Below are 54,269 nucleotides of genomic sequence, written 5' to 3'. Positions count from 1 at the left end.
GCCGCCGGAGACCGAGCGGGATTTGCTTGACAGCGGCCTTTTCCGGATCCTGCAGCCCAAGCGCGTCGGAGGCAGCGAGCTCGACTATGTTGCCCTGGTCGACTGCGCCGATGCGCTCGGGCAGGGAGACGCCTCGGTCTCCTGGAATTTTGCCAACCTTGCAAGTCACCACTGGATGCTGGCTATGTTCGCGCCCGAAGCGCAGAGCGCGGTGTGGGGAGAGGATCCGGATGCGCTGATCGCGTCTTCCTTTGTCTTCCCGGCAGGTCGTGCGAGGAAGGCAAGTGGCGGATATGTTCTGAATGGTCATTGGCCGTTTTCGTCCGGGGTGGAATCCTGCGGATGGAACATGCTCGCGAGCGTGGTCGCCTCGGATGATGAGGCCGACGGTGTCGAGTATCGGCTATTCCTGTTGAACAGGCGGGACTACAGCATCGACGACACCTGGAATGCGGCTGGCTTGCGCGGAACGGGATCGAACGACGTGCGGGTCACCGACGCATTCGTTCCCGAGCATATGACCGTTGCCGTCAGCGATCTTGCGGGAGGTGCGACGCCGGGCAGTATCGTCAATCCGAATGCGCTCTACATGCTTCCAGTCTTTTCGTTGTTTCCCTATGTGTTGTCCGGGGTTGGTTTGGGAAATGCGCAGGCTTGCCTTGATGACTATGTCGAGATCGCGCGACACCGCGCTTCGACATATAACCGGGCCAAGATCGGGGACCTGCAAAGCACACAGATCAAGATCGCCGAGGCGTCGGCGAAGATCGATGCCGCGCGGCTAATCATGCGCACGAACTGCGTTGAGGCACTTGCGCAGGTCCGGCGTGGCGATATCCCGGGCATTGCAGCGAAGACGAAGCTTCGGCGCGACGGTGCGTTCGCGGTCAATTTGTGCACCGAGGCGGTGTCTCTTCTATTTGCGGCGGGCGGCGCACGCAGCCTGTTTACCTCGGGAGCGTTGCAGCGCCAATTCCGCGACGCGCACGCGGTGAATTCGCATCTCGCGTTCAATTTCGACGCGGCGGGCACCAATTACGGGCGGGTGGCTCTGGGGCTGCCGTCTGAAAACCTGACGCTTTGAGGTCAGCCGGATGTCCGACTCGCCCAAACATCCGCTGGATCCCGCCAGTGAGCTCGCAAGCGATAGTTCGGCGATCGATCCCCGTGATTTCCGCAATGCGCTCGGTACGTTCGCAACAGGTGTGACGATAGTCACCGCGATGGCGGCTGAAGGACGGCCCTATGGAATTACTTGTAATTCCTTTGCATCGGTGTCGCTCAATCCGCCACTTGTGTTGTGGAGCCTGGGCATGTTTTCGCAGGGACTGCCGATCTTCCAGAATGCCAGCCATTTTACGGTCAACGTTCTAGACGCGTCGCAACAGGCGCTGGCGGTGCAGTTTGCCAGATCGTCGGGTGACAAGTTCGCGGGTGTGAGCTGGACGCCGGGCCTCGGGAATGCTCCCGTGCTTGCCGATGTGGTCGCGAATTTCCAGTGCCGTGCCGCCAACCGCTACTATGGCGGGGATCACGTCATTTTCCTGGGCGCGGTGGAAGCCTACGCCTATAACCGGAACAATCCGCTGGTGTTCGCGCGCGGAGGTTTTGGCGGGTTTTTGGCTGAGGGTGGTGACAAGACATCATGAATCGAAAGACGCCCGTCAAGCGCGTTCGTGCCAAGCAGAGGCGACTATCAGCCGTCGATCGTCGCAGTGAATTCGTTACCAAGGCAACCGAGCTATTTGCGGAGGAGGGATTTGGCGGCGGCACGCGCGCCCTTGCTCACAAGCTCGGCGTAACGCAGCCGCTGCTTTACCGCTACTTTCCGAGCAAGGACGATCTCATCAAGGAGGTCTACCGCAAGGTATATCTCGAACCGCTTGAAATCGGCTGGGAGAAGGTGCTCTCGGATCGGTCACGTCCGCTCCGCGTGCGGCTTCAGGAATTTTACGAAATCTATACCGACGCGATCTTCAATCGAAGATGGCTCCGGATCTATCTCTACTCCGGCCTGAAGGGCCTCGATATCAATCGCTGGTATGTAGGCATGGTCAAGGACAAGATCCTGACGCGCATTCTCCGGGAATGCCGCCACGACGCCGGCCTCGCGACGCAAGGCAGGCCCAGCGCCGCAGAACTCGAGCTGGCCTGGGTATTTCACGGCGGCATCTTCTATTATGGCGTACGCAAGTACATCTACGAAGCGCCTGTCCTCGAGGACAAGGCGCAGATGATCAGTGATGCGCTGGATATCTTCCTCGCGGGATTTGAGAGGATGGCCGAGAGCGCGACCGATCGTCGACGGGCGCCGGTCAAGGTCGTCGGCTGACCCGCGCTACATTGTCGCCATCTGACCCCGATACCAATCCCCGATCTCGCTTGCCGTCATGAGGGCGACGCCGTCATGGCTGATGACGTAGTCGAGCAGGGCCTCCAGGTACTTGATACGATGCGGCACGCCCGTGATGTAGGGATGCACCGAGATGGCCATGATCCGCGCATTCTCTGCGCCCTCGAGGTACAGCCGATCGAACTGGTCAGTGCAGCGCGTCAGGAACTGTTCCGACGGAAGGTGTTGCAGCGCGTGAATGACAATGTCGTTGGTCTCGACCGAATAGGGAATCGTCGTCACGGTGCCGTGCGGCGTGGCGATGTCCTGGGGGAGATCGTCAATCACCCAATCGGCCACGTATTCGATCCCGTTGAGGCGCAGGAGATCGAGCGTTTCTTCGGTTTCGGTCAGGCCCGGGCTTTCCCATGATCGCGGCGGCTTGCCGGTAAATCCAGCAATCGTGTCGACAGCGCGCTTGATTGCGTCCGCCTGATTTTCGACCTTGTGCATCGGGCCCTGAACAAACCCATGTCCCATGAACTCGAAGCCCGCCTCGCGCGCCGCCGACGCCACACGCGGATAGCTGTTGCAAACATTGGCGTTCGCAGCCAGCGTCACCGGTATCTTTCGATCGGTCAAAGCTTTGAACTGCCGCCAGAAGCCGGCGCGCATGCCGTATTCATGCCACGACCAGTTCGGCACGTCGGGCAGCAGGGGCTGGCCCATCGGGGGGCTCAGCACGGTGCGTGGCATCGCATTGTCGATGCGCCATTCCTCGACATTGAGGATAACCCACACGGCAAGCTTCTTGCCGTCAGGTAATGTCAGTTTCGGTCGGTCGACCTGCGCCTGGTACGGAATGCGATCAGTAAAGGCCATGTCGAACCTCCTTCACGTCGATGATCCGGCAGCGGTGGCATTGATCCGCGGCAGGACCTTCTCGGCCATCAGGATCATCGATTGACGGCCAAGCTCGCGATCTTTCCAGTCCTTGCCGGCGTAAAGCAGGGTTCCGAAGGTGCCAATCTCTTCCTGGAACGCCAGCAACTGGTCAGCCACGCTTTCGGGCGTGCCGTAGATGATCAATTTGTCGCAGATCGATTCCAGTGTGACCTCGGCGTCGGCTTGATCCCGTCGCGTCTTGAACAACTCGAGCCGGCCACTGCGCTTCAGCTTCGTGAACAGCTGGTGATAATAGTACACGTAGGGACTATCGCGCGACGTGGCATAGGCCTTCGCGGTTGCTGCATCCTTTGCCACGAACACGCTCTTGGCGACACGCCAATTGGCAGGCTCGGCTGCCCGGTTCACGCGGTCACAACCCTCGACATATTTCGGCCAGTGGCTCTTCACCCAGTCCGGCATCAGGAAGTTTGCCGAGATCGGATCCCAGCCGCGCGCCGCCGCCTCCGTGACGCCCTTTGAAAATGGCGCAACCGCGGTCACCACGATTGGCGGGTGAGGGGCCTGCAAAGGGCGAGCGACGATTCCCTGGCCGATGTCCTCGATCAGGGTCCGTTTGACCGAGACGTTCCAATATTTGCCCTGCAGATCATAGGGCGGTTTACCAGCCCAGATATCAAGAACCTGGTTGATGGCCTCAAGGAACATGGCATTGCGGTCGGCATCGAGATTGCCGAAAACCTCCGCGTCGGACAGCAATCCACCGGGGCTGATTCCAAGGATGAAACGGCCATCAAGCATGTGATCGAGCATGGCGACGGACGCTGCGACGGCTGCCGGATGCGTGTTTGGCATGTTGATGGTGCCGGTTCCAAGCTTGATCTGCTTGGTTGCGGCTGCGAGCCAGGCAATGAAGGCAATGCTGGAGGTGATGTTCTCGGCCTTGTCGGTGACGTGCTCGCCGACATACGCCTCGGTGAAGCCGAGCTCGTCCGCGAGCAGAAAAGCCTCGCGATCCTCCCGGAGCGATTGCCGCCAATCCTTGTCGAGAGGATGGATCGGCATCGTAAAGAAACCGAGCTTCATGATCCGCCTCCCCGCGATTTGAACTTTAGTTGGCAAGGAACCTGCGGCCTTCCCGAGGCGAAGACAAGCCCTTGCTGCACAAATAATCACTCGATAAACAAGCTTGACCTTTGAAGAGGGCGGCCCTCTAATCGGGCAAACCAAAATTGGGCCCGGGAGGCCACGCCCACATGAAAGCTGCGGCTTTCGCCTACGCCCGCGCGACCAGCGTCGTGAACGCGCTGGAGTTGCTCGCCATGCACGGCGACAAGGCGAAGGTTCTGTCGGGTGGTCAGAGCCTGATGCCGGCGATGAACCTGCGGCTCCTGTCTCCGGACATTCTGGTCGATATCGGCTGCCTCGCCGAGTTGCGCGGCATCACCGTGAGGGGAGACGTGCTGGTCATTGGCGCGCTGACCCGGCACGTCGATCTGCTCAGATCGCCGGAGGTTGCACTGCACGCGCGGCTGTTGCGCGATGCCGTTGCCCACGTTGCCCATCCCGCAATTCGCAATCGCGGAACGATCGGCGGCAGCCTCGCTCACGCCGATCCTGCGTCGGAGCTGCCGGCCTGTGTTGTGGCGCTTGACGCCACGATCGTTGTTCGGGGCTCGGCCGGCGAGCGCCGGATTGCTGCGACGGAGTTTTTCAGGGGAATTTACGAAACGGCACTGTTGCCCGACGAGTTGCTTGTCGCGGTCGAGGTGCCGGTCGCAGGCCAAGGCTCGACATTTTTCTTTCAGGAATATGCCCGGCGGCATGGCGACTACGCTGTCGTTGGTCTCGCCGCCCGTGCCGTAGTTGCGGCCGGCAGGTTCTCAGCTCTTCGCCTCGGCTTCTTTGCTGTTGGCGACCGGCCATTGCTCGCGGCGGCCGCCGGCAAACTGATCGATGCCACGGTAACTCCCGCCTTGCTCGCAGAGGCGACGGCCGCATTGGCCGATGAACTCGATCCACAGGAGGACCAGCAGGCGACCGCGGCCATGCGTCGACACCTCGCGACGGTCTTGCTCCGGCGCTGCGTGGCAGCATTGCTGGCACGGCCAGAACTGGAAACGGGAGTCGGCAAGTGAACGCTCCGGTACCGGTCTCGCTTCTGGTCAATGGCGAACCCATCGACGCCTTCGTCTTGCCGCGGCTCAATCTTGCTGATTTCCTCCGCGAGAATCTCAAGCTTACCGGAACTCACGTTGGGTGCGAGCACGGCGTTTGCGGTGCCTGCACGGTCCGACTCGATGGCGAGATCGTTCGCTCCTGTCTGATGCTGACGGTCCAGGCGCAGGGCGCGTCAGTTGAGACAATCGAGGGGCTGTCTGACAGCGGTGAAATAGCCGATCTTCAGGCGGCATTTCGCGAACGCAATGCATTGCAGTGTGGCTATTGCACGCCTGGGATGCTGATCACGGCGCAGGACCTGCTGAAGCACGTGTCCGTACCTGATCGTCGAGCAATCCGCGAGCATCTTTCCGGCAACTATTGCCGCTGCACAGGCTATCAGGCCATCGTGGATGCGGTGGAGGCGACAGCCAAGACGCGCGCGGAGCGGGGCGTATGACGGTGACGCGGGCGCCAGCAGACACGCTTTCGGTGCTTGATCGCCCGAATTCCTACATCGGCAAGACCGTACCGCGGCCGAACCTCGACAGGTTGCTGCAGGGGCGGGGCCAATATGTCAGTGATCTCGAATTGCCGCGGATGGCGCATGTGGTTTTTCTACGGTCGCCACATGCCCACGCCAAAATCGCAGCGATCGACGCCGAGGCGGCAAGGCGCATGCCCGGTGTCGTTTCCATCGTCACGGGTCGTGAACTTGAAGCGGTCATCACGCCGTGGGTCGGGGTGCTCTCGCACCTGAAGGGACTGAAGTCAGCGCCGCAGCACGCGATCGCGGTCGACCGCGTGTGCTGGCAGGGCGAGGCCGTTGCAGCGATTGTGGCGACCAGCCGTGCTGCAGCTGAAGATGCCATGGAGCACATTTCAGTCGACTACGAGGAGCTCGAGGCGGTCACGGACATGCGTGCTGCGCTCGATCCGGCAGCTCCCGTCATTCATGCTGCGCTCGGCGACAATCTTGCCTTTGAGCGGACGCTCGACGCCGGCGACGTCGATCATGCATTGTCGGGGTCCGAACTCGTCGAGGCCGACTTCGTATTCGGGCGCCACACCGGCGTGACACTTGAACCGCGCGCCGTCGTTGCCGATTGGAATGCGGCCGAGGCACGGCTCACGATCTATCAGGGCACGCAAGCGCCCCATATGGTGCAGAACATCGCGGCGCTGCATCTTGGGTTAGGGGAAGCGCAGGTCCGGGTGGTCTGCAAGGATGTCGGCGGCTCGTTCGGCATCAAGGTCCATATCTACGCCGACGAAATGGCGACCTACGCGCTGTCCAAGCTGTTGCGTCGGCCAGTCAAGTTCGTGGCGGACCGCGTCGAGAGTTTCAACACGGACATCCACGCCCGCGATCATCGATGCAGGGGACGGATCGGGGTCAGGCCGGACGGTACGATTACGGCCTTCGAGATCGACGACCTGACGGGGATCGGCCCGTACTCGATGTATCCGCGCACCAGCGCCATCGAGGCCAATCAGGTGGTCAATCTGGTCGGTGGGCCCTACGCCACGGCGAACTATCGGGCGCGGGCGCGCGTCGTTTTCCAGAACAAGAACGTAATGTGCCAGTACCGGGCGGTCGGACACCCGATCGCCTGTTCGGTCACCGAAGGCCTGGTCGATCTGGCGGCCGCGAGGATCGGCATGGACCCCGTCGAAATCCGGCGGCGCAATCTGATCGCCGACGATGCCTATCCGTGTGCATCACCCTCGGGCATGAAGTTCGAGCAACTCTCGCATCACGCCTCGTTGACCAAGCTGCTTCAGATGATGGATTACGACGCGTTGCGCGCTGAGCAAGCGGCCTTGCCGCGCCAGAAACGTCCATCGAGGCATCGGAATCGCGAGCTTCATCGAGGTGACCAATCCCAGCGCTGCCTTTTACGGCGTGGGCGGCGCGAAAATTTCATCGCAGGATGGCGTTGCGGTCCGGCTCGACGCGCAAGGGTCGGTGATCTGCCAGACCAGCATCACCGAACAGGGGCAAGGGTCGGAATCGCTGACGGCCCAGATCGTCGGCAGCGTGCTTGGCGTTTCGATGGAACGCGTTCGCGTCATCCTGGGCGACACCGACCACACGCCCTATGGCGGTGGCACCTGGGCCTCGCGCGGTGCCGGCATCGGCGGCGAAGCTGCATTGCAGGCAGCCAAGGCCTTGCGAGAGAATATCCTGAACGTTGCCGCCGCCATCCTGCAATCGACGCCGGCCGAGCTCGATGTCGTCAACAACACGATCGTCAACGCCGCCGACGGCGCGCCGCGCATCGAACTGCACGAGCTTGCGCGGATCGTCTATTTTCGACCGGACACCCTGCCGCCCGGCATCCAGCCCGAATTGATGGCGACCCGGCATTTCGTTCCGCGCCAATATCCCTTTGCGTTCACCAACGGCGTTCAGGCCTCATGGCTCGAGGTCGATACCGAGAGCGGGTTCGTCAAGCTGCTGAAGCATTGGGTTGTCGAGGACTGCGGCACCATCATCAACCCGCAACTGGTCGACGAGCAGATCCGGGGCGGGGTCGTGCAGGGGCTCGGCGCGGCGCTGTTCGAGAAGTGCATCTACGACGAACGCGGTCAGCTGACCAATGCCAATATGGCGGACTATCTGGTCCCGATGTCCGGCGAGATGCCCGATATCGAGGTCGGCCACGTGGTGTCTCCGACGCAGGAATCGGAACTGGGAGCCAAAGGGGCTGGGGAGGCGGGGACGGCCGGCGCGGCAGCAGCGGTTGCCAACGCGGTCAATGACGCGCTCCGGCCGCTTGGCGCAACAATTACCGAGATTCCGCTCACGCCTCAGGTTATCCTGACCGCCCTGGGACGGATCTGAGTGGAGACGTTCCGGGCAACGATAATACCATAAGCAAAAACGCAGACAGTTCTTGGGGAGGAATAGTCATGACGAAGAAGGTCACCAAAGCTGGATCGATATCACGGCGTCGTCTGCTGACGACGGCAAGCGCCGGCGCCGTTCTCGCCGTCTCGCCTTTTCGCATCAATCTGCTTCAGGCCCAGGAAGCGCCCATCAAGATCGGCTTTCCGGTTCCATTGACCGGTCCATACGGTGCCGAGGCCCAGGACCAGGTGCGGGCGGGTCAGCTTGCTGTCACCCAGTTCAATGATGCCGGCGGTCTCAACGGCCGCAAGGCCGAGCTCGTCGTGCGTGACGACAAGCTGAATCCTGGTGAGGCGGCGACGCGGACCCTGGAATTGGTCGAGAAGGAGAAGGTGAATTTCGTCGTCGGCAGTCTGTCCGCGGCGGTTCAGCTCGCGATCAACAACGTCACCAAGGAACGCGGCGTCATCTTCAATTCGATCAGCCAGTCCGACGCCATCAACGAGGCGGCAGATTTCAGCAAATACACGTTCCACGAAGCGCTGAACCCGCACATGACGTCAGGGGCGGTCGGGCGCTACGCCTTCACCAAATTCGGCAAGAAGGTGGCGTTTCTCACGGCGGACTATGCTTATGGCCACGAGATGGTTCGCGGCTTTCTCGAGGTCGGCAAGCAGTTCAACATCGAGAACCTCGGTGACATCCGTCATCCGCTTGGAACGACGGATTTCTCGACCCTGCTGCCGCGTCTCCAGGCGCTCAAGCCCGATATTCTATGCATCAGCAATTTCGGCCGCGATCAGCAGATCGCGCTGAAGCAGGCGACCGACTTCGGCATCAAGAAATCGATCCAGATCATCGCGCCGCTGCTGTCGCATGCCAGTCGCGTTGCGGCGGGCCCCCAGGCATTCGAAGGCGTCGTCGGGGGCTGCTCGTTCTTCTGGGGCATCGAGGACAAGTTCGCCTCGACCAAGGCGTTCAACGACGCGTTCCGCAAGATGTATGACGGCAAGTTGCCTACCGACTACGGTGCGCTAGGCTATGGCGGTGTTCGGACGGTGCTCGAGGCGGTCAGGGGCGCGGGCAGCGTGGAGACCGACAAGGTCGTCGCGGCACTGGAGGCTCTGAAGTACGACTACTACAAGGGGCCGCAATACTATCGCAAATGCGATCACCAATCGGTGCAATCGGTGCTCGTGATCAAGTCGAAGTCCAAGGACATGAAGAACGAGTCAGATGTGTTCGAGGTTCTATCGACCGAAGAGCCTAACGAGAAGAACCTGCGTACCTGCGACACGCTTGGCCACAAGAGCTGAGCCATGCGCCGGCGCGCACCGCGGAGCGGTGCGCGTGCTGAGGGGGGGACAAATGGCGGGCCTGAGCTTTGATCTGATTGCACTGCAACTATTCGCTGGGCTGGCGCTCGGCGCGATCTACGTGCTGTTTGCGATCGGCCTCTCGCTGATCTTCGGGATGTTGACCGTCGTCAACTTCGCCCATGGCGCGTTCTACATGGTCGGCGCCTATGTCGGGCTGTACCTGATTTCGATCGGCGGCAATTTCTGGCTCTGCTTGCTGGCGGTACCGCTTCTGATCGGGCTGTTCGGCCTTGCCGTCGAGCGCGTGCTGATCCGGCCGCTTTACGGCCGCGGCATCGATTATCCGCTGCTGCTGACCTTCGGGCTGAGCTACGTCATGGTCGAATGCGTGCGCATTGCCTTCGGCAAGACCGGTTATCCCTTCGACACGCCTGAGCTTCTGCAGGGGGCTGTCGACATCGGTGTCGGATATTTTCCACTTTACCGCCTGTTCGTGATCGGCGCGACGGCCGTTGTCTTGTTGGCGCTCTGGCTGTTTCTGGAGAAGACCAGCTTCGGACTCATTATCCGCGCCGGCGCGCGCGATCCGCAAATCGTCCGCGTCCTCGGGGTCGACGTTTCCAGGGTCTGGTTGATCGTGTTCGGGATAGGCACCGCGATTGCGGGCTTTGCCGGGCTGCTGGCTGCCCCGCTTCAAGGCGTCATTCCCGAGATGGGCGGCACGATTCTCGCCGAGGCTTTCGTGGTTACGGTCGTAGGAGGCATGGGTTCGATCGGTGGCGCCGTACTGGCGGGCCTCCTCGTCGGTGTGGTGGTCAGCATGACGTCGCTGTTTGCGCCCGAGATGGCCAAGGTTTCGATCTTCGCCCTGATGGCGATCGTCCTGATCGTCCGTCCTCAAGGCTTCTTCGGCCGCGCCGGATTGATGAGCTGAGAGCCAGGGATGACCGGAGCCACCGAATCCGTCAAACAGTCTCGTGCCACAACGGGCAGTTGGTACGAATTCGCAACGCGGCATCGCGCCAGCATCGTGGCCGCGGTGATCCTGATTTTCCCGTTGTTGATGCCGTTTACGGCTCTCGCGGTGAACATCCTGATCTATGGATTGTACGCCGTCGGCTTCAACCTCGTGTTTGGTTATCTCGGTCTGCTGTCGTTTGGTCATGCCGCGCTGTTCGGGACCGGTGCCTACCTCTGTGGCATCGCCATCGTGCATTTTGGCTGGCCATGGTATGCGGCCATCGCGGCCGGGATCGCCGGCGGCCTGTTGATGGCATCGTTGATTGGCGTGCTCGCGATCAGGACCCGCGGCATCTACTTCGCGATGGTAACGATGGCGCTGTCGCAATGTGTCTACTACCTGTTCTATCAGGCGGTTGACCTGACCGGTGGCGAAAACGGCCTCCGCGGCATCAATGTCCGCACCATCGATCTGTTCGGCTTGCGGCTCGACTTCATCAATCCGATGATCCGTTACTATGTCATCGCGGCTTTTGTGATTGCCGCGTTTTTCGTGATGTCGCGCATTCTCGCCTCGCCATTTGGCGCCGTCATTGAGGCCGTGCGGGAGAATGAGATGCGCGCCCGCGCGTCAGGCTATGACGTCACCAAGACCCGATTGCTGACCTTCGTTTTGTCTGGCGGCTTCTGCGGTCTCGCGGGAGCCTTGCAGGCGCTGCATCTGTCGATCGTTCCGATCGAGATCCTGCACTACGAGACCTCGGGCCTGGTCGTGATGATTGCTCTCCTGGGCGGTATGGGGACATTCTTCGGGCCGATGATCGGTGCCGCCGTCTTCCTGGTCCTGGAGAACGTGGTCTCCGTGTGGACGGTTCATTGGCAACTGATCGTTGGCGCCATCTTCATTGCCTGCGTGTTGTTCTTCCCCGCCGGCATCTGGGGCACACTGATCGCGCGAGGCAGGCGATGAGCGCCGCGGAACGCCAAACCGAGGAAATCATTCTGCGTACCAGGGGCGTCGGCAAGACGTTCGGGAAGTTTGTTGCGCTGAACAATATCTCGGCGGAGTTTTCCAGAGGGGCGATCACCTCCATTATTGGTCCGAACGGGGCCGGTAAGAGCACCTATTTCAATTTGCTGTGCGGCGCGTTTGCGCCCACCAAAGGCAGCGTTGAATTCGAGGGGAAGGATGTCACCGGCCTGCCGCAGCATCGTTTTGCGCATATGGGGATCGCAAAGTCCTTTCAGATCACCAGCGTGTTTCCGCAGCTCACGACGCGTGAAAACATCCGCGTCGGTCTGCAGGCGCTGGTGTCGAGATACGATATCTGGCGTCCCCGCGCACGCCTGACCGAGCTGGTCGAGCGGGCAGACGAGCTGCTTGCCCTGGTCGGATTGTGGGAATCTCGCGAACGTGCCGCCAAGACGCTGGCCCATGGCGAGCAGCGGGCGCTGGAAATCGGCATGGCGCTTGCCAGCCAACCCCGGTTGCTGTTGCTGGACGAGCCGACGGCCGGCATGAGTCCGGAGGAGACCCGGACCATGATGGATCTGATCGTTAAGCTCGCAAAGGAGCGTACGGTCATCCTCGTCGAGCACAAGATGAAGCTTGTGCTCGGGATCAGCGATCGCATCCTCGTGCTGCATCACGGAGAACTTCTCGCCGAAGGAACGCCGCAGGAAGTCCGGCAGAACGAGGCGGTGAAGCGCGTCTATCTCGGCCAGCGGGAGCATTGACGAATGCTGCAGATCAGCAAGCTCAATGCCTGGTACGGCGCAAGTCACGCGCTGCAGGACATCACTCTCGAGGTGACCAAAGGCGAGATCGTCTGCCTTATCGGTCGCAATGGAGCCGGCAAGACGACGACGCTGAAATCGATCATGGGGTTGATGGGACGAGCGCGCGGCTCGGTCACCTTCAAGGGCAAGGAGCTGCTGAGCCGGCCGGCGCATGTGCGCTTCGCGCTGGGACTTGCCTATGTTCCCGAAGAGCGGCGGATTGTGCAGGGATTGTCGGTCCGGGAAAATTTGCGGCTCGGGCTGGTAGCGTCGCCGGCGAAGAAGCGGGAAGCCGAGCTGATCGACGAGATCGCGATGATATTCCCACGGCTGGCCGAGCGCATGGACCAGGAGGCGGTCACGATGTCCGGCGGCGAGCAGCAGATGCTGGCGATCGCGCGGGCGATGATCGCAAAGCCCGACCTGATCATGCTGGATGAGCCTTCGGAGGGCATCATGCCGGTCCTGGTCGACGAGATGTTCGAGCTATTCCGCAACATGAAGGCACAGGGAACGACGGTGCTGCTGGTTGAGCAGAATGTCGAGCTCGCGCTTGGCATCGCCGATCGTGCCTACGTCCTTGATCAGGGGGCAGTGGTGCACCAGGCCTCGGCGCAGGCCCTGCTGGCCGACGACGAGATCAAGGAGCGATATTGTTCGGTGTGAGCGGGCTTTCCGGTCTGCCGCCGGCGCGAACGGACCTTACTCCGCAGCGCGCGCGATCGCGTCGACCTTGCGGGTGGTGACGACGACCTTGATCGCGTCATCCACGCGATCCCGTGCATATCTGAGCGCCGTCGGCAGGTCTTCCAGCGGAAACGTATGCGTGTGGATCCTTGTCGCGTCGAACCGCTTCGCTGCCATCAATTCCATGGCGCGGCGAGTGGCGCTGCGGCCCTCGCCGCGGATCCCGTAAGCGTAGATGTTGTTTCGCACGAGATGCGCGATGTCCAGCGTCGCAGCCTCGTGTGGGAAGGCGGCCAGACAAATCTTGCCGCCACGATTGGTCATGTGAATGGCCTGGTTGAGTGTCGCTTCGGTGCCGGCACATTCGACGACATAGTCCGCGCCGATTCCCCCTGTTAGTTGCTTCACGACCTCAACGGCGTCTTCGTCGTTGATGTTGATGACGCGGTCGGCCCCCAATTCCCCGCCGATCGCCAGCCGCTTGTTGCGCGTGCCGGTCAGAATCACCGGGCTTGCGCCAAGCGCCTTGGCCACGGCAACTGCGAGAAGTCCGATCGGCCCCGGGCCGATCACCACGACGCTCTCGCCGGCCACCAATCCTCCCAATTCCGTCAAGCCGTACATCGACGTGCCTGCGGTCACCACGAGCGTCGCCTCCGCATCGCTCATGCTATCCGGTACGCGCGCCAGCGTATTGATGTGGTTAACTGCGTACTCCGCGAATCCGCCGTCGGTCGTAAAGCCGTTGGCGCGGTGGCCCTTCTCCGGCTTTCCATAGTTGAGACAGGACGTGTACATGCCCTGGCGGCAGCGTTTGCATTGGCCGCAGCCGGCGTGGATTTCGACGCTGACCCGCTCGCCGATCCTGAATTCGTCAACGTCCGGCCCGAGTGCGGCGACCGTGCCCATGTATTCGTGACCCGGCGTGAAGTTCTTGTTGAAGGGCAGGCCGCCCTCAATGCTTGCCGGCGACCCGGCATGGATGATTTCGAGATCGGTGGCGCAGATCGCAACCGCATCGATGCGCACCAGCACCTCGGCACGCGCGGGGACCGGCGTCGGCTTTTCGCAAAGCAGGAGCTGGCCGGGGTCACCAAGGACCCAGGCCTGCATCAGGCCGGGAACGGGCAGATCAGGCGATGTGTTGACGCCGGGCGGCTGGTACATGGGCTTCCTCTTTCGGCCGTCAGCCTAGCGCGAAACCAGTGGCTGCCGCGAGCACCCGATGGTCGGCATCGGAGCCGTTGCATTTGCTGCACGGCAGCAAGCGCGTCGCAAAACATTCATACGCGGCCTATACTTGGTCCTCCGCTTGATGTTGAAATCCTCATTGCATCCTCTCCCAGACCGGAGCCTCCCATGAAGACCGTCCGCCTTGTCCTTGCGTTGCTGGCGCTGTTGCTGATCGCGCCGTGGCAATCCGCCAGGGCGGCCGACGTGATCTGCTACAATTGTCCGCCGGAATGGGCGGATTGGGCCTCGATGCTGAAGGCGATCAAGGCGGATCTCAACTACGATATCCCGCATGACAACAAGAATTCCGGCCAGGCGCTGGCTCAGATCCTGGCCGAGAAGAGCAATCCGGTCGGCGATATCGGCTATTTCGGCGTGACTTTCGGCATGAAGGCCAAGGCGCAGGACGCGCTCGAGCCCTACAAGCCGGCGCATTGGGATCAGGTCCCGGCCGGCCTCAAGGACGCGGATGGCTACTGGACCACGATCCACTCCGGCACGCTCGGCCTGTTCGTGAACAAGGATGCGCTTGGCGGCAAGCCGGTGCCGGCCTGCTGGAAGGATCTCCTGAAGCCCGACTACAAGGGGATGGTCGGCTATCTCGATCCGTCGTCGGCGGCGGTCGGCTATGTCGGCGCGGTCGCCGTCAATCTGGCGCTCGGCGGCTCGCCAGGCAACTTCGATCCGGCGATCAGCTTCTTCAAGGAGCTGCGCAAGAACGATCCGATCGTACCCAAGCAGACGTCGTATGCCCGCGTCGTCTCCGGTGAGATGCCGATCCTGTTCGACTACGACTTCAATGCCTATCGCGCGAAATATTCGGAGAAGGGCAACTTCGAGTTTGTGATTCCCTGCGAGGGATCGGTGGTGTTTCCCTATGTCGTTGGTCTCGTGAAGAACGCGCCCGACAAGGAGAAGGCCAAGAAGGTGATGGACTATCTCTTGTCCGACAAGGGGCAGGCGATCTGGACCAATGCCTATCTGCGTCCGGCCCGCCCGATCGAGCTGCCGGCTTCCGTGAAGGGGAAATTCCTCCCCGACAGCGACTATGCCCGCGCCAAGAGCGTCGACTGGGGCGAGATGGAAAACGTGCAAAAAGCCTTCGTCGACCGCTATCTCGCCGAGGTTCGCTGAGGCAATATGGTGCCCTTCGCCGGGGCACCATTCTTCCGATGTCGCAAAAATCCTTCGTTTGGCTCTGCCTGCTGCCGCTCGCGGTCGTGACCACGGCATTCTTCCTGCTGCCGATGGCACGGCTGGTTGTCGCAGGCGCCGAAGGGCCGCATGGGCTCGCCGGATATCTCGCCATCCTGACCGAATCTCGTTATCGCGCGACGCTGATCAATACCGTGCTCCTGGCGGCGGCAACGACCGTCGTCACGCTGATCGTGGCGACGATAGCCGGAATGTTTCTGCAGCGGCACCGCTTTCCAGGCCGGGCCGTGCTGATCGCGATGCTGACCTTTCCGCTGGCGTTTCCCGGCGTGGTGGTCGGCTTCATGATCATCCTGCTGGCGGGGCGGCAGGGGCTGATCGGCGATCTGTCGAACCGGATCTTCGGCGAGAAGTTCGTCTTCGCCTATTCGATCTACGGGCTGTTCCTCGGCTATCTCTACTTCTCGATCCCGCGCGTGATCCTGACCATCATGGCGGCCGTGCAGAAGCTCGATGTCGGTCTGGAAGAAGCCGCGCGTTCGCTCGGCGCCAGCCCCTGGGCGGTCCAGCGTGACGTCGTGCTGCCGGCGCTGGCGCCGGCCTTCGTTGCGTCCGGCGCGATCGCATTTGCAACCGCGATGGGCGCCTTCGGGACTGCGTTTACGCTGGCGACGAATATCGATGTGCTGCCGATGCTGATCTATACCGAGTTCACGCTGGCCGCCAATTTCGCGACCTCGGCCGCGCTGTCGGTGGGACTTGGCCTGATCACCTGGCTCATCCTCGCGCTCGCCCGCTCGTTCAGCGGCAGCGCGGTCGCGGCGGCCGGGTGAACGCATGCGCGATCGCTTGATCTTCACCGGCCAGTTCATCTTCACGCTGCTCGTGGCGGCATTCCTGGTGGTGCCTGCGGGGCTTTCGATCTCCGCCGGCGTCACCGTGAACTACTTCCGGGGCATCCAGTCCGGCGTGACCCTGCAATGGGTCGCGCAGGTCTGGGAGCTCTATGCCGGCACCATCCTGCTCTCTTTCGTGATCGCATTCGCGACCCTTGCCGTCACACTGCTTGCCGGCGTTCCCGCAGCCTATGCGCTGCATGCGCGGGGAGGCCGGCTTGCGCGCATCGTCGAGGAGATCATCACGTTGCCTTTGGCGATCCCCGGGCTTGCGATAGCGCTCGCACTGCTGCTCGCCTATGGCAGCTTCGGCGACTTTCGCCGTTCCTGGCTATTCATCCTGGTTGGACACGTGATCTTCACCATGCCGTTCATGGTGCGGTCGGTGATGGCGGTGTTCGCGACCGTGGACATCAAGACGCTGGATGAGGGGGCGGCCTCGCTCGGGGCATCGCCATGGCGACGCTTCCGCGACGTCATCGTGCCGAACGCGCTACCCGGAATTCTCGCCGGCGCGCTAATGGTGGTCACGCTGTCGCTCGGCGAATTCAACCTGACCTGGATGCTGCATACGCCGTTGACGAAGACACTGCCGATCGGGCTCGCCGACAGCTACGCCTCGATGCGGCTTGAAGTGGCGTCGGCCTATACGTTGATCTTCTTCGTGATGATCATTCCGCTGCTGGTCGCAATGCAGCTATTGGCCGACAGGGATCACAAGCGATGAGCACGGCCGGGCATGGCGCAGCGGTGCGGATTGAGGCGTGCGGCAAGACCTTTGCCGACGGCACGCGCGCGCTCGATCCCGCGACCCTCGACATTGCGCGTGGCGAGACGCTGGTGCTGCTTGGGCCGTCCGGCTGCGGCAAGACCACGATGCTGCGCATCATCGCTGGCCTCGAGCTGCCAGATGTCGGCGGCAAGGTCCTGTTCGACGGCAAGGACATGACCTCGGTCCCGATCGAGCGGCGCAATGTCGGGATGGTGTTCCAGTCCTACGCCCTGTTCCCCAACATGACGGTGGCGGACAATATCGCCTACGGGCTGAAGATCCGCGGTGTTGCCAGGGGCGAGCGTGCCGCACGCGTCGCCGAGCTGGTTGCTCTGACGAACATCACGGGATTGGAGAATCGCCGCATCGACCAGCTTTCGGGCGGCCAGCGTCAGCGCGTCGCCCTGGCGCGCGCCGTCGCGATCCGGCCCGGCATCTTGCTGCTCGACGAGCCCTTGACCGCGCTCGACGCCGCGTTGCGGGACCGGCTGCGCAGCGAGCTCAACCGGCTGTTGCGAGCGCTTGGGATCACGACGATCTATGTCACCCACGATCAGTCCGAAGCCATGGAATTGGGCGACCGGATTGTCGTGATGCGGAAAGGCGCAATCGCACAGATCGGTACGCCCCGCGAGGTCTACTTCGCGCCGAAGGACCGGTTTGTGGCGGAGTTCATCGGAGCGGCGAACATTGTAGAGGCTCCGGTCGAGAACGGGGCATTGATCCTGCCCGGCGGGCGACTGCCGATCGAGGGTGCAGCGACGAGCGCGAACGCGACCGTCATGATCCGCCCCGAAACCATTCGCGTGACGGAGGCGGGCGCGGGTTTGCTCTCGGGACTCGTCGATTCCGTCAGCTTCATCGGCGACCGGCAGCGGCTCGTCGTGAGTGATGCATCGAGCAAGCCGCTCAATGTCGACGCTCCCAACACGATTCAAGCCAGGATCGGCGATCGTGTCGGGCTTTCGATCGCGCCCGACGCTGTCCGTCTGCTCCCTTCCGAACCACGAGATTGATCGATGCCGTCGAAACCGGTCCTCATCGCCCAGATTTCCGACCTCCACATCAAGCCGCCGGGAGCGTTGGCCTATGGCCGGGTCGATACCGCGAAGGCGCTTGAACGCTGCGTGGTGGCGATCAATGGATTCGAGCCGGCGCCCGATTTCGTCGTCATCTCGGGCGACCTTGTCGATACGCCGTCGGTCGAGGAATACGACCATCTCAAACGACTGCTCGCGCCGTTGCGCGTTCCGTTTACCGGAATTCCCGGCAATCACGATTCGCGTGCGTGGATGCGCGCCGCGTTTCCTGCCGCACCCTATGTTCACGCGACAGGCCCGCTCGACCAGGAGATCGAGGTGAATGGCCTCGATCTGCTGCTGCTTGATTCAAGCGTTGCCGGGAAGCCTCATGGCATGCTCGAGCCGTCGACGCTGCAATGGCTGGACGCGACACTGGCGGCAGCAGACCGGCCCGCGCTGCTTTTCCTGCATCACCCGCCGTTCAAGGGCGGCATCTGGCACATGGACCGCCAGGACCTTTTCAATGCCGCAGAACTGGCAGCAATCGTCAGCCGCCATCCGCGAGTGCGTTTGATCGGCTGCGGGCACGTCCATCGTGCCATGCTGACCTCCTTCGCCGGGATTCCCGCGACATTGTGCCCCGCGCCGAACCATGCGGTTGACCTGGACCTCGGACAGCTCCGCGAACCGTCGTTCAAGGTGGAACCGCCGGCATTTCATTTGCACACGTGGTTTCCCGGTCCGGATTTTGGACAGTTGGTCACGCACCAGGTCCCGATCGGTCAGTTTGACGGGCCGCATCCGTTCTTTGGGCCGGACGGCAAGCTGCTGTGAGCTGGCCGCGTTGACCCCTCGCACCGACGGGATCTTGCCAGGCGAGATTGTCGCGGATCGGTCGGGTATGTCGGATCAAGGGCAGCCCGTCGCCTGCAATTGAGCGTTGCATCGACGCAGATTTATTCCAAATTGTACCTTGGATGCCTCCCAATGCGCCGGCTCGGTCCCTTTGTTGCTGTAGGCCCCCGGGGGGGCTATACTTCTGTCTGCTTTCATTGATCGATGGCTTTGTCGGCGTCCGCTGTGCTGGCGGGCCGATTGAACGCAACACAATCAGTCTGGATCACGATGACCGGAGCGCCGCCCATAGAACGAACTTCCGGCGCGCCGTTGTTTTCGAACAACAAGCTGTCGGTGTTGCGCAAGCATCCCTATTTCGCCGATCTCGAGCCCGAAGCATTCGATCAGCTCTGCCGCTACGCCAAGCACACCACGCTGAAGCGGGGCACGACGATCTTTTCCAAGGGCGATCCGGGCACCAGCCTGATTGCGGTGATCTCGGGCACGGTCAAGATCAGCATCTCGTCGCCGGATGGTCGCAACGCGATTTTGAACCTGATCGAGGCCGGAGAGATCTTCGGCGAGATCGCGCTGCTCGACGGCTTGTCGCGGACGGCCGATGCCACCGCCAACACCAATTGCGAGCTGTTCGTCATTGACCGGCGCGAGTTCATTCCGTTCGTGCGCAGCCAGCCGACGCTTGCGATGAAGTTCATCGAGCTGCTTTGCGAAAGACTGCGCCGGACCAGCGATCAGGTCGAGCAGGTCATCCTGCAGAACCTGCCCGGCCGTCTGGCCAGCGCGCTGCTGCGACTGAGCGACAAGCACAAACCGCAGGGACGCACCATCTCGATCACCCAGCAGGAGATCAGCGAGATGGTCGGGATGACGCGCGAGAGCATCAACAAGCAGCTCCGGGCGTGGGCAATACGCGGTTGGGTCAGGCTCGAGCATGGCGCGATCGTCGTGCTGAAGCGCGAGACCCTCCAGGAGCTGGTCGACGCCGGGGCGAACGACGGCGAGTAGTCGCGCCGGCTGCCCGGTCGGTCGCGCATTTCACGAAACGGTGAGCTGAACAAGGCCTGTGAAGCCATTCACATCGGCCTTGCGCGCGCTGCGGTAAGTGACGTGTCAGGGGAGCACAATATGGAGGAATCCATGCAGAGCTCTTTCGACAAGCGGCGGCAGAACCCACAGCACAATTACCAGAGCTTCAGCATCAAGCTTGTCGCGCTGCCGCTGCTCGTCATCGTTGCGCTGATCGGGATGCTGGTCAGTCACCCGGCTGCGGTCAGATGGATATCGGACGCGGCGCAAGCGGAGTTCGTCGGAACCGACACCGTCTACACTGATCCGATACCCAATATCGCGCAGGTGGCGCCAACGGTGCGGCCGGGCAGCGAGATCCGGACGGTGAAGGCCTACTGATCGTTGATGCCGTCGTCGCGCAAGGCGCGACGACAGGCGCTTGTTCAACAGCAAGCCGTCCTCACGCGGCTACTCCAAGCAGCTTTGCTGCGGTCCGCCCGAGAATATTGGCCTTGTCATCGTGGCTCAGCGACGACGAGGCGAAGATGTGGTCGACCGGCGCCAGTTGCCATGGATAGGGATAGTCGCTTCCCAGCACGATCTGGCCGGCGCCGACCTGGGCGGCGAGGTGCCGGATCGCCTCCGGCGTGAAGATCAGAGAGTCGAAATATATCTGCTTCAGATACTCCGCCGGCGCCTTCTGGAGCTTGATCTCCGGATTGCATCCCTTGGGTCCAACCAGACAGGCATGGTCCGAGCGGTCGGCGTACGAGCCGAGATAACCGCCGCCATGTGCGGCGATGATTTTCAGCCCCGGGAAGCGATCGAGCGTGCCCTCGAAGATCAAATGGGAGAGTGCGATCGTGGTCTCGAGCGGATTGCCGATCGTGTTGCCAAGCCACCCATTGCCGGAGAGCCGCTTGTTGAGCTCGGGCACGCCCTGCGGATGGATGAACAAGGGAACGCCGAGTTCCTCGGCCTTGGCCCATACCGGATGAAACTTCGGATTTGAGAATTCGGCGCCGTCGACGACACCGCCGATCGCAGCGCCCTTCAGCCCCTGCTTTTTCACCGCCGTTTCCAGCTCCTGCACCGCAAGGTCCGGTGCCTGCAGCGTCAGCGAGGCGAACGCCGCGAACCGGTCGGGCTTCGAGGCACAGAGTTCGGCGAGCTTTTCATTCTGGATTTTCACGATCTTTCCGGCCAGATCGCGGTCGCGGTCGTACCAGAACGGATTGATCGAAAGCACCTCCATGTCGATGGCCTGCGCGTCCATTGCAGCCAGTCGCTTGTCGATCTCGATGAAGGCCTCGCTGGCGCCGTTGACCGGCGGCAATTGATATTTTCCGGCGTCCGCGCCGAGCAGCGCGCCCGCCTCGCGGAAATGGCAATGCGCGTGAATGTCGATCGTCTTGACACGTTTGCCGTTGACCGTGACCGGCAACTGCTGGCGCGGTTGCTGCGCATTTGCGTTGTGGACGAGCCCGCAGCCGCAGAACACGATGCCTGCCGCCGCATTTGCTCCCGCTTTCAGGAAATCCCGCCTTGTAGTCATGACGATCGCCTCCCTGGTTGTTATGTTATGGAGGGGGAGCGTAGGGATGCTGGCTAGTGCTCGCAAGATCACACGCTGTGCGTGTCGCGCAATGTTGATCTGCTCAGACCGGCTTGGTCTCCGCCTTTGCGATGATGTCGCGCCATTTCGGCACTTCGTCTGCGATACGCCTGCGCGTGCCATCGCGCTGTTTGCGGCAAGTCGCCGTGTAATGGATAGCATTCAGTCAGATCGGCAATGCGTCACCCTCGATCGACTTTGATCAGGTCGCGAACACGACAAATGCCAATATCACGACCGCACCGCACCGTTCAGCATGCAAGTGACGGCATTGATCACTATCGCCACTTTCGCGAGCGCTTTTCGAGCGGATTGGCGCCGCCAGCAATCTCGCCTTCTGGACCAAAGGCCACTCAGCCCTCTCGCGATTTCGCGATGTGGGACATCAAAGGTTTTCTGGCGCCACCCCCAAAATCGTCTGTTCCCCGTCGGACTGAAACCGCGACAGATCGCCGTCCGTCGCCATCCGCTTGTTCATCATCCACTAACTAACCTTGCGCTTTCACCGCATTTGCTAGCTGCCAACGCTGTGAAAATGCCCGGCCAATCAAGACGAATCTCCTGGTAACGATAGCGGGATTTCCTCAAGAGCCGACGCGATCCAGCGGTGTGCGGCGGAGCCGCGTGCTCCGTTGGCGGAACGGAACGGCGATTTGATGCTAAAATGAAAGAAGCGAGGCCGAAATAGGGTCTGCTTACGCCGAAGCCGACCAGACGCGAGCACTGCCTCGTCTAAGCAACAAGGAAACGTCCTCGTGAGAAGACGGGTTCGATGGGAGGGAAAATGGACCGAAACCTGGTGATCCTGAATGTGACTGGTTCGGAGACGATGTTGCGTTCCGACGGACATGCTGCCATTCGACTGGAGACTAAGGAGATGGGCCCCGTCGCCTTCGAGGTGAGCCTTCAGGCAATTGCCGCACTTCGTCGGCACTTGGCGCGAGCAGAAATGCATATTCTTCAGAGTCAGAATCAGACCAAAAACTGATTATCTTCAGAAGATGTCACTAGACTAAGGTGGCTATCAAATTCCTCCCTGAGGTCCGAGGGCGGGAATCCAATCGGAGGCGCCTGCAAGTCTAATGGTGGTGTTACCGACGCAAATAGACCGGTGCCGTCTTGAAGACGACGGTACGTTCGCCGTGCGACTTCTTATCGTTTGACGAACGGCGCTGACCGCAGCGGATTTTTGATTCCGCCATTCGGAGGTTCGATCCCTCCCGCTATCAGGCAAGTGCCTGAAAATGCATGAGAATAGGCCCAAAATGGCTGACTTCTACGGATCGCGTCGGTCTCCGTCATCTCGGCGTTTACTGCTTCCGAGCCCAGACGGCCGAAAGTCTGCCGCCGTGTCCCCGGAAGTTCCCATTTTGGCGAGCGACCCGGCGGAAACTGATTCGATCAAGACTGCCACCCGACCCCGCAGTTGGCCGATCAGGTTGACCGACAATCTAGGGATATGACTCTCGTCCCTCGCATCGTGGAGGCGGTCAACACGAACTTGCCTAGCTACTATCGGACGCTGCAGAACATTGCGACAAGAAATGGCTTTGCTTACTCTGGCGAGTTGCGACGCGAAAAATACGAAGCGATGTATGCCGTTGCAGAAAAATACGGCAAGCTGAATCGTTGATCCCGAGATATGGTGTGCCGCTCTGGGAGCAGGGAATGACGGCCTACCTTAAGACATCGCCGCCGAACGACCGGCGCATATGCGGCGCCGGCTGCGTCGCATTAAAGAATGGCGCAGAGCGCACTTCTGTCGGTTATTGGACGGGCCAGACCGCGGTACGGCGATCAGTGCGGCGCGGTTCTACCTTGAAGTTGGTGCGCGGCGCATGGCGGTGGAGCGGGGGCTTGTTTAGACGCACATCATCAGAAGTTTGAAAGTGAAATGCAGGCCCGTCTATTGGGTGTGGCAGGCATCATTCGGCGTCATGCCAATGCTGACTGCATCGGTGTACTGAGTGGCCCTCAATACGTGAGGTACGAGGCGCCCTACGGGGCGCTATTCTGTGTGTGCCGAGCATGACCGGCAGCTTGGAGGTGGAAGTCCTCTATCCAGCCTGATGACGGTGAAGGATTAGCGAAGCGCAAGGGCGTCATCGCGAGGTGGGGTCTGAAGGAAGCGTGGAGCAAAGCCGCGGCCCGATGGACAAAAACCGGATAACGAGGCCTACCCGGCCGGACGAGCGAGCACGTGATCGCGAAGTCCACGGTCATCAAGGGCCGGGGTGGTAAATCCGGCGGGCGTGCGGCGAAGGCGGTCGATCTTACCTCGGGAGATCTGCGCTGCGTCTCGGCAACGAGACTGAGGTCGTCGTAAGGCGATCTGACCGCAGTGCAGAAGTCAGCAGAGGGCATAGTAGGCGGAACGAGTTTCGCCGACATGCTCCAGCGGGCTCATGACCTCGCTGATCGTCTTGGTGGCGACGCGGGTATAGAGCGCGGTGGTGTCGAGCTTGGCGTGGCCGAGCAGCACCTGGATGACGCGGACGTCGATGTTCTGCTCAAGCAGGTGGGTGGCGAAGCTGTGCCGCAAGGTGTGCAGCGAGACGCGCTTGTTGATCTCCGCCATCTGGGCGGCGGCGTGGCAGGCACGGTTGAGCTGGCGTGTGGTCATTGGCTGGGCCGGGTCACGGCCAGGGAACAGCCAGCCTTGCGGCCGAGCCATCTTCCACCAGGCCCGTAGCAGCGCGAGCAGGCTGGGCGACAGCATGACATTGCGGTCCTTGCCGCCCTTGCCCTGCTCGACGCGGATGATCATCCGCTTGCTGTCGATATCGGAGACCTTGAGCGAGACGACCTCGTTGGCACGCAGCCCGGCACCGTAGGCCGCGCTCAGCGCCGCCTTGTATTTGAGCCCCGGTGCGGCATCGAGCAGCCGTGCCACTTCCTCCACGCTCAGTACCACCGGCAGCTTGCGCGGCTCGTGAATGACATGGGTATGCTCGACGATCTCGTGGCGCTTGAGTGTGACCCGAAAGAAGAACCGCAGCGTCGAGACGGTCTGGTTGATGGTCGGCGCGCCAACGCCGCTTGCCGTCAGATGTAGCTGATAGCGGCGCACGTCCTCGAAGGTCGCCGTATCCGGTGATCGCCCGAGAAATGCGGCGAAGTTCTTGACCCTTTGCACGAAGTCATGTTGGGTCTTCGGGGCCAACTTGCGGATCGTCATGTCTTCGATCATGCGCCGGCGCAACGGGCTCATTGCCTCGTCGGTCATGGCGATGCTCCTGTCTTGAGTGAGGTTGTCGAACCCCTCGATCTCAAGACAGGACGCCCCGTTGCGCTATCGTCTTGGCCGTGCCGCCAGCCGCGGCGTCCTACCGCGCGAGCGGTTTAGTCCTTTGTGCCTTCGCGACATATTGCGCCGCCACACGACTTCGGTCGCCAACGGGGTATAGCGGAAATCGACAAGCCACCGTCTATTGCAGAGGGCGACGTTCGTGACCCGAAGCCGAAGATCGGCGAACGCAAGGTCGCGCGCTATTTGGTCGGTCCTTCCGGTGGTCAAATTGAGGACACCAGATGGTGGACGTTTGCGTTTTGGCCCATCGAAAAGCTTTCTCCAGAAAGCGCTTGTGAGGGTTCTGGACTCGCGTACGCATCAAGGGGGCGATGACGTCGTGTTCGATTTCTCCATACGGGTACAGCACGCCGCCACGTCGGATGACGTCGAGGGCGCTTCGCGGTGGTGGCCCCGTCCTCTAGAGTGGCTAGTGCGCCTGAGACACCTGCCGCTCCAGGGCAGGGTTTGACGCAGAATGCGCTGTACGGCCGCGGGAACATGGTGTTCAATCCATGGAACTGTTTGCCCGAGCACAGGCCGCTCGGCAGCGTCAACCTGACGCGGCTTGCCGTCGACCTTGCCTCCCGGCACGGCGGAAACTGAACACGGTGGGTCATGAGCAGCCAGCCGAAGCCCGATCGTTCGGGCGGACTTCAGCGGACGCAGGCGCCGCCGAATGTCGAGAATGAAGCTCTGCATGCCGAACGCCGGCAGCTCACCGTGGTATTTATCGACATTGTCGGCTCGACACCCCTGAGCGAGCGGATCGATCCCGAGGAGTTCTTCGCGGTTATCAGAACTTACCGCGATATCTGCGACGAGCAGATTCGCCGCTACGGCGGTCATATCGCCAGAATGATTGGCGACGGATTGCTGGCGTATTTTGGCGTCCCGCAAGCCCACGAAAATGACCCTGAGCGCGCGGTCCGCGCTTCGCTGGCGGTCGCCGCGGCGATCAAGGATCACAACTTTCTGCTGTCGGATGGCAGTTTTGTCCGCCTCGGCGTGCGCGTCGGGGTCAATACCGGGGTCGTCGTCGTCGGCAGCGTGCCCGGCGAGCCGCCCGATCGGCGGGAAGTGTTCGGTAGTTCGGCACATGTCGCTGCCCGTCTGCAGGGGCTCGCCAGCGAGAACGGCGTCGTGGTTGGCTCAAGCACTTACGAGCTGACTCGCGGAACGTTCAGCTACGTGCCGCTTGGCAGACGACCACTCAAGGGCGTCGAGGAGCCTGTCGAAGCCTGGCGCGCAGAGGCGCTTGCGTCCAGCGAGAGCAGGTTCGACCGAGCGCGGAGGTCGCCTCTCGCCCCGATGATAGCCCGAACCGGCGAAAGTACGTTGCTTGCCGAGATGTGGCAGAAGAGCCTCGCCGGCTCGGGACAGGTCGGTGTGATTTCCGGTGAACCCGGCATCGGCAAGTCACGTTTGATCCGCCAGTTTCGCAGTTCCCTTGATGCGTCTCCGCGTGATGTTCTATCGCTGCAATGCTCACCATTCCACGTCAACACACCGCTTGCCCCGGAAATCGAGCGGCTCACACGTGCGACCGGCATCCAGGACACCGACGACGCTCAACTCGCATTGGCAAAATTGCGCTCGCTTTTGGCAAGAGCCGTCACTGATGTCGAGCAGGCGCTTCGTTACTACGGAGCAGTCCTATCAATACCCGCATGCCCGGGATACGAACCCGCGGATCTCGGATCTCCCGCGGAGCGCGAGCGTGCCTTGCAGATGTTCGTCGATGCTCTTCTCGCAGCCTCGCGCAAGCAGCCGATCCTCGGAATCGTCGAGGACGTCCAGTGGATGGACCCAACCACCATCGAACTGCTGGTGCGCGTGATCGCACGCTGTCCCGGCGAGCGGATCATGGTCCTGATCACGCATCGCGATGATTACAGGGCCGACTGGCTGACAGGGCCGGAAATTCGGCGGATTGCTCTGCAAAAGCTGGCAGTGCATGAATGCGAGCAGATGGTCGTGGCCGTGGCGGGCAGCGATCTGGTGCCGCGCAGGATTGCCAGCCAGATCGTGGAAAGAACCGACGGCGTGCCACTCTTTGTCGAGGAGTTCACACGCGCCATCGTCGATGCCGGCGCGATCCCGCGGCCGGCCGAGAGCCCTGCGCCGAGCGGGAAGTTGCCGGAGACCCTGGTGCCGGCAAGCATTCACGATTCACTGATGGAGCGCCTTGATCGTCTCGGTCCTGCCAAGCGCGTCGCCCAGATCGCCTCTGTTTTCGGAAGGCGCTTCAACTATGATGGCATTTTCAGCGTGCTTCCAGGCAAGGGCCAAACGCTGAAACTCGCGTTGCGGGCGCTCGAGACAGCCGGGATTGTGTATCGTAGCGAAGAGTCTCAAGGTAAGGTCTTCACGTTCAAGCACGCGATGATACAGGAAGTCGCCTACTCCTCATTGCTCAAGGAGGAAAGGCGTGAGCTCCATGCGCGCGTCGCATCGTGGCTGCTGCAGGAAGCCGCCATTGGAGAAAGCAGCCAGCCGGCGGTGTTAGGCTATCATTATGCACGCGCAGGCAACATTCCGGAAGCGATCGAGGCCTGGCTTCAGGCGGGCAAATCCGCGCTCCGCAGCTCTGCCACCAAGGAAGCCGTGGCTCATCTTCGCGAAGGTCTCTCGCTGATACCCAAGATGCCGGCGTCACCGCGGCGCTTCGAGGCTGAAATCGCGCTGCAATCCAATTTGGCGATGGCGTACACAGCCAATGCCGGGTGGTCCGATCCCAACGTCTATGGCCCCTACAGTCGTGCACTCAAGCTTTGCGCGAGCCATGGCACCATTCGCGAGAAGGCGACGGTGCTGTGGGGAAGTACCATAGCCAAGCTGGTCAACTGCGAGCTCACCAAAGGCCTCGAAAACGCGCACGATTTCGTCCGGCGGGCAGAAGAGTGGCGCGACGACGAGGCTGCCCTCATGGCCTACACCGCTGCCGTAATCGCCAATTTCTTTCTTGGTCGTTTGGAGCAGGCAAGTGAGCTCGCGGCTCTGGTCAGCGCTCGCTACGATCCGCGTGAGCACGGCAAGCTGGTCCAGATCTATCAGCATGATCCATTGATCGTATCGCTTGTCTATTCCGGACACATCGAATGGTTGTTGGGCCGCCCGGGGCGGGCCAGAGAGTGCTGTGTGACGGCGCGCCAGCTCGCGAACGAGATCGGACATCCGTTCATGCAAGCTTTTGCCTCCATTCTTGGCGTCGCCGACCACTGGTATGAGGGCGATCTCGCGGCCAACCTCGCCAGCGTCAAGCGCGGTCTGAAGGTCGCTGACGAGTACGGCTATCCGATGTACCGGGTCATCGGCCCATTGTGGGCCACCGCTGCGTTGGCGGCACGAGGCCCCGCGCCGGAAGTGCTCGAACAATTGTGCGGCTTGCTCGGCAGACTACCCGCCGAGAACCGGTGCATTCAGATGCCACTCTATCGAATTCTGCTCGCCACAGAATTCGGACGGATCGGGCAGATGGAAAGGGCTCGAAGTTTCGCTGCTTCGGCTGAGTCCCTGATGAAGAAAACCGGCGAGCGCTGGGCGGCTCCCGAGATTTATCGGATTCACGGCTCGCTGCTGTGTCGGGAACCATCGCGAGACGACCGGGCTGCCATGCGCTTGTTCAAACGCTCGCTTGCCTCTGCCAGGAAGCTCGGGGCGGTCGGTTGGGAATTGCGCACGGCGATCAGCATCGCGCGCTTGGTCAGCGCCGGCGAGAGCGCATCCGGACGCGCCGAAGCACGAGACCTGCTGATATCGATCCGGGCGAAATTTGCATCCGCGGAAACGTCCCGCGATCTGCGCGAGGCTGATGACCTGGTGAGAGTGTTGAACTAGTGCCGAATGACCCCCGGCCTGTGGTCGACTCACATCATCTGCGATCCCAAAAAGCGGATCGCCGAGAGGCTCGGCAGGAACGTATAGGCGCCGCCCCGCGCCCAGACAAATTGCGGCAATCCCCGCAACCGGATCGTGCCGCCGGAATGCCGATCGTGTGAACCGGCCTCCCCCCGGGAACTGGCTCCGGCAGATTGTCGATGATGGCCTGGAGGAGCCGCTTTGCTACCGATGCATCGACCAAGTCCTCATCGCGCCGGGTCGGGCGGCAGCGGCGGGCCACGCCTCGGGGTATCGCCGGCCTCGAAGACGCGGCTGGAGCGGCTGGTTCGCTAGGCGCCCGAGGTGGTTGTGAAGGTGTCGGGGCGGACCAAGGATGCCGGACATCTGAGGGCACATTTGGATTACATCACCCGCAATGGCAAGGTGGAGATGCAATCCGATTACGGGCCGATGAAAGGGAAGGAAGCGGTCGGAGAGCTGCACGCGGCCTGGGCCGATAGCGCGGAGGTGACGACGCAGAACAAGAGCCTGCGAAAGGCGCCGATGTCGGTCAACATGGTGCTGTCGCTACCGAAGGGAAGTGACCGGGAAAAGTTCAGGGATGCGGTGACCGATTTTGTCGACAAGGAATTGCGGCCGCGGGTCGATGTCGTGGTGTGCTTCCACGACGACACGGCGCATCCGCATGGCCATGTCACGGTGCGCGGCCGAGACCGGGAAGGGAAGACATTCAACCCGCGAAAGTCACAGCTGCACGAGTACCGGGAGAAGTTTGCGGCATGCCTGCGGCGCCGCGGGATCGATGCCGAGGCCACACCGCGCTACGCGCGCGGGGTCGGGATGCGCGACTATGCGACGGCAATGCCACGCATGGAGCAGCGCGGGGAGGCGCGGGTGCGGCACGACATGATCCGCGAGCTCAGACAGGATTATGACTAACGGAAACAGAATCCAGGGCGGGACGAGCACCCCTGGGAGCAGAAGATGCGCGCGAAGCATCAGGGGGTGCGGACCGCCTATGCGACGGTGGCGCGGGCGCTGGCCAACAGTCCTGATGCGCGCGACCGGGCGCTGTCGGAAAACGTCACGCGGTTTCTTGAGGCGATGCCGAATGACCGGCCGCTGACGTTGCGCGACAGGGTCTATCTCGGCCACGAAAAGCGGCTGGCCAAGGAAAAGGAAACGGAACAGCCCGAGCCGGGCCGGGGCGCGCCGGAGCGTTAGAGCGGTTTCCAGTTGAGGTGAATCGGAACAGTCAAAGGGGATTCCCACGGGCACGCAAATCAGATTCGGTGTTGCCCGCGACAACATGCGGGGCATGCGATGGCGAAGGGATACTCCAAGGACCTCAGGGTGCGTGCGGTTGAGCTTGTTGAGTCCGGCGAAAGCGCACGTGAGGCTGCGCGCATTCTCAATCTCGGCGCTTCGACTACGATCCGATGGATGGATCGTTGGAGGAAGACCGGAAACGTTGAGGCCAAGCCCGGCACCGGGCACAGCCGCTCGCCGTTGGAGCAGCACAAGCAGTGGCTGATCGAGCTGATCGCCGCGGAGCCGGACCTGACGCTCGAGGAGATCCGCGCGCGTCTGCGCTCTCAGAGAAAGCAAAAGGCCGGCATCGGTTCGATCTGGCGTTTCTTCGACCGTCACAGCATCACCTTCAAAAAAAACACTGCACGCCGCCGAGCAGGATCGACCTGACGTCGCTGCCGAGCGTGCCGCGCTGAAAGCCGAGCAGCCCAAGCTGCGTGCACCGCGCCTCATCTTTATCGACGAGACTGCGGTCACGACGAAGATGGTCCGGCACTATGGGCGCTCTCCTCGCGGTGAGCGCCTCGTCTCTGGCGTGCCCCATGGTCACTGGAAGACGCTGACGCTTGTCGCCGCGCTGCGCATCGATGGCCTCACGGCGCCCTATGTCATCGACGGTGCAATGGATGGGCCCTCGTTCCTGGCTTATGTCGAGCAAGTCCTGGCGCCGACCTTGCGCAAGGGCGACATCGTCTTCATGGACAACTTGCGCACTCACAAGATCGCCGGTGTCCGCGAGGCGATCGAGGCTGTCGGCGCCCGCGTGCGTTATCTGCCGGCCTACTCGCCCGACCTCAATCCGATCGAACAGGCCTTCTCCCGGTTGAAAGCTGCGCTGCGCAAAGGCGCCACCCGCACGGTCCAAGCCCTGCTCAAACTCATCGGCAAACTCGTCAAGTCGTTTGCGCCGCAGATGTGTGCCAACTACTTTAGGCATGCTGGATACACCAGATGATCCACATCATGTGGAAAATGCTCTAGCCGCGGCGGCATCGCGCCTCGCTGGATCCGTTTGGACAGTCCAGCAGTAAATGCTGTGTCGTCCCGTGCGACGCGCCAGGCGTGACAATTATCGCCCGGCCGGTCGGGCGCCCCGGTGAGGCATCGGCCAAGTTTTCGGCCAAGTACGGTCAGTCAGTCGGTGTCGTCATTTTCGATGACGTATTCGTCCCGCAGCCAAGGCATTTGACCTCAAGGTAGCGGTAGCCGGCGTTGAGCGCATCACCGAGGGCAGGGGATGGCTGGGCCGGCCCCTGGAAGGCGAGCATGCGGGCATTCCACGCGGCAGGCGACGGTGTCGGCCTCGAGCCGGGCTTCCTTGGCGCGCTCGGCTAGGTGCCTGACCGTTGCTCCGAACATGTACTCTCGAGATTTCGAGCCCATCCTGACTAGAGAGCAGGCCGAGGGTGGCCACGCAAATTATCAATGAGTTGAGGCGCGGAACAGGGCACGGCTATAGCGTGTCGTGGCTGTGGAGAAGTGGACGCGTCATGATGTCGGCAGTGATGCGGCGAGGCTACGGGGTTGCCGTCATTGCCAGAACCAAGTGACTCCGGAACAAACCGGAGATTGGATAGTTCTTCCATCTGTCCAAATCGGGGAACTTCTCATGACCGCCGATTCGTCAACGCCCGGCGATGCACAGGCGCGATCGTCGTTTCCGCTGCTCATAGCTGTTCTCGCCGTTATCGTCGCTTGCGGTGCGCTTTGGATGAGCTACAGCAACGCGACAAAGTTTGCAGCCTCGCAAGAGCGCGCGGCCGTCGCACCTCCACCGGATCCGGCCCTTGCGGAGATGAAGCAGACTTTAGCGTCTCTCCAACAGGCGGTGCAGGGGATTGAAGCCGGCCAAAAAAGGCAGGCTGCTCAGATCGGTGACGCTCAGCAGAAAACTTCCGCTCAGCAGGGCGAGCAGAAGCTAATATCCGACCAGCTCGGTGCGCTAAGCGCGCGAGTTAACTCGCTGGAATCTGCAAGGGCTGAAAGCCCAGCGCAGGCAACCCCAGCGGCTCCTTCTCCGCAAAGACGCACCAAAAGATAGGCGGTTCGGTCAGAGGCACGCGCGGCGCCGATCAGCCTCTGCCAAGTTGTGCTTGTCGCTGGCAATGACGCCCAAGACAACAATTAGGCTTGTGGTCACGCGGCCCGAGCCGCCGCGTGGGAACTGGCGTCAACGATTCCCACGACCGTTGCCGGCATCGCCGCCGTGCTCCGGTACGCGAACGAGATGGAAGATGAGGGCGACGAGTGGCCCGACACCGACACCATTGGCCCGGATGGCTGGCACTACCAACTGAGGCAGACGATCGCCCGTGCGGCAGTCAACTTAGGACCAGTATAAGGGTCCCAGGAAAAGACGCCGCCGGTCTCACGAATACACGCCCGGCGGCGTTTTCTTCCTGAACTGGGACACTGAAATCCCCAGCCTCAAGTGTGCTGCACGACCAATGCCACAGGGGAATGACAGGCTCGACGAAGCCGCCGCCTCAGTAAAGCGCTGCCTCAGGATCAAGTGCGCGTGAAATGTGAGGCCGTTCACACTCGAAAATCGCGAGCTGATCTAACGCAAGCGCCGGGTGGCAGCTCGGTGTCGGAGAATCGTGATGCCGTTTTTCAAAAGCCAAAGCTGGTCGGCAACAGCCGCCGCTTCGGTGGTCAGTATTGTCATCGTGGCGGCGGTTGCTTTTGCGGTCGTTGGTTATGTGGAGTGGTCATCGGACGTTAATTTGACCCACTTCATGGGCGAGACTGCCGCGGATGCCTCAACGCCGAGTCTACCGCCCAAGGGGCGAACAGGTTGCGAGCAGGGCAATAAGCCGCTGCCGACACTTTCCCTACCACTCGAATGAGTGGCCTGCAGCGCCCAACTAATCTCCCGAGAAACTACGCCGCTGGGCTCGAAATGTTTTGTCCCGGCCGCGGAATTTCAGCTGGTCAGCAATGCCAGCAACGGTAACAGCACTCTCGTCACGCCCGCATGACGCAGGTCAATGCTGCGCAGTGGTTGCGCGGTAGGTCGCTCCGAAGCCTAGCGGTCCCAAGAAAATCGAGGAGCTGACAAGCGGGGCGGCGCACCCGCTCCTCCGAAACGTTACCGTACTTATACTGTTGCCAACGGTCCCGCATTGGGCCTTGCGGGATGCCGCGCTGTCGAACTAGGCTGCCGCCATTCCTCAAAGGAGATTTGTCTAGTGGCGATTGGTACTGTGAAGTGGTTCAACCCGACGAAGGGCTACGGTTTCATCCAGCCTGACAACGGTGGCAAGGATGTCTTTGTGCATATTTCGGCCGTTGAGAAAGCGGGACTGAGCAGCCTCAACGAGGGTGCAAAGGTCAGTTACGAAGAGCGGGAAAGCCGCGGCAAGACGTCAGCCGAAAATCTGCGGGTGGGCTGACACCGGGAACAAGTGGCAGCGCCCGGGTTCAATTCAATGCTTCCGTGGTTTCAGTTGCCCAACCCCGACTGCGGGAGATTGAAATGCGGCCCCGACGCGACGGCGTCGGGGCCATTCTCATGTGTGCCGAGTATGAACGACAGCTTGGAGGTGGAAGTCCTCTATGCTCGGCGATGTTTGGCGTTCTATGAGCGAACCCCCAGCCGCCGAGTGCCAAACGATCTGACGATCGTTACAGCATAGACGCGCGAAAGCAGCCCTTTCGAACTTGCCGTTCGGCGGCGTGCGTTCACTGGATTTCGCCTTCAGCCCGATCTCGACCAGCCGGCGATTGGCCTCGGAGCGCCGGGGAGGTCAGCTTGGTTACGGCGTCGTTCGCGAGCCGCCCATCCTCGGGCCCATCCTCGGCGAGACGCCTATCCTCAGGTGGCCCCGATGGCGATTAACGAAAAACCAGCCGCCGTATGTTGAGTCCCACGTCGGAGCAGTTGCATCGTAGGCGAGAGCAGCCTCTTGGTCTGACCGACGCCTGAGTCGCTCGGCCTCGATTTGTTGCCTCTCAATCGCGAGCTGTTTTTCAATCTGAATCTTTTCAGAAGCCCGCTGGTTTCGTGCACGCATCTCGGCATCGTCGAGGACCTCACCACCAGGTCCGTATACATGCTCAAAGTCCCCGGTGATCACCCGCACCTGCTGGGCAACCGATGGCGACGCTGCAACTAGACAAGTCGTAATGAAGATTGCTCTCAGCACGGCAGACCTTCTCTGACTGACGATTAGTTGGTAGCCGAATTCTCTGGAGCCGGTAACGGCGCGGCTATCATCCTTCGATAATGAGGCGACCCAAGAACGCATTGCAGGCCCGCTCGGCTTCAGCGAACGTGCCGAAGGGCGACCCGGACACTTGAGCTGCGGGCATATTCAGAAAGTCGGGGCGATATGACGCAACAAAGCCCGGCTCTCCATGCAACCCGGGTCCACTCCGGCTCTCGTTGCTGATAACGAATGAGTAGTCGTCGCTGCTTGCGATCCACATCTCCAAATCGCCAGTCCAGACCTGGCTGAAGTGCAGGGCCATTTTACCCTCCACATTTGCCGGGCAAAGCACCCGCGGCTCCCCAATCGGCAGGTCGCGATTGTCTCAACATTCAAGCAGGATGAGCCGCTGGCTCGCTATTAATAGCAAGTATACTCCTGCTGGCTGGCTGTTGCGAGGCAATAGCCATAACTGGCGCTGTACGGGTAGCCGTAGCCATACGGATAACCGTAGCCATACCCGTAGTCGTAGCCATACCCATATGGGTAGCCGTATCCGTAGGGGTAACCGTAGGCAGCGTAGGCACCCGCCAAGCCCAGACCTATCCCAAGTCCAACAGCGGCCGCTCCAAACCCGCCTCCGCGCCAACCACCGCCGCGCCAGCCGCCGCCACCAAATCCGCCATGAAAACCACCATGAAAACCGCCGCCGCTGAAGCCTCCACGCGCAGAGGCAGCAGTCGGTGCAAACGCCACGGCGATAACTGCGATCAGTGAGATTAGGATTTTCCTAAACATCGGACTCTCCCAGCTTTTAGAAAGTCGCCCGATTCTAAAACACCTCACGTTCGTTTTGGTTGCTGAACTACCTGGTCCAACCGCCGACGTCGGGAGAGCTCCCTGGCCACGCTCATCAGTGTGTCCCGCCGAGCCCGGAATAGCCGACCATGAATACCTGTACGAACAAGCTAGCAGCCAAGACTGGCAGCAGAGAGCAATGGGATGAGCGAGCAACCGCAGGATTGGCGTCGCCGACAGGCAAGTCAGATTACCTGCCAACTGCCAGAGTATCGCGAGGACGCGCTGGCGGTGCAGCGCTTCGCCGAGGAGTTGGTAACCGGCTTCCTGTCTGAATCTGAAACCACCTGGATGTGGTTCCGAATCTTCGCGTGCCTGAACGGCGCTCCCGAAAACCAACCTCGCGCAACTGTCCGCGATTTAGCGGAATCCCTGTCCCGGAATTACTGAAATCGCCTTCCGCGAATTACCGAAATCGGTGTCCGGAAATTGCCGAAACACGCAGCCTGTGCAGCGAAGACGGTGAGACGGGTGGTCTACGTTCGCCATATTGTCTGTCACGACAATCGGGTTTTACTTGTCAATCGCGACAAATGCTGGATAGGCGGCCATGAATGTAAGGTGGCGGCTGCTGCGCGTGTAGACGAAGCGCGTGACGAAGAACACAACTGCCGCACTCGGCGAATTGTGTCACATGCGCCGGACGGCGTGACGTTATGGGTGGTGCAGCTTGGTGGTTGCCAATCGGGTTTACTTTTCCTCGGCTGGCATCAGCGCCACTCACGACGAAAGCTACCAGTGTGGCGGCGCTCGCTGTCAGCCGAGGATGATGACGACTTGCTGGACTGACTTACCGGCCAAGATCGGTGAGGGCGTCTCTCAGCAGCAAGGCTAGCCGGCTCTCGCATTCCGACATTGCGGCAGGATCGGATGTGTCGTCGACAACGATTTGTCCGCTGACATAGCCATCTCGCGACCTGACATCGAAGTTCCGGCAGATCACGGGCTGGTGGAGGGCATTCGTCGCTCTCTGGAGCGGTCCCCATTCGATAATTGAAGTCATCTTAGATGTCCCCGACTCACGTGGGCAGGCAAATTCTAGCACCGTTTGGTTTGCCGTGGTGGGAATTAACCTCGCGTCTCCAGCGACACGCCTAGGATAAACGCCTTAGCGATCGTAGCGCTCTTCGTGCGCTTTAGCCTTTTTGCGATTTTCGCTGCGCCCAACTTTTGCTTCGCTAACGCCTTAAGGTCGCGAACCTCGTCCGTTGTCCACTTGCGGCGAATTGCTTTTCTATTTTTGGCCACGTGGCGCTCCTTATTGAGAGGAGCGCCGTGTAGCACATTGCGCGATGTAGGCAACCCGGTCAGGACAAGTTCATCGACACTCCGGCAGGGCTAAGAGATTGTCGTTGTAGTAGCCGTCAGCATGGGTCCGAACATATTTGCCGTTCGGTCCATTTACGACTCCCACGTCGGCTCGCTTGCCGCCGACCATCGTGAAGAATGTGTTGGCCCCGCTTTCAATTGATTGGATGACTTGTGATCGCGGCCACTTCCAGTTGATGCCTCCGAGATGCGTGATGCCCTCGTGCGGATCGTTTCGTGGCTGCTTATTGATGCAGGTCACCTGTACGTCTGGCAATTTCCCCTCCCAATTAGCTCTTCTTCGAAAGCTCAATTTGGAGCACAACTAGAGGGAGATTGAAATAGGACATTGGTATCAAAACGAGTGGTGCGTCGTTTCCCCCATTCTAATGTGTGCCGCAGCAGCGGCGTTTAAAATCGGAGTGCTCACTTATTGCATCTTCAACCTTTGGCTGCTCGACCGCTGGCGTGGTCTCATCCACCCCATGGCCTTCTGCAGCAGCCAGTCGGCCGCCTGGGAGGCGTAGGACGCAAGGCTGAAGATAGCCCGGTTGTCGCCCTTGAGGACTTCGAGCCAGCCTTGCTGCAAGCTGGGGATTGGGCTTCGATATAGCTGTAACCGAAGTGAGCCGCTATGAACGCACTACCGAGTTCGGCGACGCATTCCTCGGCCGCCTTGGCATTGCTGAACACCTTCGCGTTGAACTTGTGGTTCAATCGTAACTGGTGCCCAGTGGCGTGGATCGGTTCGTGGCCAACGTCGAGACAAAGTCGTCGTCCGAATCGAATGCGGAATAGGCCGGCATCATGACTTTGCCTCGTGCGGGGTAATAGGCCGGTTTGGTCTGTCGCCTCGTAGTGCACCGGAATGCCACTCGCTGGAAGAACCCTTTCGATCCTCGTCATCGGCACAAGCCGTTGAAATCGCAGCAGATGCGAACGCCCTGCGAGCGCACCATAAACCCACGATACAACGTCGGTGATGAACTCCACGCCGGACGATCGCGATACAACTCGGGAGCTTGGCGAACGCCAAGCGCCACTGCTGGCGTGGTGCGCACCGCCTCATGCACCGGCCACAGATTGTAGTGAGCCACGTACAGGCTCACGACTGCTGCGTGGTGATCCAGATTCTTTGAGAAGCCGTTCGTGAGGCGCGCAAAGCGCTTTTCCGTCCTCGCCAGCATTGTAGCCGCGGCGATCGGCAAAGGCTTCATTGGCGGCACCGATGCGCTGGAAGCGGTCTTTGCCCAAGCGCCGGTGGGTCGCACCGTCCTCGCGCCGGTGACGCATGCGATAATTCGGGTGGCGCTGGCAGGAGGCTTGCTGGTGGTGCTGCCGACGGTCGCCGGATTCCTATTTGTACTCTATCTCGCTCGCGCCGAGTCTTTCGTTTGAGTTGACGAGCGCAATGGTTTCATCCGGAATAGCCGCTGCCGGTATTGGCTCACACATTGGCGAAACCAAATGATGCTTAGCGCAGACGTGTCCAGCATGCTGGACCGCATTCTAGATGCAGCAACCGATAACCTCAGGTTCGCAAAGATTCTGGTTCAGATGGGGCTCGATCCCAACAACGTGACCTGGGACGCCATCTTCAGCCGGCTGCTGGAAATCTTTCTGCACAACATCACCCTGGCAAACATGTTCGCCCTGGTCGGCGCGATCTTCTTTGTCGCCACCCTGCTGACGCAGACCATGGTGCCGCTCCGGGTCGCTAACATGATCGGTTGCGTATTCTTCGCCATCTTCGGTGCGCTCACTGGAGCCGTCACGACATTTCTTCTTTATCTCCTGATGGTTCCCATCAACGCCTACCGCCTTCGTCAAATGCTCGCTCTCGTGAAGAAGGCGCGCGCCGCAACACAGGGCGACATGTCGATGGAGTGGCTCAAGCCGTTCATGACCCAGCGCAAGTATCGCAAGGGTGATATCTTGATGGAGAAAGGTGACGCAGCCAACGAAATGCTGCTGACAGTTACCGGCAGATTCCGGGTCGTCGAAATCAACGTCGATGTTCCGCCGGGCCGCCTGATGGGCGAACTCGGCTTCCTCACGCCTGACAACCGCCGGACCGCGACGATCGAATGTATCGAGGACGGCCACGTTCTAACCATCACCTATGAAAAGCTGCTCGAGATCTACTTCCAGAACCCGCAGTTCGGCTATTACTTCCTTGTCTTGACCAGCCAGCGCCTACTGGAAAATCTCGCGCGGGCCGAAGCCATCATCGCGCAGAACAGGATCGCGGTGCAGACGGGCTCCGCGAACTGACGGCGGTCCGGCTCGATAAACTCAATGGAGGCGGGTATCCAACAGACGGTTCCCCGACGGGTTAGTGCAGCGTACCAGGGCGCGCGAAAAGGCGAGAACCGGACGTCAGCGAGGCCCGGGACCGAGCGTGCGCCGCCTTAGATCTGGCGCAAGGGGTGTCCTGTCAACCCCATTGAACGAATTCGCTTTTTTGAAAGGACGATTGCAGAAGCTGCGGTGTCTGCCACGGTGAACCACACGCTCGGAGTAGCCTATTATTGCCCTCACGGTGATACCGCGGTCCGGGACCGCGACGATATATCACGTTATCGAAGGTCGAGCGCGATGGCCCGGCTGTTCGGGGAAGAAGGAACGAGCGTGGTCACGAAGCTCTCCGCATTTCTGCTTCTGTGTATCGGGGTTCAGATCATGATCACCGGGTGGTCGAGGTTGCGCGGTCGGTGACCGGCATCTCCGTATAATTCATCGACAATTGGATCGGCTCAGTTGAGGGGTAGGCGAGCCGGGCTGGTTCACTGAGTTCAACGCGCTACAGGTCTCGCCGTAACGCGCCGTCTTCGCCTGCGGATCCGGTGCGCGCCTTCGTCCACACGAGCACACGAGGTCGGGTCGTACCGTGGGATCGCAGCCGCTGCATGTTCGGCAAGGAGGTGTTGTAAAGTCGGCTCCGGCATCATGCCGGTCGCGGGTCGTCGGCATTGTTTCCGGGATTGCCGCCAATTTCCTTTGAGAGTTGAGGCGATTGCACTCGTCAAAATGCTTGCACGATGTGCACCACACTGTCGCGCTCAGGATCATCCCTTGGAGATCGGCGATGATCTTCATGTTGTTTGCCATAGCCATCGCCGCCCTGTTTTTTGTCGGCTCGCTCATCTTGCTCCGTTGGGGGCAGCATCTGGGCAGGCGCTATCGTGAACGGAGCGAGGGAACCGGAGGGTTTGCGACTGTTGAAGGTGCAATCTTCGGCTTGATGGGCCTCCTACTGGCATTCACGATCTCGGGTGCATTGCAGCGCTTCGATGATCGCCGTCAGTTGGTCATTCAGGAAGCGACGACGGCCGCCACGGCGTACGACAGGCTGAGCCTATTTGCCGGGGACGATGGACGCAGGCTCCAGGGTAGCCTCAAGGAGTACGTTGGCGCTCGGATCGAGCTGTATCGTATGCCGCATGACTTTCTTGTGCTGCAGCGAGCGGAAGAGTTTTCAGACCAACAGGAAAAGAAAGTACGAGACCTCAAGAACCGGTTGTGGGGTTCGGCGGTGGTGGCCTGCCCGCAGCCAAACTACCGGCCTGCATGCGCGTTGTCGCTCCCGGCGCTGAACAGCCTCTTCGAGGTGGCGCTTCAGCGCGCTGGTGCGGCCGAAAAGCATCCGCCGCAGATCGTCTACTTCATGCTGTTCGGGCTTGGTCTCGGTTGCTCACTGCTCGCTGGTTTCGGCATGGCGGCGAACGCGGGGCGCAGTTGGATACATATGGTGATATTTGCAGGAACCCTGACGGTCGCGCTCTACATCGTCACGGACATGGAGTATCCGCGCCTCGGTCTCATTCGGATCGAGAGCTTCGACCATTTTCTTGCCGACGCTTATGAGCGGATGAACTGAGCCGCTAGGCGGGTGGAGGAACGGATCGTCGCTCCGTTCCCTTCGGGAATACGCGCGGCAGGCAGCCACGTTAATCTAAGTCAAGAACGCGTGACAGGGACACTGGATGCTGTTGCTGGTTCGCCGTTGTTATGAGGAGGGACGCGCGACATGCGGATCATCAGAACAATATGCTGGATATGCGCCTTCCTCGGATTATTGCATGTCGGCCTTCCTGCGCGAGCACAGACAAACGACCAGGGGCCGCAAACGCCGAGCAATGCACCCGCGCCGGTTCCCGAGCAGCCGGCGCTAAAGCCGGCTGAGCTCGAGGCGCTGGTAGCGCCCATTGCATTGTATCCCGATACGCTAATGTCGAATGTGCTGATGGCATCGACCTATCCGCTGGAAGTGGTGCACGCGGATCGCTGGATGAAGCAGAACAAGAACCTCAAGGGAGATGCCCTCAAGGCCGCGCGACGGATATCTGCGTGTCTACTATTCCCGGCTCGGCCTCAAGTTTCGGTCGTATGGTGGTTGGGCCGCGTCCGGAGGCGTGCTGCCGAACACTGGCGCGCTGCCGCGCCGAAGACCGCGCCCACGGTCGGCTGCTCCAAGCGCGGATTCGCTGGCCCTAAACTAGCCAGCGGATCGGGGCTGGATTGCCGAACCAACCGGCAACCCCAGCTTTGAACGTGCTGGCCTGTTTCCATCCACAGTGGTCCGCTTTGATTTTTTGGAGCGACCTAGTTTGGGTTTTAGCCCTGTGGCAACCAAGCCTAGGCCGATGCTCTCATTAGAGATATCGAGAAGCCTATTCAGTGTTGTGGGTGTATAAATTCCTGTGTTGCAATTCGCGCTCATTTCGCGCATGCGCGTTTGATCCAGACAAGTTTGTTTCTCCAATTGAGGTGGCGGTGATTGCACTATGCAACCGCGTTCGATCGGATGTAGAGTCCCAACCGCAACGCAGGAGTTGCGGTCATGGGCAGTGATCTCCTTAGTAGCTTTTGTATTGTACTCTTTGGACTAAGCCCGCTCGTCATCATCGGCATCGCGATGTTCTTGCCGTAAGGCACTTGGCGCACATGCGCCGCCGCCCGGGCCGGTAGTCGCCCCAGCACGCGCGCCCAACTTTTTGAGTTAAACAGCACGGCCGCCTCAGTTGGCGGCCTTATTCGTGCAGGAAACCCGGATGCATTCGCGTCCAAATGTCCGGCACGGAATGACAAGAACTGATGGCACGCAAGGGCTAGACTCGCGGCTTCTTGAGAAGGGGTTGCCAAGTGCCGTTCTCGCGGAGCCAGTCAGTCAAGTTGAAGGTCGCACAGTCCCAGATCTCGATGCTCGGTTGAATGGCATTTGTTTCCAATGTGTCGCGTGTTTCGGTGCGGCGGACGATCGGGGGGCTGCTCTTGGCTCGATCGTCTGTAGGCGCTTTCCTCATGGCAAGTTCCTTCGGGGTCACTGAGCAGTTTGCGGGCGGCATCGTCGGCTTACAACCCTCGGCGAAGAGCCTCGCGCTTACAGCGGTAGCGCCAAACAAATGACCTGGGGATCCCTTCCGCGTCGGACTTGAAAGCCAAATTTGGCGAAAACCCTTCGCATCGCCGTGTTCTCTGGCAGGACTTCGGCGACGAGCTGCTCGAGCCCAGCCGTGCGCGCCAGGATGAGGAGGTGGTGCATGAGCAAGGTGCCGACGCCCTGTCCCTGATAGTCGTCGATGGTCACGAAGGCGATCTCGGCCATTCCGGGATCCATGACGACGTAGCGACCGCCGCCGATGATCACCTCGTGTTCGTCCTCGTCGGCAAGCGCGATCAAGGCGACGTGATTGGCGAAATCGATGTTCATGAAGAAATCGACCTCCTTCTTTGAGAAGCTTCGCTTGGGGCCGAAGAAGCGACGTTGCAGCGACTGGCTACTCGTGCGGCCAACGGCGGCCAACATGTCGTCCTGGTCGTCCGCTCGTAACATGCGGATCTCGACGCTCCGGCCATCGCGCAGGCGTTCGCTCGCTGCATAATTCTCAGGCACGGGCATCAGCCTATCCTCCCGGCGCAAGAAAGACGTACGGCTGGGGCTCGTGGCTTGACCTAAATCAACGATCCGGTGCGCGTGACGCTTTCAATCGGACTGTCGGCGGAAGGACCGAAACGATGTCGCTGGACAATCTGCAACTCCCGGGCGGCCCGATGTCAGGGGTCGTCGCCAAGGCCGTGGAATATATGGTGGATGCCGGGCAGCGTAGCGTACTGCTGCTGGACATACTGCGGCAGCGCGGCGATCAGTATCGCGAGCATGTTGCCCAGACGGCGCCCCACGTCCTGAGCTATGCAGCCGAGCTCATCCTGGACGGTCGCACGCTCGAGCAGCCGGTCAACTATGCGTTGGTGCGCATCATCCCGCCCAAGGGTGTGGAAATCGACCTCAAGCGGCGGCCATTCGTTGTCGTCGACCCGCGTGCGGGCCATGGACCGGGGATCGGCGGCTTCAAAGCCGATAGTGAGATCGGCGTCGCGATGAAGGCGGGGCATCCCTGCTATTTCATCGGCTTCCTGCCCGAGCCAATGCCGGGCCAGACCATCGAGCGCATTGCCCACGCTGAAGCAATCTTCATCGAAAAGGTCATCGAGCGGCATCCCGAGGCTGATGGGAAACCATGTGTGATCGGGAACTGCCAGGCCGGCTGGGCGATCATGATCCTCGCCTCGTTACGGCCGGAACTGTTCGGTCCGGTGATCGTGGCGGGCGCGCCGCTCGCTTATTGGGCTGGCGTACACGGCAAATACCCGATGCGCTACTCCGGCGGACTGCTCGGCGGAAGCTGGCTGACCGCGCTTTCCAGCGACCTCGGCGCCGGCAAGTTTGACGGTGCCTGGCTGGTGCAGAACTTCGAGAATCAGAATCCGTCGAACACGCTCTGGACCAAGCAGTACAACGTCTACTCCAAGGTCGACACCGAGGCCGACCGCTATCTCGAATTCGAGCGCTGGTGGGGCGGGCACGTCAACCTCAATGCCGAGGAGATCCAGTTCATCGTCGATGAACTCTTCATCGGCAACAACCTGGGTGCCGGCCGGGTCAAGATGTCCGACGGGACCACGGTCGATCTGCGCAAGATTCGTTCGCCGATCGTGGTGTTCTGCTCGAAAGGGGACAACATCACGCCTCCGCAACAGGCGCTGCACTGGATTCTGGACCTTTATGCTGATGTCGACGAGATCAGGGCACATGGGCAGACCATCGTCTATACCGTGCATGAGACGGTCGGCCATCTCGGCATCTTCGTTTCCGGTGGCGTGGCCAAGAAGGAGCACGCGGAGTTCTCGAGCAACATCGACCTGATCGACGTGCTGCCGCCCGGCCTTTACGAAGCGACGTTCGAGGCGAGGGGATCCGACACGCTCAATGATGAGCTTGCGGTCGGGCAGTGGGTGATGCGCTGCGAGGCCCGCACACTCGACGACATCCGGGCGATGGGCGGGAACTCGCCGGAGGATGAGCGGCGTTTCGAGACTGCCAAGCGTGTCTCGGAAATGAATCTCGCTGCCTATCAGAAATACGTGCAGCCCTGGGTCAAATCGATGGTGACGCCACAGATGGCGGAGATGATGCGCAACTGGCATCCGCTCCGCCTGCAATACGAGGCGTTCAGCAGCGAGAACCCCTGGATGAAGATGGTGGAGAGCGCCGCGGAGAAAGCGCGCGACGACCGCAAACCCGTCGCCAAGGACAATCCGTTCCTGGCGTTCCAGGAGCGGGTATCGCAGCAGATCGTCAGTTCGCTCGATCAGTGGCGTGACTCGCAGGAGGCGCTGAGCGAGGCGATGTTCCTTGCCGTTTACGGCTCGCCGGCGCTGCAGGCCGCGGTCGGGGTCGATCCGCAGTCGACACCCTCCCAACGCCGCGACATGGATCCAAAGCACCGCGAGCTCTTGCAAGCTCGCGTAGCGGAGCTGACTTCCAGGATCGGCTCCGGTGGTATGCGAGAGGCCGGCATTCGGGCCTTGCTTTACGTCGGATCGGCCCGGGGCATGGTGGACGAGCGCAGCCTCGAGGCGCTGCGGCGGCTTCGCCAGGCCGATGAGGCTGCGCGCGTGACGCTCGCGGAGTTCAAGATGTTGGTCCGCGAGCAGTTCTTCATGCTGCTGCTTGATCGGGAATCCGCGCTTGCGGCCATTCCAAAGCTTTTGCCGGATAACATGGACGAGCGCCGCAGGGCGTTTGCCGCCATTCAGGACGTGCTGTCGGCGAGCGCGGAAATATCCGGCGAGGTGGCCAGGCGATTGAAGCACGTCGCCGGGCTGTTCGGGCTCGACGGTTACGACAACACCGTCCCTTTCGATCCGAAAGCCCGGGCATCATAGCAATTCAGAGCGGAGCGATGGGTGTCATGGCAGCCGGACCGAACGAAGCCCAGCCGGGATCGAAATATGATCGCCTCATCGTCGCCGCGAAGGGCGTTCCCTCGGTCTCCACGATCGTGGTGCATCCCTGCGATGAAAGCTCGCTGCGAGGGGCGATCGACTCCGCCGAGGCAGGAATCATCAAGGCGGTTCTGGTCGGTCCGGCCGCGCGAATCCGGGATACCGCGACAAAGCACAATATTGATATTGCGGGCTATGAGATCGTTGATACGCCGCCAACTGAGGCTGCTGCCGCGGCCAGGGGCGTCGAGTTGATTCATGAGGGGCGAGGCGAAGTCCTGATGAAGGGCAGCCTCCACACCGATGAGCTGATGCGCAGCGTGACGGCAAAGGTCGGTGGGCTGCGCACCGACCGGCGCATCAGCCACGTGTTCGTGATGGATGTGCCGGCCTACACCGAAACGGTGTTCGTCACCGATGCCGCCATCAACATCTTCCCGGACCTCGACGCCAAGCGCGATATCATCCAGAATGCCGTCGATCTCTACAATGAGGCCGGTTTCGGCACGACACCGCGGGTGGCGATCCTGTCGGCGGTCGAGACCGTCACGTCAAAGATTCCATCGACCATCGAAGCGGCCGCGCTCTGCAAAATGGCGGACCGCAAACAGATCACCGGCGCGCTGCTCGATGGTCCGCTGGCCTTTGACAATGCGATCGACCTGGAAGCGGCGCGGATCAAGGGGATCAGGTCGGAGGTCGCCGGCCGGGCGCAAATCCTGGTCGTGCCCGACCTCGAGTCCGGCAACATGCTGGCGAAGAATCTGGCCTATTTTGCCAAGGCCGATGGCGCCGGCATCGTGCTCGGCGCGCGGGTGCCGGTGGTGCTGACGTCGCGTGCCGATTCGGCGCGGTCACGGATGGCGTCAGCCGCGGTTGCATGCCTTTACGCGGATGCCCGGCGTCGCCGTGCTCCGATCGCCGCCGCGTGACTGCCATGGATACGATCCTCGTCGTCAATGCCGGCTCCTCAAGCGTGAAATTCCAGGTCTTCGCGGTGGAAGGCGAGGGCCGGCTGCGGCGGCAGCTGAAGGGCCAGATGGACGGCATCGGCAGCCGGCCGCGAATGCGCGCCAGCGGCTCAAGTGGCGAACCGCTGGCCGACCGCGCCTATCCGATCGAAGCGGTTGCCGACGTTCCTGCCGCCATGTCCGTCGCGGGAGCCTGGCTGAGGGAGGAACTCAACATCAACCCTGTGGCCGTAGGCCATCGGGTTGTTCACGGCGGCCCGGATTACGCGCACCCGGTGCTGATCGATCCTGTGGTCGTGTCGCGGCTGGAACGCTACGCGCAGCTGGCGCCGCTGCACCAGCCGCACAATCTGGCGCCCATCAAATCCCTGCTGACCAATTTTCCGGCCCTGCCGCAGGTGGCCTGCTTCGATACGGCGTTCCACCGTGATCATGACCCGCTGGCGGATCATTATGCCATTCCGCACCAGCTGTACGCCGAAGGCGTCAGGCGCTACGGCTTCCATGGCCTGTCATACGAATATGTGGCCAAGCGGCTGCCGCAGGTGGCGCCGGAGGTCGCGGTTGGACGTGTGATCGTGGCCCATCTCGGCAGTGGCGCCTCGATGTGTGCGATGCGGGCAGGCCGGAGCGTCGAGAGCACGATGGGATTTACGGCGCTCGACGGCCTCGCGATGGGAACGCGGCCCGGCCAGATCGATCCCGGTGTCGTCCTGCACCTGCTCACCGAGAAGGGAATGTCGGCCTCCAAGGTGCAGGATTTTCTCTACCGCGACTGCGGCTTAAAGGGACTGTCCGGCGTCAGCAACGACATGCGCGAGCTCGAGACAAGCGGAGACCCGCAAGCTGCATTTGCGATCGATTATTTCGTCTACCGTGTTGGCCTTAACGCCGGCATGCTGGCAGCCGCGCTGGAGGGACTCGACGGCTTCGTCTTCACCGCGGGGATCGGTGAGAACTCCGTTTCGATCCGTGCTCGCATTGCCGAGAGGCTGTCCTGGCTTGGGATCGCGCTGGATCCCGCCGAGAATGCGCGGCACGCGACCAGGATCTCCGGACCCGAAAGCCGAATCCCCGTATTCGTCGTGCCGACCGATGAGGAACTGATGATCGCGCAGCATACGCTGACGCTGCTCATGAACCAGCCATCGCCCAATCCTAAACGCGAGAGAGTGTCATGACCATCCCGGTTTATCCTGAGACCAGTGTCGCGCTGAAGGGCAAGAAGGGATTGATCGTCGGCATCGCCAATGACCAATCGATCGCCTGGGGCTGTGCCAAGGCGTTTCGGGCGCTCGGCGCCGAACTCGCCGTCACCTACCTGAACGAAAAGGCCAAGAAGCACGTCGAACCGCTGGCCAAGGCGCTGGAATCGCCGATCTTCATGCCGCTTGACGTGATGGTCGAGGGCGAGACCGAGAAAGTGTTCGAGCGGATCCAGAAGGAGTGGGGTCAGCTCGACTTCCTGCTTCACTCGATCGCGTTCTCACCGAAGGACGCCTTGCATGGCCGTGTGGTCGATGTGGATCGCGCCGGCTTCCAGAAGACCATGGACGTGTCCTGTTGGTCGTTCATGCGCATGGCCCATCTCGCCGAACCGCTGATGAAGAACGGCGGTACGATGTTCACCATGACCTATTACGGCAGCCAGATGGTGGTGAAGAACTACAATGTGATGGGCGTCGCGAAGGCGGCGCTTGAGGCAGCCGTGCGCTACATCGCGGCCGAGCTTGGGCCGAAAGGCATTCGGGTCCACGCCATCTCGCCAGGACCACTTGCCACGCGCGCAGCATCCGGCATTCCCGAATTCGACGAATTGATGGACAAGGCGCAGTCGCAGGCACCGACGCGCAGCCTCGTCAGCATCGACGACGTCGGCAAGGCCACGGCGTTCCTCGCCCTCGACGGCGCAAAGCTGATCACGGGAGACGTGCTCTACGTCGATGGAGGCTACCATATCATCGATTGACGCACGTAAGCTCGGGGTCAGCTGTAGTGCAGGCCGATGACCTCCGCTACGCAGGCAGGGCGGGCACCGCCCTCCATCTCGATCACAACGCGGTAGTGCACTCTCAGCCCATTCGGCGGCACGTCTTCGGCTTCCGCGATGCCGACGCGACCGCGCAACTTTGATCCGGCGGGCACCGGTGCCAGGTAGCGGATCCGGTCCGCGCCATAGTTGAGCGTGTTCTTCAACCCCTTCAGGCCCATCACCGAGCGGATGAACATCGGCGTCAGGCTCAGCGACAAGAGGCCGTGGGCGATGGTCTTACCTCCGGGCATTTCGGCCTTCGCGCGTTCCTGATCGACGTGAATCCACTGCTCGTCGCAGGTCGCGTCGGCGAATTTGTTGATGCGTTCCTGGGTGATCTCAATCCATTCGCTGATGCCGACCTCGGTGCCGACCGCCGACTTGAGTTCGCCAAATCCGTTGAATATCCGCATAGTCCTTCTCGCTCTGTTCTGGCTCGCTTTCGTCAGAATGCCATTTCGGGAACGGCATCGGGAATTGCGAGTTCCGCCTCCGTCACCGCCAGTACCTCGGCGACCGTCAGGCCCGGCGCCGTTTCCAGCAGGGTCGCCTTGCCGCCGGGGAAGGCGATGACCGCCATATCTGTCACGACAAGGTCGACAGGTCGCGCTGACGTCAGCGGCAGGTTACATCTGGCCACGATCTTCGACTTTCCTTTTGCCGCATGTTGCATGGCGACGATGACCCGCTTGGCACCGCTGACGAGGTCCATGGCTCCGCCCATGCCCGGCACCATTTTGCCCGGGATCATCCAGTTAGCCAGATGCCCCGTGGCGTCGACCTGCAGGCCGCCGAGCACCGTGATGTCGACATGACCGCCACGGATCAGGCCGAACGACATCGCGCTATCGAAGGTCGCCGCGCCCGGCAAGGCGCTGATCGGCTTGCCGCCGGCATCGGTCAGCAGCGGATGAGCCATGCCCTGCTCGGGAATTGGGCCCGTGCCGATCAGGCCGTTCTCGGACTGGAAGTACACGTTGAGCCCTGCAGGAACGTAGTTCGCAACCAGGGTCGGAATTCCGATGCCGAGATTGACGAGGTTACCCGGCCGCAGTTCTTTCGCTACGCGACGCGCAATGATGGTCTGTGCATCCATGGCTCACCCGTTCGCAACGAGATAGTCGACCAGCGGTCCCGGCGTGATTACGTGATCCGGAGCAATCACGCCGACCGGAACAATATGTTCGGCGGTCACGATCACCGTGTCGGCCGCCATCGCCATCACTGGATTGAAATTTCGCGCGGTGAGGGCATAGGACAGGTTGCCGGCGTAGTCGGCCAGGAAGGCGTGGACGAGCGCGAAATCGGCGCGCAGCGCGGTCTCCAGCAGATATGGTTTGCCGTCGACTTCGATCTTCTGCTTGCCTTCCTCGACAAGCGTGCCGACGCCGGTGGGCGTCAGGACGCCGCCAAGACCGCATCCGCCGGCGCGGATCCGCTCGACAAAGGTGCCCTGCGGAATAAGGTCGACCGTGATCTGCTTGCCCAGCATCTGTTGCTGGGCTTTCGGATTCAGCCCGATATGAGTTCCTATCATGCTCGACACCTGGGTGCCGTCGAACAGCTTGCCGACACCCTTGCCGGGAGTGGCCGCATCATTGCTGATGAGTGACAGGCCCGATTTCTTCTGTCGGACCAGTTCATCCAGCAGGCGCTCCGGCGTGCCCACGCCCATGAAGCCGCCGACCATGATGCGCGCGTTGTTCGGAATCATCGCAACAGCTTCTTCGGCGGATACGGCCTTCATAATTGGGCTCCGGCAATTGATCCGAGGCGGGATATCCCGGTGAACACTGTCGTTTGGCGAAGCGGCTACGTTGATCTGGGTCAAGGCCCGCGTCATTCGCCGTCGGCGCGGTGGCTAATCCCAATGCTATCCAGCATCTCCGCCCACAATTTGCGCACCTGTCGATGCCGATCGTTCACGGCCGCGCTGACGGCGTCGCGGACAGGCTTGAGATCGTCACCTTTCAGAAAATGGATCTGGGCCTGGATCAGCCGGCTGCTTTCAAATTCGATCCGGCGCAACGCCACGACAAAAGGATCATCTGCCGACGCCTCGACCGGCAACAGGGCGGCGGGCCGGATGGCGCCGTGCGCGGCATGCCCGAGGGCCGCAATGTCGATTGTCGTGGCAAGCCGGCGATCGGCAACTCTGGAAACCGGGTTGGGCGCCCAAGCCAGTTCCCATATCAGCGTGTTGTAGAAGGCCATGACATCAGGCGTCCACGAGGTGGCGCGCAGGAGAAGGGAAACGATCTCCGTCTCGCGATGCAACTGTGTGTTCAATTCGGTTTGCCAGCCGGCCTTGAACTGGCCCGGCAAGGCGAGGGCCAACTGTCGTGCAAGCGCGCCATGCACCGAGACCAGGAATGATGCCACCCGAGTTTGCTGTAGCGGCGGTACGCGGCCGGAGGAATCGAGCGGGCCAAGGAACTGGTTCATGACGTAGCCCTTGGCACGGGAATCGCACGCAGGTGGTCGAAGCCGGCCGGGAAGGGCATCATCTCGCCACCGGCGTCGTCGGGTGCGATCCATACCGTCTGCTTACCCTGCCAGCGCCCCGCTAGGACGTCTTCGGCGAAGCGTGCGAGCAGGTCGGCCGTCAGTGCGGCCTTCTCGAGGGTGAAGGCGTGGTAAGCGTTGGGGATGATGACTAGTGAGCTGTCGGCAATGTGAGTGCGCAGGGTTTCGTGAAGCGAACGCGGCGTGAGGAAGTCAAATTCTCCGTTGAGGATCATCGTTGGCGTCCTGATCGACGCCAGTTGTGGTGTCAGCGGCTGGAAGTCGAGGAAGGATTCCATCAAGTTTTGCACCGCATAAACGTCATTGATTAGCCAGCCCTGTCGCTTCACCGCGTCGAGATTGCCGAGCAGAGGCTTGAGCCAGGAGTCCGAGAGATTCATCGGCAGCAACAAATCCTGCAAATAGCTGGTTCCGCCCAAGATCAGCCCGGTGCGCAGCGCATTGCCAAGCAGCAGAAGTTGCGGCGACATTTCTGCGAAGGCACTCATAGGCACCAGGCCCGACAGCCTGTTGCTGTGCAAGATCGCGTAGCGCAGCGCGATCAGTGCGCCGAAACTGATGCCGCTGAGGAATATCGGGCCATCACCGAGTTCATCAATCAGGAGCCGAAGCGCCTCAACCTGATCATCCTGGCTGATAAACAGTTCTGGTTTGGCCGAGGCGCCCTGACCGAGCAGATCGAAAGTGGCGACACGAAATCCTTTGCCAACCAGCGTGTGCCGATAGGCCGCCCAGAGCTCCGAATATTGAGTAAGCCCGTTGACGAGCACATAGGCCGGCGCGTTCGTGGCACCGTCTAGTTCATAACGGATGCGGTGCGAGCCATGCGAGAGAAACGGCATTCGCTTCACTTGCTCAATGCTTTCGGGTGTCAAATTGTGGTGCGCGCCCAGCCGCACCCTTGACCTAGGTCAACGTCGGCCGCGCGGTCCCGACGGAACCTTCCCAAAATCGGTCAGGGAGGCATTCCATGAGGCGTCTTTTCATTGGCCTGCTATTGCTTGCCGTAAGCGCATCCGTTGCGGCTGCCCAACCGTTCACGCGCCGCTCGTCGCAAGTCCAGCATGATGGCCTGAAGCAATATTACGAGATTGCCGACTTCAAGCTCGGCGGCAAGTATGACCTGGCCAATCCGTCCAAGTGGGAAAATGGCGGCGAGGGTGGCGTGACCCTTGAATCGCTCGGTGGCGGTAAGCTGCGCACTGCCTACATCGCGGTCGGTACGCCGCGGCGCAACGCCGCAGGCGAGATCACCAATGCCGTTGTCATCAATTCATATTACTCGGGCGACTCCACCGACATGTACGAGCAGTGGGTCAAGGGTGCCGCGCTATCGGGGGGCGTCCCGATCATCGGACCCGGCCGTCCGATCGACACCGACCGCTATTACGTCGTGATGGTCGATCCGCTCGGGACCTGGGGCGCAAGCAAGCCATCGGATGGCCTCGGGATCAAGTTTCCGCAGTACACCTACTACGACATGGTGCAGGCGAATTACCGGATGCTTCGCGATCATTTGAAGATCGCCAGGGTCGCGCTCGCGGCCGGCGTCTCGATGGGTGGCACGCAGACCTATGTCTGGGGCGTCATGCATCCGGAATATGTCAGTGCGCTGATGCCGATCGGCGGCACGACACAATCGGACGCCGGAGATCCCGTCGGCAACTGGACCTTCCAGTTGATGACGGCGGCGATCGAGTCCGATCCAGTCTGGCAACAGACCAAGGGCGACTACTACAAGCTGCCCAAGGAGAAGCACCCGCTGATGGGCATGGCGTTCGGCTGGTCGGTATTGGGCCTGACCGGTTACGATCTTTCATACCGGACCACGCAGGCGTTCACCGCGGTGCAGCCGGAAATCTTCTATTGGGATCCGCCGAACGAGAAGGCCGGGCTCAACGTGATCAATCGTTCCAAGCTCTATGACGCCGTCGACCTCGTATGGCGCAACCGCGTGGGCGAGCTTCACAACATCAACAATGACCTCGGTCGCATCCAGTCGCGCACTCTGGTCATGCACATCAAGAACGACCTGTGGCTCAACTTCAAGCTTGCCGAGAAAGCGGTCGAAAACATCCCGGGCGCCGACCTGATCGCCGAAGAGAGCCCGGTCGCGCATTACGGCGTGTTCTCGATCATCAACGGCCACAAGAACGACCCGAAATTCGTGGCGTTCATGGATGACGTCGCCAGCCTCGACAAGGCGCAGCAGTTCGTCGACAAGAACTTCCGCACGCCGGGCGTGGCGTCCGACATTGATCCGAAGAAATCCTTCTGGAAGGACTACGTCACCTATCCCTATCCGGTGAAGTACGCGAATGCCAAGGACGCCAAAGGAACGATCTGGCAGATCGGCTACATGGATGAATACTACGGCAGCGAGAAGGATCCGAAGGTCCTCGTCATCATCCACGGCAAGGGAGCGTTCGCCGGCCACTACGGCAATATCATGCAGTACGCCCTGCGCAGTGGGTTGCGCGTGATCGCGCCGGACCTGCCGCACTACGGCATGTCGGGCCCGGGCAATCTCGACAAGAGCCCAGCGCGGACCATGCAGGACATGCGTGAAGTGGTCTATGACGTGATCGTCAACCAGCTCAAGGTCAAGCAAGCGGCCTACCTTGGCCATTCCTTGGGCGGCCAACTGATCCTGGGCTATGCGCTGACATATCCGGACGCGGTGAAGAGCCTCATTCTCGAGGCGCCCGCGGGCCTCGAGGAATATCCGCGCGAGGTAACGATTGCACCGGGCAAGACTGCTAAGCTGTTCGACGCCTCGCTCGCGGGTAACTTCGACAAGTGGAAGGATGTCTGGGGGCCGACCCAGGTATTAGCCAACGAAATCGCGCGGCCGGAGCAGAGCATTCGCGACTTCTTCTATTTCAAGAAGCGCGATCCCGCTACCGGCGTGGTCGGGCGCAGCAAGAGTGGCTACTTCATGAACGATAGCGAGTATGCGCGGTTGCATACCGAGCAGCGCATCGGCCTCATCAAGGGCAACCCGAAGGAGCTCGAGCAATGGGCCAACGTGTACATTCTCGACATCTACGGTATGGTATCGGAGTTGCAGCAGGATGATCCGAAGAACCTGTATCGGCGGCTGACCGACATCAAGGTGCCCATTTTCCTGGCCTTCGGCGACAAGGAGCCGTTCATTCCCGGAACGCCCTTTAATGGGTTGAAGGACCTCGGTCGCGACATCATCACCCCGTTCATGACGCGGATGACGCGCGCGAACAACCGGCCGATCCTGAAAATCTATCCTGACACCGGTCATTTCATCCACACCGACAATCCGGTGGAATTTCCGGCTGACGTGACCGATTTCGTGATGACCGGCAATCTCGACACCAGTTCGCCGCTCGAGACGGACAGAATTATCAACGGCGTGGTGTCGGCGATGGCTGTTGCGCCGACGCCGGACGGACCGAATCCGACAGCCGGATTGAATAAGTGACCAGCAGGCTGAGTTGCAACGAGAGGATCAAACTGTAGCAATGCCCAAAGTGCGTGCCGGAGAGGTCGACCTTGGCTGGCGGGAGTGGGGCGAAGGCGAAACCACGGTCGTCTTCATCCACGGCAATCTCGCCAGCAAGGACTGGATCGAGCTCGCCGCCCCCTTGTTCCCGAGCGGCCTTCGGGTCATCGGAATCGACTGGCGCGGTTGTGGCGACAGCGATCGCCCACCCGCGACACTCGGCTACGCTAATTACTCAATGCAGCAACATGCGCTCGACATGCTGGCGGCGCTGGATGCTCTGCAGATCCCATTCTGTCATCTCGCGACGCATTCCACCGGCGGCATCATCGCGGCGCGCATGCTGCTGATGCGGCCGGAGCGGTTTGGCCGGGTATTCGCGCTCGATCCGGTGACGCCACTCGGGCTCGCGTTCAACGCGGAGCAGATCGGGCTGTTCCGCGCGATGATGGCGAGCCGCGAGGTGACGCGCGCTATGATGGCGACGGCGGCTTCTTCCTTGTTCCTTCCGGACAGCATGGCGCCGAATGCGGTGCCGGTGTTCCGCGAGGGGTTGGGCGCGATCCCTGCCTTGTTCGAGCGCATCCTGGAGCAGACGTTTGGCGTCTCCGAGGGCATATGGATCGGCACGCCGGTCAATCTCACGCGCGAGCGGGA

General features: G+C 61.2%; 54 protein-coding genes and 3 pseudogenes (2 of these 57 cut by a window edge). 40 read left to right on the top strand and 17 right to left on the bottom strand.

Translation table 11 applies throughout. The features are described from left to right. The 3 genes in view from ACVMB1_RS20625 to ACVMB1_RS20615 are tightly spaced (at most 10 nt apart) and all read left to right on the top strand, a layout consistent with a single transcriptional unit that may run on beyond the window. Nucleotides 1–1,084: the 3' portion of an acyl-CoA dehydrogenase family protein gene (locus tag ACVMB1_RS20625; RefSeq protein ID WP_375162655.1), read on the top strand. The gene continues 92 nt to the left of window position 1, outside the view; the window shows 1,084 of its 1,176 coding nt (coding positions 93–1,176); the start codon falls outside the window, past its left edge; its stop codon occupies nucleotides 1,082–1,084. A 10-nt stretch (nucleotides 1,085–1,094) separates the two neighbouring features. Beyond that, nucleotides 1,095–1,649 carry a flavin reductase family protein gene (locus ACVMB1_RS20620; RefSeq protein ID WP_076834073.1) on the top strand — a complete coding sequence of 185 codons (555 nt, stop codon included), beginning with the start codon at nucleotides 1,095–1,097 and terminating at the stop codon, nucleotides 1,647–1,649. Beyond that, on the top strand, nucleotides 1,646–2,332 hold the full coding sequence (locus ACVMB1_RS20615) for a TetR/AcrR family transcriptional regulator (protein ID WP_253589734.1): 687 nt from the start codon (nucleotides 1,646–1,648) through the stop codon (nucleotides 2,330–2,332). The genes ACVMB1_RS20620 and ACVMB1_RS20615 overlap by 4 nt, the downstream gene beginning before the upstream one ends. Before the next feature lie 6 nt (nucleotides 2,333–2,338). On the opposite strand, the gene ACVMB1_RS20610 is transcribed toward ACVMB1_RS20615, so the two are convergent. Next, nucleotides 2,339–3,214, bottom strand: a complete 876-nt coding sequence (locus ACVMB1_RS20610; RefSeq protein WP_253625959.1) for a polysaccharide deacetylase family protein — start codon at nucleotides 3,212–3,214, stop codon at nucleotides 2,339–2,341. A gap of 12 nt (nucleotides 3,215–3,226) precedes the next feature. Then, a complete protein-coding gene (locus ACVMB1_RS20605) occupies nucleotides 3,227–4,324 on the bottom strand; it encodes an LLM class flavin-dependent oxidoreductase (RefSeq protein ID WP_076834068.1) in 1,098 nt (365 codons plus the stop codon). 170 nt (nucleotides 4,325–4,494) lie between these two features. Between ACVMB1_RS20605 and ACVMB1_RS20600 the strand changes: the two genes are divergently transcribed. The 8 genes and pseudogenes from ACVMB1_RS20600 to ACVMB1_RS20565 all read left to right on the top strand — a co-directional run bounded on the left by ACVMB1_RS20600 (nucleotide 4,495) and on the right by ACVMB1_RS20565 (nucleotide 12,976). Next, complete coding sequence (locus ACVMB1_RS20600; RefSeq protein WP_141342848.1) at nucleotides 4,495–5,376, top strand: FAD binding domain-containing protein; 882 nt, start codon at nucleotides 4,495–4,497, stop codon at nucleotides 5,374–5,376. Further along, a complete protein-coding gene (locus tag ACVMB1_RS20595; RefSeq protein WP_076834058.1) occupies nucleotides 5,373–5,858 on the top strand; it encodes a (2Fe-2S)-binding protein in 486 nt (161 codons plus the stop codon). The genes ACVMB1_RS20600 and ACVMB1_RS20595 overlap by 4 nt, the downstream gene beginning before the upstream one ends. Then, a pseudogene (locus tag ACVMB1_RS20590) lies at nucleotides 5,855–8,246 on the top strand (xanthine dehydrogenase family protein molybdopterin-binding subunit). The gene ACVMB1_RS20595 and the pseudogene ACVMB1_RS20590 overlap by 4 nt, the downstream one beginning before the upstream one ends. A gap of 68 nt (nucleotides 8,247–8,314) precedes the next feature. Further along, complete coding sequence (locus ACVMB1_RS20585) at nucleotides 8,315–9,568, top strand: ABC transporter substrate-binding protein (protein WP_076834054.1); 1,254 nt, start codon at nucleotides 8,315–8,317, stop codon at nucleotides 9,566–9,568. A gap of 52 nt (nucleotides 9,569–9,620) precedes the next feature. Further along, nucleotides 9,621–10,505, top strand: coding sequence for a branched-chain amino acid ABC transporter permease (locus tag ACVMB1_RS20580; RefSeq protein ID WP_076834052.1), 885 nt, complete (start codon nucleotides 9,621–9,623; stop codon nucleotides 10,503–10,505). Between the two features lie 9 nt (nucleotides 10,506–10,514). Further along, nucleotides 10,515–11,501: a branched-chain amino acid ABC transporter permease gene (locus ACVMB1_RS20575; protein ID WP_076834050.1), complete on the top strand. Its 987-nt coding sequence runs from the start codon at nucleotides 10,515–10,517 to the stop codon at nucleotides 11,499–11,501. Beyond that, a complete protein-coding gene (locus ACVMB1_RS20570) occupies nucleotides 11,498–12,268 on the top strand; it encodes an ABC transporter ATP-binding protein (RefSeq protein WP_092082954.1) in 771 nt (256 codons plus the stop codon). Before ACVMB1_RS20575 ends, ACVMB1_RS20570 begins: the two co-directional genes overlap by 4 nt. Before the next feature lie 3 nt (nucleotides 12,269–12,271). After that, nucleotides 12,272–12,976, top strand: coding sequence for an ABC transporter ATP-binding protein (locus tag ACVMB1_RS20565; protein ID WP_076834046.1), 705 nt, complete (start codon nucleotides 12,272–12,274; stop codon nucleotides 12,974–12,976). 36 nt (nucleotides 12,977–13,012) lie between these two features. On the opposite strand, the gene ACVMB1_RS20560 is transcribed toward ACVMB1_RS20565, so the two are convergent. Next, nucleotides 13,013–14,164: a zinc-dependent alcohol dehydrogenase gene (locus ACVMB1_RS20560; protein ID WP_253625961.1), complete on the bottom strand. Its 1,152-nt coding sequence runs from the start codon at nucleotides 14,162–14,164 to the stop codon at nucleotides 13,013–13,015. A gap of 192 nt (nucleotides 14,165–14,356) precedes the next feature. Here ACVMB1_RS20560 and ACVMB1_RS20555 point away from each other — a divergent pair, with 192 nt between their 5' ends. Genes ACVMB1_RS20555 through ACVMB1_RS20535 form a run of 5 tightly spaced genes read left to right on the top strand, consistent with a single transcriptional unit; the run spans nucleotide 14,357 to nucleotide 18,909 of the window. Then, entirely contained in the window at nucleotides 14,357–15,364 is a 1,008-nt protein-coding gene (locus ACVMB1_RS20555; protein WP_076834045.1) for an ABC transporter substrate-binding protein, read from the top strand. Nucleotides 15,365–15,402: 38 nt separating this feature from the next. Then, nucleotides 15,403–16,218 carry an ABC transporter permease gene (locus ACVMB1_RS20550; protein WP_076834043.1) on the top strand — a complete coding sequence of 272 codons (816 nt, stop codon included), beginning with the start codon at nucleotides 15,403–15,405 and terminating at the stop codon, nucleotides 16,216–16,218. A 4-nt stretch (nucleotides 16,219–16,222) separates the two neighbouring features. Beyond that, nucleotides 16,223–17,008: an ABC transporter permease gene (locus ACVMB1_RS20545; protein ID WP_028336858.1), complete on the top strand. Its 786-nt coding sequence runs from the start codon at nucleotides 16,223–16,225 to the stop codon at nucleotides 17,006–17,008. Continuing rightward, the gene (locus ACVMB1_RS20540; protein ID WP_253589743.1) at nucleotides 17,005–18,069 is read left to right on the top strand and encodes an ABC transporter ATP-binding protein; all 1,065 of its coding nucleotides are present in this window, start codon (nucleotides 17,005–17,007) and stop codon (nucleotides 18,067–18,069) included. The genes ACVMB1_RS20545 and ACVMB1_RS20540 overlap by 4 nt, the downstream gene beginning before the upstream one ends. A gap of 3 nt (nucleotides 18,070–18,072) precedes the next feature. Continuing rightward, entirely contained in the window at nucleotides 18,073–18,909 is an 837-nt protein-coding gene (locus ACVMB1_RS20535; protein ID WP_456849167.1) for a phosphodiesterase, read from the top strand. A gap of 215 nt (nucleotides 18,910–19,124) precedes the next feature. Here the strand turns inward: ACVMB1_RS20535 and ACVMB1_RS20530 are convergent, their stop codons facing one another. Further along, nucleotides 19,125–19,277, bottom strand: a complete 153-nt coding sequence (locus tag ACVMB1_RS20530) for a hypothetical protein (protein WP_233442928.1) — start codon at nucleotides 19,275–19,277, stop codon at nucleotides 19,125–19,127. On the opposite strand from ACVMB1_RS20530, the gene ACVMB1_RS20525 reads away from it, so the two are divergent. Both ACVMB1_RS20525 and ACVMB1_RS20520 read left to right on the top strand, forming a co-directional pair. Beyond that, nucleotides 19,267–19,938: a Crp/Fnr family transcriptional regulator gene (locus tag ACVMB1_RS20525; RefSeq protein WP_233442927.1), complete on the top strand. Its 672-nt coding sequence runs from the start codon at nucleotides 19,267–19,269 to the stop codon at nucleotides 19,936–19,938. The genes ACVMB1_RS20530 and ACVMB1_RS20525 overlap by 11 nt on opposite strands. A 132-nt stretch (nucleotides 19,939–20,070) precedes the next feature. Continuing rightward, nucleotides 20,071–20,340 carry a hypothetical protein gene (locus tag ACVMB1_RS20520; protein ID WP_141342844.1) on the top strand — a complete coding sequence of 90 codons (270 nt, stop codon included), beginning with the start codon at nucleotides 20,071–20,073 and terminating at the stop codon, nucleotides 20,338–20,340. Between the two features lie 61 nt (nucleotides 20,341–20,401). Here ACVMB1_RS20520 and ACVMB1_RS20515 read toward each other — a convergent pair whose 3' ends face one another. Then, nucleotides 20,402–21,496 (bottom strand): amidohydrolase family protein, encoded by a 1,095-nt coding sequence (locus ACVMB1_RS20515; protein WP_141342845.1) that lies wholly within the window; start codon nucleotides 21,494–21,496, stop codon nucleotides 20,402–20,404. Nucleotides 21,497–22,340: 844 nt separating this feature from the next. On the opposite strand from ACVMB1_RS20515, the gene ACVMB1_RS20510 reads away from it, so the two are divergent. After that, entirely contained in the window at nucleotides 22,341–22,544 is a 204-nt protein-coding gene (locus ACVMB1_RS20510) for a hypothetical protein (protein WP_076834276.1), read from the top strand. A gap of 438 nt (nucleotides 22,545–22,982) precedes the next feature. Continuing rightward, nucleotides 22,983–23,189 carry a hypothetical protein gene (locus tag ACVMB1_RS20505; protein WP_456849165.1) on the top strand — a complete coding sequence of 69 codons (207 nt, stop codon included), beginning with the start codon at nucleotides 22,983–22,985 and terminating at the stop codon, nucleotides 23,187–23,189. 717 nt (nucleotides 23,190–23,906) lie between these two features. Here the strand turns inward: ACVMB1_RS20505 and ACVMB1_RS20500 are convergent. Then, nucleotides 23,907–24,782, bottom strand: coding sequence for a tyrosine-type recombinase/integrase (locus ACVMB1_RS20500; protein WP_310885735.1), 876 nt, complete (start codon nucleotides 24,780–24,782; stop codon nucleotides 23,907–23,909). Between the two features lie 681 nt (nucleotides 24,783–25,463). Here ACVMB1_RS20500 and ACVMB1_RS20495 point away from each other — a divergent pair. The 5 genes from ACVMB1_RS20495 to ACVMB1_RS20475 all read left to right on the top strand — a co-directional run bounded on the left by ACVMB1_RS20495 (nucleotide 25,464) and on the right by ACVMB1_RS20475 (nucleotide 31,199). Beyond that, nucleotides 25,464–28,685 carry an adenylate/guanylate cyclase domain-containing protein gene (locus ACVMB1_RS20495; protein ID WP_253625962.1) on the top strand — a complete coding sequence of 1,074 codons (3,222 nt, stop codon included), beginning with the start codon at nucleotides 25,464–25,466 and terminating at the stop codon, nucleotides 28,683–28,685. Nucleotides 28,686–29,084: 399 nt separating this feature from the next. Continuing rightward, nucleotides 29,085–29,627 (top strand): relaxase/mobilization nuclease domain-containing protein, encoded by a 543-nt coding sequence (locus ACVMB1_RS20490; protein ID WP_456849162.1) that lies wholly within the window; start codon nucleotides 29,085–29,087, stop codon nucleotides 29,625–29,627. Nucleotides 29,628–29,672: 45 nt separating this feature from the next. After that, entirely contained in the window at nucleotides 29,673–29,912 is a 240-nt protein-coding gene (locus tag ACVMB1_RS20485) for a hypothetical protein (protein ID WP_141342254.1), read from the top strand. A gap of 99 nt (nucleotides 29,913–30,011) precedes the next feature. Beyond that, nucleotides 30,012–30,954, top strand: a protein-coding gene (locus ACVMB1_RS20480; protein WP_141343507.1) for an IS630 family transposase whose coding sequence is annotated in 2 segments (ribosomal slippage) — nucleotides 30,012–30,350 and nucleotides 30,352–30,954 — 942 coding nt in all. Because the reading frame shifts where the segments join, the coding sequence is not laid out codon by codon here. Nucleotides 30,955–31,061: 107 nt separating this feature from the next. Next, nucleotides 31,062–31,199: a hypothetical protein gene (locus ACVMB1_RS20475; protein ID WP_246786700.1), complete on the top strand. Its 138-nt coding sequence runs from the start codon at nucleotides 31,062–31,064 to the stop codon at nucleotides 31,197–31,199. On the opposite strand, the pseudogene ACVMB1_RS20470 reads toward ACVMB1_RS20475, so the two are convergent. Continuing rightward, a pseudogene (locus ACVMB1_RS20470) lies at nucleotides 31,163–31,382 on the bottom strand (hypothetical protein); the annotation flags it as partial. The gene ACVMB1_RS20475 and the pseudogene ACVMB1_RS20470 overlap by 37 nt on opposite strands. Before the next feature lie 226 nt (nucleotides 31,383–31,608). Here ACVMB1_RS20470 and ACVMB1_RS20465 point away from each other — a divergent pair. From ACVMB1_RS20465 to ACVMB1_RS20455, 3 genes are all read left to right on the top strand, one after another. Beyond that, nucleotides 31,609–32,040, top strand: a complete 432-nt coding sequence (locus ACVMB1_RS20465) for a hypothetical protein (RefSeq protein WP_141342255.1) — start codon at nucleotides 31,609–31,611, stop codon at nucleotides 32,038–32,040. Between the two features lie 562 nt (nucleotides 32,041–32,602). After that, nucleotides 32,603–32,848 (top strand): hypothetical protein, encoded by a 246-nt coding sequence (locus tag ACVMB1_RS20460; protein WP_141342256.1) that lies wholly within the window; start codon nucleotides 32,603–32,605, stop codon nucleotides 32,846–32,848. Between the two features lie 342 nt (nucleotides 32,849–33,190). After that, nucleotides 33,191–33,394: a cold-shock protein gene (locus ACVMB1_RS20455; RefSeq protein ID WP_456849160.1), complete on the top strand. Its 204-nt coding sequence runs from the start codon at nucleotides 33,191–33,193 to the stop codon at nucleotides 33,392–33,394. Between the two features lie 820 nt (nucleotides 33,395–34,214). Here the strand turns inward: ACVMB1_RS20455 and ACVMB1_RS20450 are convergent. Then, nucleotides 34,215–34,472 (bottom strand): hypothetical protein, encoded by a 258-nt coding sequence (locus ACVMB1_RS20450; protein ID WP_253625964.1) that lies wholly within the window; start codon nucleotides 34,470–34,472, stop codon nucleotides 34,215–34,217. A gap of 98 nt (nucleotides 34,473–34,570) precedes the next feature. Beyond that, the gene (locus ACVMB1_RS20445; RefSeq protein ID WP_456849158.1) at nucleotides 34,571–34,948 is read right to left on the bottom strand and encodes a hypothetical protein; all 378 of its coding nucleotides are present in this window, start codon (nucleotides 34,946–34,948) and stop codon (nucleotides 34,571–34,573) included. Nucleotides 34,949–35,152: 204 nt separating this feature from the next. On the opposite strand from ACVMB1_RS20445, the gene ACVMB1_RS20440 reads away from it, so the two are divergent. Then, complete coding sequence (locus ACVMB1_RS20440; protein WP_253589750.1) at nucleotides 35,153–35,398, top strand: hypothetical protein; 246 nt, start codon at nucleotides 35,153–35,155, stop codon at nucleotides 35,396–35,398. A 928-nt stretch (nucleotides 35,399–36,326) separates the two neighbouring features. Here ACVMB1_RS20440 and ACVMB1_RS20435 read toward each other — a convergent pair. Continuing rightward, nucleotides 36,327–36,593: a DUF3892 domain-containing protein gene (locus tag ACVMB1_RS20435; RefSeq protein WP_141342262.1), complete on the bottom strand. Its 267-nt coding sequence runs from the start codon at nucleotides 36,591–36,593 to the stop codon at nucleotides 36,327–36,329. A gap of 197 nt (nucleotides 36,594–36,790) precedes the next feature. Beyond that, nucleotides 36,791–37,222: a zincin-like metallopeptidase domain-containing protein gene (locus tag ACVMB1_RS20430; RefSeq protein WP_375162656.1), complete on the bottom strand. Its 432-nt coding sequence runs from the start codon at nucleotides 37,220–37,222 to the stop codon at nucleotides 36,791–36,793. A gap of 243 nt (nucleotides 37,223–37,465) precedes the next feature. On the opposite strand from ACVMB1_RS20430, the gene ACVMB1_RS20425 reads away from it, so the two are divergent. From ACVMB1_RS20425 to ACVMB1_RS20405, 5 genes and pseudogenes are all read left to right on the top strand, one after another. After that, entirely contained in the window at nucleotides 37,466–37,714 is a 249-nt protein-coding gene (locus ACVMB1_RS20425) for a hypothetical protein (RefSeq protein WP_456849156.1), read from the top strand. Between the two features lie 69 nt (nucleotides 37,715–37,783). Further along, nucleotides 37,784–38,590, top strand: coding sequence for a Crp/Fnr family transcriptional regulator (locus ACVMB1_RS20420; protein ID WP_141342264.1), 807 nt, complete (start codon nucleotides 37,784–37,786; stop codon nucleotides 38,588–38,590). A 324-nt stretch (nucleotides 38,591–38,914) separates the two neighbouring features. Then, nucleotides 38,915–39,034, top strand: coding sequence for a MarC family protein (locus ACVMB1_RS20415; protein ID WP_253623526.1), 120 nt, complete (start codon nucleotides 38,915–38,917; stop codon nucleotides 39,032–39,034). Between the two features lie 370 nt (nucleotides 39,035–39,404). After that, nucleotides 39,405–40,196 carry a bestrophin-like domain gene (locus tag ACVMB1_RS20410; protein ID WP_456849154.1) on the top strand — a complete coding sequence of 264 codons (792 nt, stop codon included), beginning with the start codon at nucleotides 39,405–39,407 and terminating at the stop codon, nucleotides 40,194–40,196. A 150-nt stretch (nucleotides 40,197–40,346) separates the two neighbouring features. After that, nucleotides 40,347–40,646 (top strand): annotated as a pseudogene (locus tag ACVMB1_RS20405) (DUF3300 domain-containing protein); the annotation flags it as partial. A gap of 1,053 nt (nucleotides 40,647–41,699) precedes the next feature. On the opposite strand, the gene ACVMB1_RS20400 reads toward ACVMB1_RS20405, so the two are convergent. Next, nucleotides 41,700–42,125: a GNAT family N-acetyltransferase gene (locus ACVMB1_RS20400; RefSeq protein WP_307720381.1), complete on the bottom strand. Its 426-nt coding sequence runs from the start codon at nucleotides 42,123–42,125 to the stop codon at nucleotides 41,700–41,702. 209 nt (nucleotides 42,126–42,334) lie between these two features. Between ACVMB1_RS20400 and ACVMB1_RS20395 the strand changes: the two genes are divergently transcribed. The 4 genes from ACVMB1_RS20395 to fabI are packed head-to-tail and all read left to right on the top strand — an operon-like array spanning nucleotide 42,335 to nucleotide 47,545. Beyond that, complete coding sequence (locus tag ACVMB1_RS20395; RefSeq protein WP_253623528.1) at nucleotides 42,335–44,545, top strand: DUF3141 domain-containing protein; 2,211 nt, start codon at nucleotides 42,335–42,337, stop codon at nucleotides 44,543–44,545. A gap of 26 nt (nucleotides 44,546–44,571) precedes the next feature. Then, a complete protein-coding gene (locus ACVMB1_RS20390) occupies nucleotides 44,572–45,537 on the top strand; it encodes a phosphate acetyltransferase (protein WP_456816350.1) in 966 nt (321 codons plus the stop codon). A gap of 5 nt (nucleotides 45,538–45,542) precedes the next feature. After that, entirely contained in the window at nucleotides 45,543–46,757 is a 1,215-nt protein-coding gene (locus ACVMB1_RS20385; protein WP_076826004.1) for an acetate/propionate family kinase, read from the top strand. Next, nucleotides 46,754–47,545, top strand: a complete 792-nt coding sequence (fabI, locus tag ACVMB1_RS20380; protein ID WP_076826002.1) for an enoyl-ACP reductase FabI — start codon at nucleotides 46,754–46,756, stop codon at nucleotides 47,543–47,545. The genes ACVMB1_RS20385 and fabI overlap by 4 nt, the downstream gene beginning before the upstream one ends. Nucleotides 47,546–47,562: 17 nt before the next feature. Here fabI and ACVMB1_RS20375 read toward each other — a convergent pair whose 3' ends face one another. From ACVMB1_RS20375 to ACVMB1_RS20355, 5 genes are all read right to left on the bottom strand, one after another. Next, nucleotides 47,563–48,021 carry a MaoC family dehydratase gene (locus ACVMB1_RS20375; protein ID WP_057016850.1) on the bottom strand — a complete coding sequence of 153 codons (459 nt, stop codon included), beginning with the start codon at nucleotides 48,019–48,021 and terminating at the stop codon, nucleotides 47,563–47,565. Between the two features lie 32 nt (nucleotides 48,022–48,053). Continuing rightward, nucleotides 48,054–48,704 (bottom strand): 3-oxoacid CoA-transferase subunit B, encoded by a 651-nt coding sequence (locus ACVMB1_RS20370; protein ID WP_076826000.1) that lies wholly within the window; start codon nucleotides 48,702–48,704, stop codon nucleotides 48,054–48,056. Between the two features lie 3 nt (nucleotides 48,705–48,707). After that, nucleotides 48,708–49,355: a CoA transferase subunit A gene (locus tag ACVMB1_RS20365; protein WP_076825998.1), complete on the bottom strand. Its 648-nt coding sequence runs from the start codon at nucleotides 49,353–49,355 to the stop codon at nucleotides 48,708–48,710. Nucleotides 49,356–49,447: 92 nt separating this feature from the next. Then, nucleotides 49,448–50,053, bottom strand: a complete 606-nt coding sequence (locus tag ACVMB1_RS20360) for a hypothetical protein (RefSeq protein WP_076825997.1) — start codon at nucleotides 50,051–50,053, stop codon at nucleotides 49,448–49,450. Then, nucleotides 50,050–50,976: an alpha/beta fold hydrolase gene (locus ACVMB1_RS20355; RefSeq protein WP_076825995.1), complete on the bottom strand. Its 927-nt coding sequence runs from the start codon at nucleotides 50,974–50,976 to the stop codon at nucleotides 50,050–50,052. The genes ACVMB1_RS20360 and ACVMB1_RS20355 overlap by 4 nt, the downstream gene beginning before the upstream one ends. A gap of 128 nt (nucleotides 50,977–51,104) precedes the next feature. Between ACVMB1_RS20355 and ACVMB1_RS20350 the strand changes: the two genes are divergently transcribed. After that, nucleotides 51,105–53,591, top strand: coding sequence for an alpha/beta hydrolase (locus ACVMB1_RS20350; RefSeq protein ID WP_456849151.1), 2,487 nt, complete (start codon nucleotides 51,105–51,107; stop codon nucleotides 53,589–53,591). Nucleotides 53,592–53,631: 40 nt separating this feature from the next. Next, nucleotides 53,632–54,269, top strand: partial view of an alpha/beta fold hydrolase gene (locus tag ACVMB1_RS20345; RefSeq protein ID WP_076825991.1) — the 5' portion only. 235 nt of this gene lie beyond the right edge of the window; the window shows 638 of its 873 coding nt (coding positions 1–638); its start codon is at nucleotides 53,632–53,634; the stop codon falls past the right edge of the window.

This window comes from Bradyrhizobium sp. USDA 4504 (genome assembly GCF_054063995.1).
The sequence above is the reverse complement of the archived record's forward strand: the minus strand, read 5'-3'. Positions and strand labels throughout refer to the sequence as shown.

What these genes read in the sequence shown, in the direction of transcription:
- ACVMB1_RS20620 (WP_076834073.1), top strand. Translation starts at nt 1,095, where the DNA reads ATGTCCGACTCGCCCAAACATCCGCTGGATCCCGCCAGTGAGCTCGCA.
- ACVMB1_RS20615 (WP_253589734.1), top strand. Translation starts at nt 1,646, where the DNA reads ATGAATCGAAAGACGCCCGTCAAGCGCGTTCGTGCCAAGCAGAGGCGA.
- ACVMB1_RS20610 (WP_253625959.1), bottom strand. Translation starts at nt 3,214, where the DNA reads ATGGCCTTTACTGATCGCATTCCGTACCAGGCGCAGGTCGACCGACCG.
- ACVMB1_RS20605 (WP_076834068.1), bottom strand. Translation starts at nt 4,324, where the DNA reads ATGAAGCTCGGTTTCTTTACGATGCCGATCCATCCTCTCGACAAGGAT.
- ACVMB1_RS20600 (WP_141342848.1), top strand. Translation starts at nt 4,495, where the DNA reads ATGAAAGCTGCGGCTTTCGCCTACGCCCGCGCGACCAGCGTCGTGAAC.
- ACVMB1_RS20585 (WP_076834054.1), top strand. Translation starts at nt 8,315, where the DNA reads ATGACGAAGAAGGTCACCAAAGCTGGATCGATATCACGGCGTCGTCTG.
- ACVMB1_RS20580 (WP_076834052.1), top strand. Translation starts at nt 9,621, where the DNA reads ATGGCGGGCCTGAGCTTTGATCTGATTGCACTGCAACTATTCGCTGGG.
- ACVMB1_RS20575 (WP_076834050.1), top strand. Translation starts at nt 10,515, where the DNA reads ATGACCGGAGCCACCGAATCCGTCAAACAGTCTCGTGCCACAACGGGC.
- ACVMB1_RS20570 (WP_092082954.1), top strand. Translation starts at nt 11,498, where the DNA reads ATGAGCGCCGCGGAACGCCAAACCGAGGAAATCATTCTGCGTACCAGG.
- ACVMB1_RS20565 (WP_076834046.1), top strand. Translation starts at nt 12,272, where the DNA reads ATGCTGCAGATCAGCAAGCTCAATGCCTGGTACGGCGCAAGTCACGCG.
- ACVMB1_RS20560 (WP_253625961.1), bottom strand. Translation starts at nt 14,164, where the DNA reads ATGTACCAGCCGCCCGGCGTCAACACATCGCCTGATCTGCCCGTTCCC.
- ACVMB1_RS20555 (WP_076834045.1), top strand. Translation starts at nt 14,357, where the DNA reads ATGAAGACCGTCCGCCTTGTCCTTGCGTTGCTGGCGCTGTTGCTGATC.
- ACVMB1_RS20550 (WP_076834043.1), top strand. Translation starts at nt 15,403, where the DNA reads ATGTCGCAAAAATCCTTCGTTTGGCTCTGCCTGCTGCCGCTCGCGGTC.
- ACVMB1_RS20545 (WP_028336858.1), top strand. Translation starts at nt 16,223, where the DNA reads ATGCGCGATCGCTTGATCTTCACCGGCCAGTTCATCTTCACGCTGCTC.
- ACVMB1_RS20540 (WP_253589743.1), top strand. Translation starts at nt 17,005, where the DNA reads ATGAGCACGGCCGGGCATGGCGCAGCGGTGCGGATTGAGGCGTGCGGC.
- ACVMB1_RS20535 (WP_456849167.1), top strand. Translation starts at nt 18,073, where the DNA reads ATGCCGTCGAAACCGGTCCTCATCGCCCAGATTTCCGACCTCCACATC.
- ACVMB1_RS20520 (WP_141342844.1), top strand. Translation starts at nt 20,071, where the DNA reads ATGCAGAGCTCTTTCGACAAGCGGCGGCAGAACCCACAGCACAATTAC.
- ACVMB1_RS20515 (WP_141342845.1), bottom strand. Translation starts at nt 21,496, where the DNA reads ATGACTACAAGGCGGGATTTCCTGAAAGCGGGAGCAAATGCGGCGGCA.
- ACVMB1_RS20510 (WP_076834276.1), top strand. Translation starts at nt 22,341, where the DNA reads ATGGACCGAAACCTGGTGATCCTGAATGTGACTGGTTCGGAGACGATG.
- ACVMB1_RS20500 (WP_310885735.1), bottom strand. Translation starts at nt 24,782, where the DNA reads ATGACCGACGAGGCAATGAGCCCGTTGCGCCGGCGCATGATCGAAGAC.
- ACVMB1_RS20495 (WP_253625962.1), top strand. Translation starts at nt 25,464, where the DNA reads ATGAGCAGCCAGCCGAAGCCCGATCGTTCGGGCGGACTTCAGCGGACG.
- ACVMB1_RS20485 (WP_141342254.1), top strand. Translation starts at nt 29,673, where the DNA reads ATGCGCGCGAAGCATCAGGGGGTGCGGACCGCCTATGCGACGGTGGCG.
- ACVMB1_RS20465 (WP_141342255.1), top strand. Translation starts at nt 31,609, where the DNA reads ATGACCGCCGATTCGTCAACGCCCGGCGATGCACAGGCGCGATCGTCG.
- ACVMB1_RS20460 (WP_141342256.1), top strand. Translation starts at nt 32,603, where the DNA reads ATGCCGTTTTTCAAAAGCCAAAGCTGGTCGGCAACAGCCGCCGCTTCG.
- ACVMB1_RS20450 (WP_253625964.1), bottom strand. Translation starts at nt 34,472, where the DNA reads ATGGCCCTGCACTTCAGCCAGGTCTGGACTGGCGATTTGGAGATGTGG.
- ACVMB1_RS20445 (WP_456849158.1), bottom strand. Translation starts at nt 34,948, where the DNA reads ATGTTTAGGAAAATCCTAATCTCACTGATCGCAGTTATCGCCGTGGCG.
- ACVMB1_RS20440 (WP_253589750.1), top strand. Translation starts at nt 35,153, where the DNA reads ATGAGCGAGCAACCGCAGGATTGGCGTCGCCGACAGGCAAGTCAGATT.
- ACVMB1_RS20430 (WP_375162656.1), bottom strand. Translation starts at nt 37,222, where the DNA reads ATGACGAGGATCGAAAGGGTTCTTCCAGCGAGTGGCATTCCGGTGCAC.
- ACVMB1_RS20420 (WP_141342264.1), top strand. Translation starts at nt 37,784, where the DNA reads ATGATGCTTAGCGCAGACGTGTCCAGCATGCTGGACCGCATTCTAGAT.
- ACVMB1_RS20415 (WP_253623526.1), top strand. Translation starts at nt 38,915, where the DNA reads ATGGCCCGGCTGTTCGGGGAAGAAGGAACGAGCGTGGTCACGAAGCTC.
- ACVMB1_RS20410 (WP_456849154.1), top strand. Translation starts at nt 39,405, where the DNA reads ATGATCTTCATGTTGTTTGCCATAGCCATCGCCGCCCTGTTTTTTGTC.
- ACVMB1_RS20400 (WP_307720381.1), bottom strand. Translation starts at nt 42,125, where the DNA reads ATGTTGGCCGCCGTTGGCCGCACGAGTAGCCAGTCGCTGCAACGTCGC.
- ACVMB1_RS20395 (WP_253623528.1), top strand. Translation starts at nt 42,335, where the DNA reads ATGTCGCTGGACAATCTGCAACTCCCGGGCGGCCCGATGTCAGGGGTC.
- ACVMB1_RS20390 (WP_456816350.1), top strand. Translation starts at nt 44,572, where the DNA reads ATGGCAGCCGGACCGAACGAAGCCCAGCCGGGATCGAAATATGATCGC.
- ACVMB1_RS20385 (WP_076826004.1), top strand. Translation starts at nt 45,543, where the DNA reads ATGGATACGATCCTCGTCGTCAATGCCGGCTCCTCAAGCGTGAAATTC.
- fabI (WP_076826002.1), top strand. Translation starts at nt 46,754, where the DNA reads ATGACCATCCCGGTTTATCCTGAGACCAGTGTCGCGCTGAAGGGCAAG.
- ACVMB1_RS20375 (WP_057016850.1), bottom strand. Translation starts at nt 48,021, where the DNA reads ATGCGGATATTCAACGGATTTGGCGAACTCAAGTCGGCGGTCGGCACC.
- ACVMB1_RS20370 (WP_076826000.1), bottom strand. Translation starts at nt 48,704, where the DNA reads ATGGATGCACAGACCATCATTGCGCGTCGCGTAGCGAAAGAACTGCGG.
- ACVMB1_RS20365 (WP_076825998.1), bottom strand. Translation starts at nt 49,355, where the DNA reads ATGAAGGCCGTATCCGCCGAAGAAGCTGTTGCGATGATTCCGAACAAC.
- ACVMB1_RS20360 (WP_076825997.1), bottom strand. Translation starts at nt 50,053, where the DNA reads ATGAACCAGTTCCTTGGCCCGCTCGATTCCTCCGGCCGCGTACCGCCG.
- ACVMB1_RS20355 (WP_076825995.1), bottom strand. Translation starts at nt 50,976, where the DNA reads ATGCCGTTTCTCTCGCATGGCTCGCACCGCATCCGTTATGAACTAGAC.
- ACVMB1_RS20350 (WP_456849151.1), top strand. Translation starts at nt 51,105, where the DNA reads ATGAGGCGTCTTTTCATTGGCCTGCTATTGCTTGCCGTAAGCGCATCC.